This is a genomic window from Methylobacterium hispanicum (assembly GCF_022179285.1).
GTDB classification, from domain to species: Bacteria; Pseudomonadota; Alphaproteobacteria; order Rhizobiales; family Beijerinckiaceae; genus Methylobacterium; species Methylobacterium hispanicum.
Genome location: NZ_BPQO01000005.1, coordinates 1 through 55,885 on the forward strand (window position 1 = coordinate 1; position 55,885 = coordinate 55,885).

A 55,885-nucleotide genomic window follows, 5' to 3' on the forward strand; every position below is an offset into this window, starting at 1 on the left:
GTTCAGGATCATCAGCGGGATCAGCTTCTCGGGGAAGTGGCGCGGGCCGTAGTTGTTCGAGCAGTTCGTCACCAGCACCGGCAGGCCGTAGGTCTCGTGCCATGCGCGCGCCAGATGGTCGGAGGCCGCTTTTGACGCCGAGTAGGGCGAGCGCGGGTCGTAGCGGCTCGCTTCCGTGAAGAAGGCGTCGGGGGGCAGCGAGCCGTAGACCTCGTCGGTGGAGACGTGCAGGAAGCGGAAGGAGGCTTTGTCTGCGCCCAGGCCCTCGTAGTGGCGGCGTGCGGCGTCCAGCATCACCTGGGTGCCGACCACGTTGGTGCGGATGAAGGCGCCGGGTCCGGTGATCGAGCGGTCGACGTGGCTCTCGGCGGCCAGGTGCATCACAGCCTGGGGCTGGAACGCCGCGAAGGCGGCCTGGACGGCCTCGGCGTCGCAGATGTCGGCCTCGATCAGGCGGTGGCGCGGATCCTCGGCCAGCGGCTGCAGCGAGACCGGGTTGGCCGCGTAGGTGAGCGCGTCGAGCGTGGCGACCTCGTGCCCGAGATCCTGCACCAGATGCAGGACGAGCGCCGAGCCGATGAAGCCGCAGCCCCCGGTCACCAGTATCCGCATCGCGATGTCTCCGTCAGGCCGAGTGTTGCGCGTCTTCGGGACGTCCTGCCCCGCCGCAACCGGTTCCGTCCGCCCCAGACAGGAAGAATGTGGCGGGTCCGGGACGACGGGCCCTAGAAGGCCGGCCCGAGATCGGCCAAGCGAGGCGCGCGGCGATCCTTGTCGGAGAGGATCGCCTCGGCCTCGGCCACCGGCCAGTCGATGCCGATCTCGGGATCGTTCCAGACGAGGGCCCGGTCGTGGGCGGGGCTGTAGTAGGCGTCGACCTTGTAGGCGACCATCACGTCGGGCGTCAGCGTGCAGAAGCCGTGCGCGAAGCCGTGCGGGATGAAGAGCTGCTCGCCGCCCTCGGCGTCGAGCGTCACGGCGACGTACCGGCCGAAGGTCGGCGAATCGCGCCGGATGTCGACCGCCACGTCGAGGATCGCGCCGGCGAGCACGCGGATCAGCTTGGCCTGGGGCTGCGGCGGGACCTGGAAATGCAGCCCGCGGATGGTGCCCTTCGGCGCCGAGAAGGACTGGTTGTCCTGTACGAAGGCGCAGTCGATCCCGGCCTCGGCCAGCACGTCCGCCCGGAAGGTCTCCGAGAACCAGCCGCGGGCATCGCCGTGGCGCCGGGGGCGCACCCGCTTCACCGCCGGGATTGCCGTCTCGATGACTTCCATGACCCCTCCCGGCGCCGTCCGCTCTGCGCGGGGGGCTTCCCGGCATTCTGTGCGGATGTCAAGCGCGTGCGCCGCGCGGCCACGACCGGGACTCCGAAGGGTGGACCACCCTTCGGCCTGGTTCGAAGCGGCTCAGCGCGCGGCGGCCGGGTCGATTGCCGGCAGCTCGTTCGGCGGCAGGCCGGGGACCGCCGCCTGCTGCGCGGGCGCGACGCCGCGGGCGCGGTTGGCGAGCGCCACGGTCAGGCGCTCGGCCGCCTCCGGCTGCATCACGGCCAGAACCTCGGCCATCTTGCGCGGGTTCATGGCCAGCACGAGCGGCACCAGCACCTCGTGGCCGAGCCGGTCGAAGACGCGGGCCGCGTCCTTCGGCTTCATCGTCTCGTACATCGTGACGATGTTCTTCATGCCGGCCCGCTCGGCCTCGGCCCGCTCGCGCCCGGCGCCATCCGCCTTGTCCTCGGCCTGCCGCAACTCGCCGACGCCGGCCTCCAGCTTGCGCTCCGCCTCGCCGAGCATGCGCTCGCGCAGGTCCAGCTCCTCGCTCTTCTGCCGCAGGGCATCCCGGCGGGCGCCGAGCTTCTCGAGGAGCGCGCGCTCCGTGGCCGAGGCGGGCTCCGCGAGGGGCGGCTGCCCCCGCGGCGGCTCCGGCGGTTTCTCGACGGGCCTGTCGGCGGCCTTCTCCTGATCCTTCGGGCCGACCGAGCCGGTGGTCGAGGGGTCCTTCGGCTCGTAGCCGGTGCGAGCCTGCGCGAGCACCCGGGCGAAGGCCGGCAGTTCGCCACCGGGACCATCCTCGGGCTGGACGAGCGACAGGAGCTTGAGCACCAGAAGCCCGGCCGCGGCGAGCGCCACCGCATCGACGAGGCGCAGGCGCAGGGGTCTCGGCTGGCGAAGCCGCGACAGCCGCAGCGCCGTGGCGGCTCTGGCCGCGGCTCCGACCGCGCGCTTGCCGGGCACCGGGGCCGCGACCGTGCCCGGGGGGCCGGCATCCTGGCGTGCGGGCGGCCGGGCGCTCACGCGGCGCGGCTCCGCACGCGCTGCAATGCCCGCTCGGTCATGGCGAGGGCCGCGGCCGCGGCGGCACCGAGGCGCTCGCTGTGCAGGCCCTCGACCGCCTCGGATGCCGGCTCGGGCCGGATGGCGGGCGGCTGGCCCGGCGCCGACGTCGCGAGCGCGGCGGCTGCTGCCGGCCGCCCCGCGCCGCGGGCCTCGCCCACGATGGCGCCGATGCGGCTGATGACGCCCTCCCCGGCCGCGACCTGGGCGGCGATCTCGGCGGCGCCGCGGCCGGCCGCCTCCAGGCGCTCGGCGAGCGTCCGGTCGCACTCGTCGATGGCGCTGCGCAGGCCCGCGATCGCGCGCTCGGCGGTCGCGCTCGCGGCCATGAGGTCGCCGATCGTCCGGCGGAAGGCCGCCTCGTCGGCCTTCATCTGCGCGATGCGGCGGGACAGGCGGAGCGAGGAGACGATGGTGGCGACGAGCAGGACCGCGACGAGGCCGTCGGCGAGCAGCGTGACAAGGGTACTCATCGGACGCTAGCCCTCGTTGCGGTTGTTCATCGAGGCCTCGTAGGCCTGGAGCGTGGTGCGCGAGCGCCGCAGCGGCCGGGTGACCTGGACGGCGATGCTGTCGTCGATCCGCCCAATCCGCCCCTGCGTCAGGTGCCAGTCGCCGCAGCGCACGGTGATCAGGTCCGTGGGCTTGGCGTCGAACATCAGCGTGTCGCCGACCTTCAGCCCCATCACGCGCTTGAGCGGCAGCATCATCTCGTGGAGCACCGCCTGCATGGTCAGGTCCGCCTGCCAGATCTCGGTGGCGAGGTGGCCTTCCCAGATCTGGTCCCGGCCGAGCTTCTCGCCCATGAAGCTCTGCATGAGCAGTTCACGGATCGGCTCGATCGTGGCGTAGGGGAAGAGGATCTGCAGCAGGCCGCCGCGCCCGTCCATGTCGAGGCGCAGGCCGATCAGGATGGCGGCGTTGCCCGGCCGGGTGATGGTGGCGAAGCGCGGGTTGGTCTCGATCCGATCGATGGCGAAATGCACCGGGGAGAGCGGCTGGAACGACTGTTCCAGGTCGCCCAGGATGATCTCGACCAGGCGGCGCACGAGCTGCATCTCGATGCCCGTGAAGGGCCGCCCGTCCAGCCGCGTGGAGGAACCGCCGCGCTTGCCCCCGAGCAGGAGGTCGAGCGTCGAGTAGGCGAGGTTCTGCTCGACCGTGACGAGGCCCGAATTCTCCCAGGTATCGGCCTTGAACACGCCCAGCAGCGTCGGCAGCGGGATGGCGTTGACGTAGTCGCCGAAGCGGACCGAGGTGATGTTGTCCAGCGTCACCTCGACGTTGTCCTGGAAGAAGTTGCGCAACGATGTCGACAGCAACCGGATCATCCGGTCGAAGACGATCTCCAGCATCGGCAGGCGTTCGTACTGGACGACGCCCGAATCGACGATGGCGCGCACGCCCCCGGCCCCGGAGGCCGAGAGCTCGCGCATGGAGAAGCCCAGGACGCCGTCGATCTCGTCCTGGTTGAGGATGCGGTCGTTGCCGGCGAGTTCGGGGAGGTCGTCGGCCTCCCCGTCCTCGATCATCGTCGCCCACTCGGCCGCGACGTCGCTGGCGTTGCGGGTGGTGCCCTGCTCGGCGAGCGCCGCGCCCCATTCCTCGGCGAGCGAGGCGTCGCCGCCCTCGCCGGAATTGTTCTGCTCGATCAGGGCCGCGGCCCAGTCGTCCTCGAGGTTCGGATCGTCCGGTTCCATGCCCGCGCCTACTGGAGGATCACGTCCTTGAAGAGCACGGCCTCGACCTTGGCCGGGTAGACCGCCACGTTGACCCGGCGCAGCAGTTCCTCGCGCAGCCGGTAGAGGCCCGTGGAGCCCGAGAGGTCGCTCGGTCGAAGCTCCCGCATGTAGACCTGCAGCGTGTCCTCGACGCGGGGCATCAGGGGCTTCACCTCGCCCTCGACCTTGGCGTCCTTCAGCTCAAGGGTGATGCGCAGCTTGGCGTACTTCGCCCGGTCCTGGCCGGGTCCGGCCTCGGGGGAGAGGTTGAGCATCATCTCGCGCATGTCGAGGAAGACGACGGGCTTCTGCTCCTCGGCGTGCGCGGCCTGCGCCTCGGCGCCGCGCTTCTTCAGCACGAAGGCGCCGCCCCCGCCCAGCACGAGGAGCGCCGCGGCGCCGACCGCGATGAAGAGCTTCTTGCGGCTCTTCGGGGCCTCGGCCTCGCCGGTCTCGCCCTCCGCGGCGGGCGCCTTCTTGGGCTTCTTGGCCATGAGCGTCGGATCCGGCGCTGGAACGGGACTGGGCCGACGCAGCGTACGCGCGCACGGCCGGTGCCGTCCGATATCCGGCGAACGCGGTTAACGCGCCGTTAAGGCGGCAAGAACTGCCGGGTCAGCTTTGCCGCCGGGCGCTCCGCACCGGGGGCGCCGTCTCGGCCGCGCCACCGCAAGCCTCTGGTGCGAAAAGGATTTCGCCACCGGCCGGACCTGGCACGCCCGATGCGCTGTGGACAGGGCCGCCGGTCGCGGCACGGTCCCGGGTCCTCAGATGCAGAACGCTCTCTTCGTCGGTGTGTCGAGCCAGGCCGCGCTTCAGCGCCAGCTCGACGTCATCGCCAACAACATGGCCAACGTCTCGACCACGGGCTTCAAGTCCCGCGACACCCGATTCCAGGAATACCTGATGCCGGTGGCGAGCGCGGACAGCTTCACGGGCCCCGACCGCCGCGTCTCCTACGTCATCGACCAGGGCACGGTGCTCAACCTCGCGCAGGGGCCGATCGAGCAGACCGGCAACCCGCTGCACGTGGCGATCCGCGGCGAGGCTTTCCTGGCCGTGCAGACGCCACAGGGCGAGCGCTACACCCGCAACGGCGCGCTGGAGATGAACGCGCAGGGCCAACTCGTGACGAGCGACGGCAACCCGGTCCTCGGCGAGGGCGGCCCGATCGCCATCAACGCGCAGGAGACCGGCCTGACCATCGGCGCGGACGGCACCGTCTCCACGAATTTCGGCGTGCGCGGCAAGCTCCGGCTCGTCACCTTCGCCAACCCGCAGCGGCTGACGAACGAGGGCGGCAACCTCTACGCCTCCCCCGTGCCCGCCCAGCCCGCCGGGCTCCAGGGCCGGCTCGAGGCCGGGGCGCTGGAGCGCTCGAACGTCCGCCCGGTCGTCGAGATGACCCGGCTGATGGACCTGAACCGCAGCTACGCGACGGTCTCCAGCATGATCACGCGCCTCGACGACCTGCGGGGCACGGCGATCCGCCGCCTCGCCGACGTCGCCTAAGGAGTTCTGAGCGATGCGCGCCCTCTACGCCGCCGCCACCGGCATGGCGGCCCAGGAACTCAACGTCCAGGTCATCTCCAACAACATCGCGAACCTGCGCACCACCGGCTACAAGCGCCAGCAGCCGCATTTCCAGGACCTGCTCTACCAGAACCTGCGCCGGGCCGGCTCCTCGACCTCGGAACAGAACACGCAACTCCCGGCCGGTCTCGCGATCGGCTCGGGCGTGAAGACGAGTTCGACCGCCCGGGTGATGTCCCAGGGCACGCTCACCTCGACCGAGAAGGAGTACGACGTCGCGGTGCGCGGCGAGGGGTTCTTCCGGATCACCCTGCCGGACGGCCGCACCGCCTATACCCGCGACGGCTCCTTCGACCTCTCGGCGCAGGGGCAACTCGTCACCCGCGACGGCTACCTCGTGGATCCGGGCGTCACGGTGCCCAACACCGCGACCTCCGTGCAGATCAGCGCGACGGGCGCCGTGCAGGCGACCCTTCCGGGCCAGACCGCGCCCCAGCAGCTCGGCCAGTTCCAGCTCGCCCGCTTCGTCAACAAGGTCGGCCTGGAATCGATCGGCGACAACCTGTTCATCGAGACCGCGGCCTCCGGCCCGGCCATCAACGGGGTGCCGGGCACCGAAGGCTTCGGCAACCTCCAGCAATCCTATCTCGAGGAGGCGAACGTGAACGCCGTCACCGAGATCTCTTCGCTGATCGCCGCGCAGCGCGCCTACGAGATGAACTCGAAGGTCGTCACCGCCGCCGACCAGATGCTCTCCACCACCTCGCAGATGTTCCGCAGCTGATCCGGGGACGCGCCATGACCGACCGCTCCCGATCCGCCAGAGCCGCGCGTTACGACACGATGCGATACGACGCCGTCGGCGACATGGCCGCGAACGACGACCGGCCCGCGGGCCAGGACCTCTTCGACCTCGCCGACCTGAGGCCGATCGTGCGCCGCCCGCCGATGCGCGCCGTGCCGATGCGGCTCGGCGTGGCCGTGCGCGCCTGGCTCGCCTTCGCGGCCCTCGCGATGATCGGGGCGTGGACGCTTCCGGCGCTGGCCGATGCGCCGATGCGCCTGCGCGGCGATGTCACCGCGCGCGGCGACGTGCTCACCCTCGGCGACCTCGTGGAGAACGCCCCCGCGGCGGCGGCGGCCCGCCCGCTCTTCCGCGCGCCCGCGCTCGGCGCCACCGGCACCATCCAGGCCCGGCGCATCGTCGATGCGGCCGCCTCCGCTGGCCTCGGGCCGGTCGAGACCGGCGGCCGCGTCCAGGTCAGCGTCCAGCGCGCGGCCCGCCGGGTCGCGGCGGGCGAGATCGAGGCGGCGCTCAAGCGCGGCCTGGAATCCGGGTTCGGCCTCGACCCGAGCCTGGTGAGCGTGCGTCTCGACGGCGAGGGGCCGGTCCTCCTGGCGCCCACGGATCTCGGCGGGCAGGTCGCTGCGCTCGACCTCACCTACGATCCGCGCACGCGCCGGCTCGCGGCGCTGATCAGCCTCGGCGAGCGCCAGGCGACCCTGCGGGTGACCGGCGTCGCGGTCGAGCTGCGCGAGGTCGCGGTGCTGGTCCGGGCCGTCGGACGCGGCGAGCGCCTCAGCGAGGCGGATGTCACGCTCGAGCGCCGTCCGCGCGAGGGCGCCCCGCAGGACGCGCTCGCGCAGGCCGTGCCCGGCGAGGTCGCGCAGCGCGCGCTCGGTGCGGGCACGGTCCTGCGCGCCGGCGACACCGCGCCGCCCGAACTCGTCGCCCGCGGCGAGATGGTGACGATCCTCTACGAGGCGCCCGGCATCACGCTCTCGATGCGCGGCATCGCCAACGAGCCCGGCCGGCTCGGCGCCGTCGTCAACGTGGTGAACGCCGCCTCCAAGAAGGTGCTGCAGGCGGTCGTCGTGGGCCAGGGCCGCGTCTCGGTCAGCCCCGCCGGGCCGCAGCGCCAAGCCAGCGCCGCCCTGCCCGGCACCACCGCCCTCCGCTGATCCAGACACGCCGGTCCAAGCCCATGATCCGCTCCGCCCTGCGTCTCCCCCTCCTCGCGCTCGCCTGCGGCGGGCTCGGCGCCTGCAACACCGCCGACCGGCTCTCGCAGATCGGCGCGCAGCCGGTGCTCTCGGCGATCGAGGACCCGACGAGCCAGCCCGGCTACAAGCCGGTGCGGATGCCGATGCCGGACGTGCAGCCGGTCTCCTACGCGCCGAACTCGCTCTGGCGCACCGGCTCGCGCGCCTTCTTCAAGGACCAGCGCGCCGCCCGCATCGGCGACCTCGTCACCGTGAAGGTGAACGTCACCGACCGGGCGAACCTCAACAACGAGACCAAGCGCTCGCGCTCGAACAGCGAGGGCTTCGGCCTGCCGAACGCCTTCGGATTCGAGAAGAGCGCCGGGGTGGCCGCGGCCGGCATCGCCGCCGACAAGCTCCTGAACGCCACCTCCAACACCTCGAGCGACGGCGCCGGCTCGGTGCAGCGGGCCGAGACCGTGACGACGAGCGTTGCGGCGGTGGTCACGCAGGTTCTTCCGAACGGCAACCTCGTGGTCGAGGGCAAGCAGGAGATCCGGGTCAACTTCGAGGTGCGCGAGCTGATCGTGGCGGGCGTGGTGCGGCCGGAGGACATCGAGTCCGACAACACCATCGATTCGGCCAAGATCGCCCAGGCCCGCATCGCCTACGGCGGCCGCGGCCAGATCACCGACGTGCAGCAGCCCCGCTACGGCCAGCAGGTGATCGACGTGCTGCTGCCGTTCTGAGGCGGGTCCGCGCCCCGACGCGCTGGCGCGGGCGGCGGGAAAGGTGCATCGCTCGTTTACCTTCCGAATCGGCGAGGGACGGATGAGCGATCCGCGGCGCGCCTTCTGCGAGCGCTTTGGCCTGGAGCACCCGGTGATCCAGGCCCCGATGATCGGGCCCAAGCCCGCGCTGGCGGCCGAGGTGAGCGCGGCCGGCGGCCTCGGCTCCATCGCCTGCGCGGCGATGAGCCCGGACGGGATCCGCGCCGAGGTCGCGGCGCTGCGGGCGCGGACCGGTCGGCCGTTCAACCTCAACTTCTTCGCGCACCGCCGTGCCGCGCCGGATCCCGAGCGGGAGGCGGCCTGGGCGGCCCGCCTCGCACCGGCCTACCGCGCGCTCGGCATCGACCCCGCGGCGGTGACGCCCGGCCCCGAGCGGGCCCCGTTCGACGCCGGCATGGCCGAGGCCGTGACGGCGTTGCGCCCGCCGGTGGTCAGTTTCCATTTCGGCCTGCCCGAGCCGGAGCTCCTAGCGGCGGTGCGGGCGGCGGGCTGCCGCATCCTCGGCTGCGCCACCACGGTCGCCGAAGCCCGCTGGCTCGCCGAGCGCGGGGTCGACGCCATCATCGCGCAGGGCCTCGAGGCCGGCGGACACCGCGGCCTGTTCCTGAGCGAGGACATCGCCGGCCAGGTCGGCACGCTCGCCCTCGTTCCGCAGGTGGTGGACGCCGTGGACCTGCCGGTGATCGCCGCGGGCGGGATCGCGGACGCGCGCGGTTCGGCGGCCGCCTTCGCGCTCGGCGCCGCGGCGGTGCAGGTCGGCACCGCCTACCTCGCCTGCGAGGCGGCCGGCCTGTCGGCGGTTCACGCGCGGGCGCTGGCGGAGGCGGGCGACGCCGACACGGCGCTCACCACGGTGTTCACCGGCCGGCCCGCCCGCGGCCTCCGCAACCGGGCGATGCGGGAATTCGGGCCGATCGCCCCCGACGCCCCGGCCTTCCCGCGGGCGGCGGTGGCGCTGCAGCCGTTGCGCGTGGCGGCCGAGGCCCGCGGCTCGGGCGATTTCACGCCGCTCTGGGCCGGCCAGGGCGCGCCTCTGGCGAAGGTCCGGGACGCCGCCGCGCTCACCCGCGCGCTTGCCGGGGGCGCGGACAGGCTGCGCTGACGGTCCGCGGCCCCGTTATCATCCCGGGCTCCCGGTGAAAAAATCCGGTTGGCGGTGGCCATTCTGTCTCATCGCCGCGCGTCGCGCGCGATTGATCTCCGCCGCGGGCTCGAGGAAAAGGTCGCCAAGGCCGTCAGGACCACCCACCGGATGACGGCCACGGGAGAACGCGGATGGAGGGCAGCCGGCAAGGCTCGTCCGAGGCGGCGAGCGCGGCGGCGACGCCCCTGCAGGCGGCCGTGCGCCTCGATGCTGTGTCCATCGCCTTCACGCTGAAGGGCGGCAAGCGCTACGTCGCGGTCGAGGGCATCGACCTGGCGGTGCGGCCGGGCGAGTTCGTTGCCGTCGTCGGCCCGACGGGCTCCGGCAAGTCCACGATCCTCAACGCCGCCGCGGGACTGCTGAAGCCCGCCGCGGGCCGCGTCGAGATCTTCGGCCAGCCCCTCCCCCGGCTGAACGCGCGGGCCGGCTACCTTTTCCAGGCCGACGCGCTGATGCCCTGGAAGACGGCGCTCGACAACGTGGCGGTCGCCCTCGAGCCGCAGGGCGTGCGCCGCGCCGAGGCCCGGGAGCGGGCGCGCGCCTGGCTCGGCCGGGTGGGGCTCGCGACCTTCACCGACCGCTATCCCCACATGCTCTCGGGCGGGCAACGCAAGCGCGTGGCGCTCGCCCAGATGCTGATCCGCGATCCCGAGATCCTGCTGATGGACGAGCCCTTCGGGCCGCTCGACGCGCAGACCCGCCAGATCATGGGAAATCTGCTGCTCGACCTCTGGGCGCAGAACCGCAAGGCGGTGATCTTCGTGACCCACGACCTCGAGGAGGCGATCGCGCTCTCCGACCGGGTGGTCGTGCTCTCGGCGGGCCCCGCCGCCCGCGTCGTCGGGGACTTCCCCGTGCCCCTGGACCGGCCCCGCGACATCAGCGAGATCCGTTTGGAATCGCGCTTCCACGACCTCTACCGCGAGATCTGGTCCTGCCTCAGGGTCGAGGTCTCGCGCGCCTATGCCGGCGGCCCGGCCTGACGCGCGGAGATCCCAGACCGTGAACCGCCTCCTGCTCCTCGCGCTCCAGATCGGCGTCGGCCTCGCGGGCCTCGGCATCTGGCACGTGCTGACCGTCTATCCCGTCCTCGGCGAGACGCGGCAGATCCAGTTCTTCTTCTCGACGCCGGGCGCCGTGCTCTCCCGCGCCTGGGCCGAGATGCTGACCCCTGAGATCTGGGGCCATCTCTGGATCACCCTGCAGGAAACGGTGCTGGCCTTCGTGTTCGGCGCGGCCGGCGGCATCGCCTTCGGCTTCCTGTTCGCCCGCAACGCGCTGCTCGCCGCGGTGTTCGATCCCTACATCAAGGCCGCCAACGCCCTGCCCCGCGTGGTGCTGGCGCCGATCTTCGCGCTCTGGTTCGGGCTCGGCATCTGGTCGAAGGTGGCGCTGGGCTTCACGCTCGTGTTCTTCATCGTGTTCTTCAACGTCTACCAGGGCGTGCGCGAGGTGAGCCCGGTGGTGCTCAACAACGCCCGCATGCTGGGGCTGAACGAGCGCGGGCTCCTGCGCCACGTCTACTGGCCCTCGGCGCTCACCTGGATGTTCTCCTCGCTCCACACCGCGGTGGGCTTCGCGCTGGTCGGCGCGGTGGTGGGCGAGTATCTCGGCTCGTCGGCGGGCCTCGGCTACAAGATCCACGAGGCCGAGAGCGTGTTCGACGTCACCGGCGTCTTCGCCGGCATGCTGATCCTCACCGTCTTCGTCATCGTGATCGACGCGGTCGTCACCGTGATCGAGAACCGTCTCCTCGTCTGGCGTCCGCAGGCGGGCGGCCAGGGCTGAAAGGACTGATCCGATGCAACGCCGCAGCTTCCTCCTTGGCGCCGCCGCGGCGCTGAGCCTCGGCCGGACCGCCCGCGCCGAGACCGTGAAGGTCCGCATCGGCGTCGGCGGCAAGCCCCTGCTCTACTACCTGCCGCTGACGGTTGCCGAGCGGAAGGGCTTCTTCAAGGAGGAGGGCATCGAGGCCGAGATCAACGATTTCGGCGGCGGTGCGCGCTCGCTGCAGGCGCTGATCGGCGGTTCCGTCGATGTGGTCGCGGGCGCCTACGAGCACACGCTCCGCATGCAGGCGAAGGGCCAGGACGTGCGCGCCGTGTGCGAACTCGGCCGGCTTCCCGCCATCGTCATCGGCGTGCGCAAGGACCTCGCCAACACGGTGAAGAGCGTGGCCGACCTGAAGGGCCGCAAGATCGGCGTGACGGCGCCCGGCTCCTCGACGGCGCTCGCCGTGCAGTTCGCGATGATCAAGGCCGGGCTCAAGGCCACCGACGCACCCCTCATCGGCATCGGCGGCGGGGCCGGCGCCATCGCGGCGATGAAGAAGGGCGAGATCGACGCGGTCTCGCACCTCGACCCGGTGATCGCGAAGCTGGAGGCGGATGGCGACATCAAGGTCCTGGTCGACACCCGCACGGACGAGGGCACGCGCCAGCTCTTCGGCGGGCCGAACCCGGCCGCGGTCGTCTACACCAAGCAGGACTGGATCGAGCGCCACGGGGTCGGCACCCAGAAGGTGGTGAACGCCTTCACCAAGGCGTTGAAGTGGGTCGCCACCGCGAGCCCGGAGGAGATCGCCGACCTGGTCCCGCCGACCTACCATTTCGGCGACCGGGCCCTCTACGTGCAGGCGGTGAGGAACTCGCTCGCCACCTACTCGCGCACCGGCATCCCGAGCCGCGACGGCATGAACAGCGTGCTGGAGCTGGTCCGCACCCTCGACCCCGAATTGCAGGGCGCGCAGATCGACCTCGCCAGGACCTTCGAGGACCGCTTCGTGAAGCGGGCGATGGAGTAGGCGGGCGTCCGCCGGCGGTTCAGGATGTGGCGCTCCCTGCTCCCCGCGCGCGGGGAGAGGCCCGCGGGCACCCTGTCGTGCCTGAGGGAAGCGCAGGCGAAGCCGCAGCGGCGGTGAGGGGGCTTGAACGGAAGAGACTCCCCCGTCGAAGCCCCCTCACCATCGCGTCGATCCCTCCGGGATCGATACGCCGGCTCGCTTCGGCGACGACGAGGTCGCCGAAGCCCTCTCCCCGCACAGCGGGGAGAGGGAATTTGCGGCTGTCGCTCCGCCCGCTCCCGCGCCTCAGCCCTTGGCGGCGAGAGCGTCCTTCACGAGGCCGCTGGCCCGACCGAAATCCATCCGGCCGGCGAACTTGCCCTTCAGGGCGCCGATCACCTTGCCCATGTCCTTCGGTCCGGCGGCACCCGTCTCGGCGATCGCGGCGTCGATCGCGGCCTTCGTCTCGGCCTCGTCCATCTGCTGCGGCAGGAAGCCCTGGATGATCGCGATCTCGGCGCGCTCGTTGGCCGCGAGTTCCGGGCGGCCGCCCTGCTCGTAGACGCCGGCCGATTCGGTGCGCTGCTTGATCATCTTCTGCAGGAGCGCCAGGATCTCCTCGTCGGAGACCGCCTCCTTGCCGAGGCCGCGGGCCTCGATGTCCTTGTCCTTGAGCGCCGCCTGGATCATCCGGATCGTGGCGAGCTTGTCCTTCTCGCCGGCCTTCATGGCCTCCTTCATCTCGGCGGTGAAGCGCGCGCGCAGCATCGAACTCTCTCCTGTGATACGAAAAACGGGCGTCGGCCCTGCGCGGCGCGGATGTTGAGCGGGGAAGGCGGGCGCGCCACATTGACCCTGACGCGGGCCGCTCGCTAAGAGCGCCGCACGAGGGTTTTGGCCGCCCGCCGCGCCTCATCGCAGGCGCCGGATCCGGCACCGGACATAAGCGAGATCACGCCGATGCTGCAAGACGAAGGCGCCACAGCGCAATCCCGTCCCGCGCCCGCTCCCTGGGCCGACCCCGTCGTCACCGCGCTGCTGGTGCTGGCCGACGGCACGGTCCTGGAAGGATTCGGCATCGGCCAGACGGGTGTCGCGGACGGCGAGGTCTGCTTCAACACCGCCATGACGGGCTACCAGGAGATCCTGACGGACCCCTCCTACGCGGGCCAGATCGTCACCTTCACCTTCCCGCATATCGGCAATGTCGGCACCAACGACGAGGATCTCGAGAGCCTCGACGCCGCTCCGGCCTCGGGCGTGCGCGGCGCGGTGATCGCCTCCGCCGTGACGCAGCCCTCGAGCTGGCGCTCGTCGAGCCATCTCGACGCCTGGTTGAAGGCCCGCGGCATCGTCGGCATCACCGGGATCGACACCCGCGCGCTCACCGCCCGGATCCGCGACCGGGGCATGCCGAACGCCGTGATCGCCAACGACCCCGAGGGCCGCTTCGACCGCGAGGCCCTGAAGGCGCGCGCCGCGGCGCTCGCCCCGATGGAGGGCCTCGACCTCGTGCCGCCGGTGACGAGCCGCGCGCACGCGGCCTGGACCGAGACCACCTGGGCGGTCCAGGGCGGCTACGGCAGCCGCGCCCAGGGCGAGGGCCTGCGGGTCGTGGCGATCGATTACGGCGTGAAGCGCAACATCCTGCGGCTGCTGGCGGAAGCCGGCTGCGACGTCACGGTGGTGCCCGCCACCACCACCGCCGAGGAGATCATGGCGCTCAAGCCCGACGGCGTGTTCCTGTCGAACGGCCCGGGCGACCCGGCCGCGACCGGCCAGTACGCCGTGCCGGTGATCCGCCAACTCCTCGACGAGCGTGTGCCGACCTTCGGCATCTGCCTCGGTCACCAGCTCATGGGCCTCGCGCTCGGCGGGCGCACCGTGAAGATGGGCCAGGGCCATCACGGCGCGAACCATCCGGTGAAGGACAAGACCACCGGCAAGGTCGAGATCGTCTCGATGAACCACGGCTTCGCGGTCGATCCGGAGAGCCTGCCGGGCAACGCGGTCGAGACCCACGTCTCGCTCTTCGACGGATCGAATTGCGGCCTGACGCTGACCGACCGCCCGGCCTTCTCGGTGCAGCACCATCCGGAGGCCTCGCCCGGGCCCCGCGACAGCCACTACCTGTTCGAGCGCTTCGTCGCGCTGATGCGATCCGGCAAACCCGAGGCCGCCAATAAGGCCGATCCGGCCTGAGGGCGTCATAGAAACAGCCGATTCCGCCGTCATTCCGGGTTCAGCGCCCCGCGAACGGTGCCGTCAGAGCACCGTCGCGGGGTCTCCACTGAATTCGGGGGACGCTTTGACCACGATCGATCACGTCAGCGACGACTTCTCGCGCCTGCATCGCATCTTCACCTTCCATCTCGGTGTCGCGGTGTCGCTCGCCTGGGTGACGGCCCTCTACGCTGCCCTGGACGCCCCCTGGGTGCGCAACATCCGGCCGCTGGTCGATCCCGCCGGCCTCGGTCGCGTCGAGAGCACGTGGTCCTTCCTCTTCGTGATGCCGATGGTTCTCACCGTGGCGTGGCTCTCGGTCTATTTCGGCCGCGAGGTGCTGCGCCGCTCGCAGACGCTCGGCAACGTCGCCATCGAGTTCGCCGCCGCCGCGCTCGTCGCCTTCGGGCTGTTCTACCTCTCGATCGACCGGGCCGTCGCCGTCCTGCTCATCGGCGGCTGATCCCGGCCGATCGGTCCGTTGCTGCCGCCTCCTCGCCCTCATCCCGGGGCCGCGTAGCGGAACCCGGGACTCGGACAGACCGAGGTTTCTCGTCCTGAAGCCGCGGCGTTCATGGATCCCAAGGGCCGAGGCGCGCCTTCCCTCAGAATCGGACGATGACCTGTGCCCGGATGGTGCGCGGGGCGCCGGGCGTGATGTTGTTGTTGTTGTCGGCCGTGTAGATGTAACGCCGGTCGAACAGGTTCTCTATGTTGAGCTGCGCCCGCGTCGATTCGTTGATCTGATAGAACAGCCCGAGATCGAAGCGGGAATAGCCCGGCAGCCGCACCGTGTCGTCGGACGACGCGAAGGTGTGCGTCTGGTAGATGTAGCCGATGCCGACCGAGAATTCCGGCGTCAGCGCGAATTTGTTCCACAGCGAGACCGAATTGAACGGCACGAGCCCGACCGTGTTGCCGGCCAGGATCGTGGCCGAGGTCGCACTCTCGATGCGCGCGTCCGTAAAGGCGTAGCCGCCCGCGACCTGCCACCAGTCGGTGACGTAGCCGTTGGCACCGATCTCGAACCCCCGCGTGTTCGTCCGGCCCGACAGGATGAAGAAGCCGGCATTGTTTGGGTCCGGCAGGCGCTGGTTGGTCCGGTCGAGGGTGTAGCCCGCGGCCGTGAGCTGGAAGGTCGGGCTGACGTCGTACTTCGCGCCGACCTCGAGGTTCTGGAACCGCTCCGGCTGGGCGATGACGAGGCCCGGCGTGAAGTTACCGATCTGGTCGCCGGAACTCGGCAGGTAGGACACGCTGTAGCTGCCGTAGAAGGCGAGGTTCGGCAGCGGCTTGATCACGAGGCCGGCGCGCGGCGACACGAGGTCGTCGATCCGCTGATACGTGACCCCGTTGTTCTGGTTGCGCGCCGCGAAGTCGAAGTGGTCGTAGCGCAAGCCGCCGACGACCTGCACGTAGGGGTTCAGCTCGATCTGGTCCTGGGCGTAGACGGCGGCGAGGCCGAGGTCGTAGCGCGCATTGGCATCCGAGCCGCCGTTGTTGCGGAAGGTCACCGGCACGCGGGTGATCGGCGAGAGCGGGTTCACGGTCACGCTCGACGCGAGGTTATTGCCGAAGCCGAACAGCGCGCTCTGCCGGTAGGTCAGGCCCTCCTGGTAGCCGAGCTCGAACCCGCCCAGCAGCGTGTGCTTGATGTCGCCGGTGAGGAATTTGTAGGTGAAGTCGTTCTGGCTGAAATAATTCGTCCGGTCCGTCTCGTTGCGGTAGCCGGTGATCGTCACGCTGGTGCCGGCCGCGTTGACGGCACTGCCCGGCAGCGTGTTGGCGTAGAACCGGTTGTAGTCGGCGAAGCGCAGCTGGCTGTGCAGCTCGACGCCCGAATCGAACAGGTGATCGAGGGTGGCCGTCGCGATGTGGGCGTCGACCTTCGTGAAGTTCACGTCCGGGTTGCCGAAGAAGGTGCGGATATTGTTGCGGTAATTGTAGGCGCGCCCGAACTGCGAGGGGATGCCGCGATCGGGGAAGCGGTCGTCGTGGAAGTACTCGTAGGAGAGCCGCAGCGTCGTCTGCGGGCCGAGCAGGAACGTCATGGTCGGGTTGACGCCGTAGCGCGTCAGCTCGCCGAACTGCCGGTAGGTGCCGGAATCCTCGAAGATCCCGTTCAGGCGGAAGAAGGCGTCGTCGCTGAAGCGGTCGCCGACATCGACCGTGAGGCGCTTGTCGCCGAACTGGCCGCCCCCGGCGGTGACCTGCCGGACGCGAGCGCCGTCGGCCTCCTTCAGGACGCGGTTGATGACGCCGCCCCCGCCGCCGCGGCCGAAGATGAGAGAGTCGGGGCCCTTCAGCACCTCGACGCGCTCAATGTTGTAGAGGTCGCGGTAGTACTGCACGTCGTCGCGCACGCCGTTGACGAAGAAGTCGGCGCTCGTGCTCTGGCCGCGTATGATCGCCTGGTCGCGGTTGCTCTCGCCCTGCGCCGGGATGACGCCGGGCACGTAGCGGAGCTGGTCGGTCAGGTTCTGGAAGTTCTGGTCGGTGATCTGCTCACGCGTCACCACGGTGACGGATTGCGGCGTGTCGAGCAGCGGCGTCGCGGTCTTGGTGGCCGTGCGTGTCTGCTTCGTCAGGTAGCCGACCGTGACGCCGCCCTGCGGTCCCAGCTGCCCGACCGCGTTCTCCACGCTGAGCTGGTCGAGGGTGACGGCCGTCTCCGCCTCGGAGGCTGGCGCTGGTCGCACCTGCGCGTGTGCCCCGGTGGTGAGGGCGGTCCCGGCCAGCAGAGCCGTCGTCAGCGCGCAGATTCCAGTCTTCACTCCCGTACCCCTTCAGAACGCGTCATCGAGACTCTGATCGACCGCAGGTCTTCTTCCGATCTCTGGGGTGCCGGATACCGAATGCGCGCAAATTCGCAATTCATCGTGCGAGTACGAAATCGAGATCTCTTTTAAATCTATTCTAAGTCATAATCTAACTTTCAGGCTAAGCCGTTCATACAGGGGCCGGACCTCCGTCCGCCCCCGCTCCGAGGCTAATCCCGACCCATCGCCGAACCTGTCCGGATGTTGCCGGCCGGCAACATCCGGGGCGCGGCCGAGCCCGGCGCCCGGATGCGTTGAGCCTGCCGGGTCCGCGTGCTAGGCGCCGCGCATCGGGCGGCGTCCTCCGGGGCGCGGCCCTGCACGCACTGGACTGATCGAGGCGCCCGCATGATCCCCCGCTATTCTCGCCCCGCGATGAGCGCGATCTGGACGCCGGAGACCCGCTTCCGGATCTGGTTCGAGATCGAGGCGCACGCCACCACCGCGCTCGCCGAGATCGGCGTCGTGCCGAAAGCCGCCGCCGAGACGATCTGGGCGAAGGGGCGAGACGCCCAGTTCGACGTCGCCCGGATCGACGCGATCGAAGCGGTGACGAAGCACGACGTCATCGCCTTCCTGACGCATCTGGCCGAGATCGTCGGGCCGGACGCCCGCTTCGTGCATCAGGGCATGACCTCGTCGGACGTGCTCGACACCTGCCTCAACGTGCAGCTGGTGCGCGCGGCCGACATCCTGATCGCCGACGTGGACGCGCTGCTTGCCGCGCTCAAGCGCCGGGCCTTCGAGCACAAGAGCACGCCGACCATCGGACGCTCGCATGGCATCCACGCCGAGCCGGTGACCTTCGGGCTGAAGCTCGCCCAGGCCTACGCCGAGTTCGCCCGCAACCGTGCCCGGCTCGTCGCCGCCCGCGAGGAGGTCGCGACCTGCGCGATCTCGGGCGCGGTCGGCACCTTCGCCAACATCGACCCGCGGGTGGAGGAATATGTCGCCAAGCAGATGGGCCTGAGCCCCGAGCCCGTCTCCACGCAGGTGATCCCGCGCGACCGGCACGCGATGTTCTTCGCCACGCTCGGCGTCGTCGCCTCCTCGCTGGAGCGCCTCGCCATCGAGGTGCGCCACCTGCAGCGGACCGAGGTGCTGGAGGCCGAGGAGTTCTTCTCGGAGGGCCAGAAGGGCTCCTCCGCGATGCCTCACAAGCGCAATCCCGTGCTCACCGAGAACATCACCGGCCTCGCCCGGATGGTGCGCGGCTACAGCATCCCCGCGATGGAGAACGTGGCGCTCTGGCACGAGCGGGACATCTCGCATTCCTCGGTCGAGCGCATGATCGGCCCGGACGCGACCGTGACCCTCGACTTCGCGCTCGCCCGCATGACCGGCGTGATCGACAAGCTGCTGATCTACCCGGCCAACATGCAGCGGAACCTCGACCGCCTCGGCGGCCTCGTCCACTCGCAGCGGGTCCTGCTGGCGCTGACCCAGGCCGGCGTCTCGCGCGAGGATTCCTACCGGCTGGTCCAGCGCAACGCGATGCCGGTCTGGCGCGGCGAGGGCGACTTCCTCACCCTGCTCAAGGCCGACCCGGAGGTCACCGCGGCGTTGAAGCCCGAGCAGATCGAAGAGTGCTTCGACCTCGGCTATCACCTGAAGCACGTGGACACGATCTTCCAGAGGGTGTTCGGCGAGGCCTGACGCGCTCTCCGCACGAATCCTGCTACGCACGTCTGCACGACCAACAGCCAGAGGCCGGACCCGCCGTGACCACTCCCCGCATCGTCTACCTCAACGGCGCGTTCCTGCCCTTCGAGGAGGCCAAGGTCCCGGTGATGGACCGCGGCTTCCTGTTCGCGGACGGCATCTACGAGGTCTCGGCGGTGCTCGATGGCCGGCTGGTGGACAACGCCGCGCATCTGGCCCGCCTCGACCGGTCGCTCGGCGAGATCGGCATCCGCAACCCGCACAGCCTGGACGAGTGGGAGCGGCTGGAGACGGAGCTCGTCGCGCGCAACGGGCTCGCCGAGGGGCTGGTCTACATGCAGGTGACCCGCGGTGTGTACGAGCGCGATTTCGGCTTCCCGCCCGCCGACACCGCCCCCACCGTGGTGATGTTCACGCAAGCCAAGACGGTGGCGGCCAACCCGCTGGCCGAGCGCGGCGCCAAGGTGATCACCGTCGAGGACATCCGCTGGAAGCGACGGGACATCAAGTCGGTGGCCCTGCTCGCCCAGGTGCTCGCCAAGCAGGCGGCGGTCGCGGCCGGCGTGTCCGAGGCCTGGATGGTCGAGGACGGCGCGGTGACGGAGGGCTCGTCCTCGACGGCCTTCATCGTCACGCAGGATCGCCGCCTCGTCACCCGCCCGCTCTCGACGGCGCTGCTGCCGGGCATCACCCGGGCGGCGGTGCTGCGGCTCGCGGCGGAGGCCGACCTCGTGGTGGAGGAGCGGCTGTTCTCGGTGGAGGAGGCGCGCGCCGCGCAGGAAGCCTTCTACACCAGCGCCTCGTCCTTCGTGATGCCGGTGGTCGAGATCGACGGTGCGGCGGTCGGCGACGGCCGGCCCGGACCGCTCGGCCGCCGTTTGCGCGCGCTCTACATCGAGATGGCCCGCGCGGGCTGATCTCGGAACGGATCCTCTCAGGCCTCGTTCCCCCTGCCGTACGTGAGGCCTGAGAGAGATTCGAGATGCGCAAGATCCTGACCGGGCTCGCCGCCGGGGCGTTCGCCCTCGGGGCATCGGCCGCGCTCGCGCAGAACCCCGACGCGCCCCTGAGGAACCGCGACACCGATCCGGCGCTACCGCCCCAGAACCAGACGCCGCCGGACCGGGTCCGCCCCGAGGCCGACGCGCCGCCCAAGGACCAGAATCTGAGCGACAAGCTCCAGAGGAACGACGGCGTGATCAAGCCGCCCGGCAACGCCGCCGAGGGCATGGTGGTGAAGCCGCCGGAGACGGAGGGCGGCTCGATGCCGGTGATCAAGCCCGGCGAGCTGCCGGGCCGCCAGCCCGGCACGGAAGCGAAGTAGGCTCGGGAGGGCACCGTCGCCCCCGCTGGCGCGCGGGCGCGGCTGTGCTAGGGCTCGCCGCCATGACGAATCATCTGTTCGCCCTCGTGCGGGAGAGCCTGCCCGCCGACCCCGCCAAGACCTTCATCGAGACGCAGGACGGGCGCACCTACAGCTACGCCGACCTCCTGGCGCGCTCGGGTGCGTACGCGGCGGCGCTTCGGGGGCTCGGCGTGCGGCCGGGCGACCGCGTCGCCGTGCAGGTCGAGAAGAGCGCCGAGGTGGTGTTCCTCTATCTCGGCGTCGTGCGGGCCGGCGCGGTCTTCCTGCCGCTCAACACCGCCTACACGGCGGCCGAGATCGGTTACTTCCTGGGCGATGCGGAGCCCGCAATCTTCGTCTGCGATCCGGGCAAGCGCGATGCGCTGGCCGACGTCGCCGCGAAGGCCGGCGTCGGCCACATGCTCACCCTCGACGCCTCGGGGCACGGCAGCGTCGCCGAGGCCGCGGACCGGGCCGGCACGGCCGAGTTCGCCGACGTGGAACGGGGCCCGGACGACCTCGCCGCGATTCTCTACACCTCGGGCACCACCGGGCGCTCGAAGGGCGCGATGCTCTCCCACGAGAACCTCGCCTCGAACGCCCGGACGCTCAGGGCATACTGGCGCTTCACGCCCGACGACGTGCTGATCCACGCGCTGCCGGTGTTCCACACCCACGGGCTCTTCGTGGCCACCAACACGGTGCTGGTGTCGGGCGGGACGATGCTGTTCCTGCCCCGGCTCGATGCGAAGCTGATTCTTAAGCTGATGCCGCGGGCGACGGCCATGATGGGCGTACCGACCTTCTACACCCGGCTGCTGAAGGAGCCCGGCCTGAACCGCGAGGCGACCGGGCACATGCGCCTGTTCGTCTCCGGCTCGGCGCCGCTGCTCGCCGAGACGCACCGCGCGTGGCAGGCCCGCACGGGCCACGCCATCCTCGAGCGCTACGGCATGACCGAGACCAACATGAGCACCTCGAATCCCTACGAGGGCGCGCGGGTTGCCGGCACGGTCGGGTTGCCCCTGCCGGGCGTGTCGATCCGGGTGGTCGATCCCGACACCGGCCGGGCGCTGCCGGCCGACACGGTCGGCATGATCGAGGTGAAGGGCCCGAACGTCTTCCAGGGCTACTGGCGCATGCCCGAGAAGACGGCCGCCGAGTTCCGGGCGGACGGGTTCTTCATCACGGGCGACCTCGGCAAGATCGACCCCGACGGCTACGTCCACATCGTCGGGCGCGGCAAGGACCTGATCATCACGGGCGGCTTCAACGTCTACCCGAAGGAGGTCGAGACCGAGATCGACGCGATGCCGGGCGTGGTCGAGTCGGCGGTGATCGGGCTGAACCACCCGGATTTCGGCGAGGGCGTCACGGCGGTGGTGGTGCCGGGCGAGAACGCGCCGGACGAGGCCGCGATCCTCGCTCATCTCGAAGGGCGGCTCGCCAAGTTCAAATGTCCGAAGCGGGTGCTCTTCGCGGCGGAACTGCCCCGCAACACCATGGGCAAGGTTCAGAAGAACCGCCTGCGCGAGGAGTATGCAGGGCTCTACGCGGGCTGACGCGCGCGTCCACACGCCCGCTCGGAACACCCCGCCCTACGGCGACGTTTGGCACCCGTGCGCGCCCACGCGCATGCCGGTGCTCGACTGCCCCATGACAGCCCAAGATCCACGCCCGTCTGCAACGCCGGAGGGCGCCCCCGCGTCGGTGCTGTGGACGATGCTTCTGGGCTCCGCCCTGATCGCCCTCGCGCTCGCACCGAGGCGCGGCCCCGACGACGCGGCCCTCGAGCCGCCCGAGCGCGGCGAGACCGGGGCGCGCTCCTATACCGGCCGCTCGGCGGCGCTGGTGGCCGCGACGCAGCCCGAGCGCGGACGCGGTGCCAAACGCCCGGACGAGATCCCGCAGAACGGCTGGAAGGACATCGTCTACCGGGTCTACCTCGAGTTCAACAAGGACCGGGTCCTCTCGGTCGCGGCGGGCGTGACCTTCTACTCGCTCCTCTCGCTGTTTCCCGCGATCGCCGCGCTGGTCTCCTGCTACGGCCTGGTCGCGGATGCCAACGTGATCAACGAGCACCTCGCCGCGATGCAGGGCGTGCTGCCCTCCGGCGCGATCGACATCATCGGCGAACAGGTCAAGCGCATCACCGCGAAGGGCGGCGGCGCGCTGAGCTTCACCTTCCTGACGAGCCTCGCGCTCTCGCTCTGGAGCGCGAACGCCGCCATGAAGGCGATGTTCGACGCGCTCAACGTTGTCTACGAGGAGGAGGAGAAGCGCAGCTTCCTCATGCTGAACCTGCGTTCGCTCACCTTTACGGTCGGCGCGCTCGTCTTCATCATCCTGGCGCTGACGTCGATCGTGGTCCTGCCGGTGGTGTTCACCTTCGTGGGGATCAGCAACAGCGCGTGGCTCATCGCGGCGCTGCGCTGGCCGGCGCTCCTGCTCGTCCTGCTCGCCGGCCTCTCGGTGCTCTACCGTTACGGCCCGAGCCGCGAGCACGCGCGCTGGCGCTGGGTCGGTGTCGGCAGCGTCGTGGCCTGCCTGCTCTGGCTCGTGGCCTCGCTGCTGTTCTCCTGGTACGTGACCAATTTCGGCAACTACAACGAGACGTACGGATCGCTCGGCGCGGTCATCGGCTTCATGACCTGGATCTGGATCTCCTCGACGATCGTGCTGCTCGGCGGCGAGATCAACGCGGAGATCGAGCACCAGACCGCGATCGACACCACGACCGGCCCGGCCCTGCCGATGGGTCTGCGCGAGGCGCGCATGGCCGATTCCCTCGGCGCGGCGGCGTGACGACTCGCGCCGGCCCGCCCGAGGCGCCATATCTGCCGCGACAGACATGGAGGATCCGATGGCCGCGACCGACGCGACGAGCGCCCCCGAGACCCGCAGCGACGCCGAGTGGCGCGACGCGCTCACCCCGGACCAGTACCGGGTGCTGCGCGAGCACGGCACCGAGCGGGCCGGCACGAGCTGCCTGCTGGCCGAGAAGCGGGCCGGTACCTTCACCTGCGCGGGCTGCGGCGCGCCGCTCTTCGAGCAGGGCACGAAGTTCGAGTCGGGCACCGGCTGGCCGAGCTTCTTCGAGCCCCTGCCCGGGGCCGTCGAGACCACCGTCGATCGCAGCCACTGGATGGTGCGCACCGAGGTGCACTGCGCCCGCTGCAAGGGCCATCTCGGCCACGTCTTCGACGACGGCCCGGCCCCGACCGGCCTGCGCTACTGCATGAACGGCGTGGCGTTGAACTTCGAGCCGGCCGATTAGGCGGGCCGGAGGACCCGAATCCGTGGGGACGGCGCCGGCGATCCGGGGCTATCTCCCGGTTTCGTCTTGATTTTGGCGGCTTTCTGCTTAGTCCCTGACGGCAGGAGAGGTTGTAATCGTTCTGTCGACCGGTGATCGCGCGCCCGACGCGCGGCCTGGCTGCCCAGTCCACTGGCTGCCCGGGCTCGTCCGCTTCCGGTCTTCCGACGACCACGACCCGAACGGCGACCCGCCGGCCCCGCGCCGGCGGGCGGCGTACCGCCGGAAGGCTTAAGCGGAGGTAAAGAGTATGAGCGTCGTCCGCCGTTTCCTGATCGCGCCCGCCCTGGTCCGCCTGATCCGCAAGGAGCGCGGCGGGTCGCGCATCACCGAGGGCTACTTCGCGCCGCAGGCCGGCCGCACCTCCTTCGTGCGCGTCGACGGGCAGAACTGCCATCTCGTCCTCACCGTGAAGGGTGCCGACGGTGTGCTCAACGAGGAGCGCACCGAGGTGCCGCGCGCCCACGGCGACGCGCTGCTCGACGTCTGCCCCGGCAAGGCCGCCTACGACCGCACCGCCCTCACCGTCACGGGCCGCGAGGTGCTGATCGACCGCTACGTCAGCCCCGGCACCCTCGACCTCGTCAGCGTCGGCTTCGACAACGAGAACGACGCCCGCGGATTCTCGGTCCCGGCCTGGTTCGGCCGCGAGGTCAGCGAGGACGCCGCCTTCGAGCGTCAGGCGGTGGCGCTTCAGGGCGTGCCGCAGGCCGGCGACGTGGCCCTGAGCAACGCCGCGCTCGACGCGGTGCTCGACCTGCTGGAGCCGCGCTTCGGCTTCGGCCGCTACGGCAACAACACCGCCCCGCGCGCGGCGGAGTCCCGCCCGGAGGGCGACGAGGGCGTCGTGAACTCCCTGCGGCGCATCGCGGGCGGTGGCGCTGCCGGCGCGACGATGGCCGTTCCCGCCGCCGCCGAGCCCGCCTCGGAGCAGCCGGCCGAGCCGTCAGCCCCGGCGCCCGAGCCCGTCGCCGAGCAGGCTCCGGTTCCGGCCTCGGCGCCCGAGGAGCAGCGCCCTACGGACGCGCGCATCGACGACGTGATCGAGAGCCTGTCCCAGGCGCTCGGCGCGGCGATCCAGCAGCCGCAGGAGCCGGCGCAGCCGGCCTCCGGCGAGGATCCGGGCGCGGGCTTCGAGCGCTGGACGGTTCGTCCGCGCCGGACGCAGCCGCAGACCTGAGGCCGGCTCCGCCCGCCCACCACCATCGAACCTTGCTCTCGCCCGGCCGCGCACCCGCGTCGCCGGGCGAAACGCTTCTGGAGAGGCCGACCACGCTCCCGGCCGGCCCGCGCCGGCGCTTCGCGGGGCGGGGGCGAAATCGCACGAACAACTGAACTCCAGCCGCTGGGGCGCGCGCTCGAAAGTCTTGAGGCGTCCATCGTCACGCTTCGACTGCCCGGCTTCGCGCGATATGTCCGAACGACTGCCCTGAGAAACAGCGGGCTTTTGTCACGCATTCCGCGCGGCCGGCCGTCCGGCCGGCGTTGAGGGCCCTCGGCAAAGCCGCTAGAGCAACCCAGGGCGCAGTTTCATCCGCGCCGTTTGAAAAGAATCGAGTGTGTGTCCCCACAGAGGGACCGCGAGGAGGCACGGGGTTTCCCGTGCGCGGGGGGACCGGATGGCCCAGATGACCCAAGCTGCCACGACGAGCCACGCCGAGCCGGCCGGCGGCGCTCCGCGCGAGCCCTGGTACAAGGTGCTCTACATCCAGGTGTTGATCGCGATCGTCCTGGGCGTGGCCGTCGGCTATCTCTATCCCGAGTTCGGCAAGTCGCTCAAATGGCTCGGCGACGCCTTCGTGGCACTCATCAAGATGATGATCGCGCCGATCATCTTCTGCACGATCGTGCACGGGATCGCCTCGATCGGCGACCTCAAGAAGGTCGGCCGCGTCGGCCTGAAGGCGCTGATCTACTTCGAGGTCGTCTCCACCCTGGCGCTGCTCATCGGCATCGTGGTCGGCGAGGTGATCCAGCCGGGCGCAGGCTTCCACGCCGATCCCTCGAAGCTCGATGCCAGCAAGGTCGCGGGCTACGCCCAGAAGGCCGCGGCCGACTCGACCGTCGCCCACATCATGGCGCTGATCCCGAAGAGCTTCTTCGACGCCTTCGCCACCGGCGACCTGCTGCAGGTGCTGCTGATCTCGATCCTCACCGGCGTCGTCGTCACCGGCATGGGCAAGAAGGCGGAGGGCATCGCCCACGCCATCGACATGGCCGGCCAGGTCTTCTTCCGCATCATCGGCCTGATCGTGAAGCTCGCCCCCATCGGCGCCTTCGGCGCGATGGCCTTCACCATCGGCGAGTACGGCATCCAGAAGGTCGTGGACCTCGCCTGGCTCGTCGGCACGTTCTACGTCACCTCGGCCCTGTTCGTGATCGTGGTGCTCGGCTCCATCGCGCGGGTCGCCGGCTTCTCGATCTTCCGCTTCCTGGCCTACATCAAGGACGAGCTGCTCATCGTGCTCGGCACCTCCTCCTCCGAGACGGTGCTGCCGCACATGATGACGAAGATGCGCCGGCTGGGCGCCTCCGACTCGGTCGTCGGCCTCGTCATCCCGACCGGCTACTCGTTCAACCTCGACGGCACCAACATCTACATGACGCTGGCCACGCTCTTCCTGGCGCAGGCCGTCGGCGCCGACCTCTCGGTGGGGCAGTACGCCACCATCATCCTGGTCGCGATGCTCACCTCGAAGGGCGCCTCGGGCGTTACCGGCGCGGGCTTCATCACGCTCGCCGCCACCCTCGCCGCCATTCCGAACAACCCGGTCCCGGTCGCGGCGATGACCCTGGTTCTCGGCATCGACAAGTTCATGTCCGAGTGCCGCGCCATCACCAACCTGATCGGCAACGGCGTCGCCTGCGTGGTGGTCAGCCGCTGGGAGGGCGAGCTCGACACGGCCAAGCTCAATCAGGTGATGGCCCATCCCGTCTCCATCGGCACCGACATCTCGGACCACTCGCCCGAGCCGATGGACACCGACACGCAGAACGCGCCCGCGCCGGGCACGAAGGTCGCCGCGGCCGAGTGAGTGCGGGATTGCGCCTGGGCATCGATCTCGGCGGCACGAAGATCGCCGGGATCGTCCTCGATCAGGCTGGCGCCACCCGGGCGGAGGCGCGGGTGGCGACGCCGCGGGGCGACTACCGGGCCACGCTCCGCGCCGTCGCCGACCTCGTCGCCCGGCTGGAAGCCGAGGCCGGCGGATCCTGCAGCGTCGGCATCGGCATGCCGGGCGCCGTCTCGTCGCGCACGGGGCTCGTGAAGAACGCCAACTCCACCTGGCTCAACGCTCGGCCCTTCCGAGCCGACATCGCCGACATCCTCGGCCGGCCGGTGCGTGTCGAGAACGACGCCAACTGTCTCGCGGTGTCCGAGGCGGTCGACGGTGCTGCGGCCGGCGCCCGCGTCGTGTGGGCCATCATCCTCGGGACCGGCGTCGGCTCCGGCATCGCGATCGAGGCCCGCGCGCTCTCCGGCCGCGACCGCATCGCGGGCGAGTGGGGCCACAATCCCCTCCCCGCCCCGACCGATTCCGAGCGGCCGGGACCGCCCTGCTACTGTGGTCGCTCGGGCTGCATCGAGACGTGGCTCTCAGGGCCGGCCCTGGCCGCCGACCACGCCCGCCGCACCGGCGCGGAGGCCACCGGAGAGGCGGTGATCGCGGCGTTCCGGGCGGGGGACCCGGCGGCGCGGGCGAGCCTCGCGGCCTACCGGGACCGGCTCGGACGCAGCCTGGCCCACGTCGTCAACATCCTCGACCCGGACGTGATCGTGGTCGGCGGCGGCCTCTCGCGGGTGCCCGAACTGCTCGACGACCTCGCCGCCGCGGTCGCGCCCCATGTCTTCTCGGACGCGTTCGACACGCCGATCCGGCCCAGCCTGCACGGCGACGCCTCAGGCGTGCGCGGCGCGGCCTGGCTGTGGAATGGGGACGGTTCAGATCCGCTCTCACCGCAATCCACAGGCGCGGCCGCTTAACCCCGCGGTGGCGACCGTCGCGCTACAATGGCCGGTCCGCCGACGGATTCGCGAACCGCAGAGAGCCGTGCGCTACCCGCCCCACCTCCTGGAAGAGATCCGCAGCCGCCTGCCCGCCTCGGACGTGGTCGGTCGCACGGTGAAGCTGAAGAAGGCCGGCCGCGAGTGGCGCGGGCTGTCGCCGTTCAACGCCGAGAAGACGCCCTCCTTCTACGTGAACGACCAGAAGCAGTTCTTTCACTGCTTCTCCTCCGGCAAGCACGGCGACGTCTTCACCTTCCTGATGGAGACCGAGGGCCTGACCTTCCCGGAGGCCGTCGAGCGGCTGGCCTCCGAGGCCGGCGTCGCGCTGCCCGCCCCCTCCGCCAACACCGCGGCGATCGAGACCAAGCGCCGGGGCGCGATCGAGGTGATGGAACTCGCAGCCCTCTGGTTCGAGGAGCGCCTGCGCGCACCCGTCGGCGCGGGCGCCCGGGAATACCTCGACCGGCGGGGCCTCGGCGGCGAGACGCTGCGCCGCTTCCGCATCGGCTACGCCCCGAGCGAGCGCTACGGCCTGCGCGACTATCTCGCGAGCAAGGACGTCGAGAAGGGTCTGATGGCCGAGCTCGGCCTCCTCGTCTCGGGCGACGACATCGCGGTCCCGTACGACCGTTTCCGCGACCGGGTGATGTTCCCGATCTGCGATGCCCGCGGCCGGGTCATCGCCTTCGGCGGGAGGGCCATGCAGGCGGAGGCCAAGGCCAAGTACCTCAACTCGCCCGAGACCCCGCTCTTCCACAAGGGTCAGGGCCTCTACAACCTGCATCAGGCGCGCAAGGCCGCCCACGAGCGCGGCACCATCCTGGCGGTCGAGGGCTACGTCGATGCCATCGCGATGACGCTGGCCGGCCACCCCAACACCGTGGCGCAGCTCGGCACGGCGGTCACGGAGGAGCAGCTCGCCCTGCTCTGGCGCTACGCCGACGAGCCCATCCTCTGCTTCGACGGCGACAAGGCCGGGCAGCGCGCCGCCCACCGCACGCTGGAGGTGGCGTTACCCCTCCTCACGCCGGGCAAGTCGCTCCGCTTCGCCGTGATGCCCGAGGGCCAGGATCCGGACGACCTCCTGCGCGCGGAAGGACCCGCGGCGATCGATCGGGTGCTCGCGGCGGCCCAGCCGCTCGTCGAGGTGTTCTGGGCCCACGCGCTCGCCGCCGGGCAGACCGACACGCCCGAACGCCGCGCGCGCCTCGCCGCGACGCTGCGCGAGACCGTCGGCTCCATCCGCGACGAGACGGTGAAGCGCTACTACCGCGACGAGATCGAGGAGCGCCTGCGCGGCCTCTCGCCCCGCAACGCCGCGCGCCAGCCCGGCGGCGCCCCGAGGCCGGGGAGCTCTCCCGGCGGGTACGGGGGCGGCTTCCAGCGTCGGCCCCGGCCCGGCGATCCACCCCCCTCCCCGCGGATGCGGGCGGCGCCGAGCCCGTCCATGACCGCCTCGGCGGGCTTTGCGGGCGCCGCCCCGGTGCGCGAGGCGGTGATCGCCGCCCTGCTCCTCGTCCATCCGGACATGATCGGCGCCTTCGCCGACGAGTTGATGGTGCTGGAATTCGAGCACCCGGACGCGCGCGCGATCCTCTCGCTGCTGCTCGATTGCGCGGCCGAGGCCGGCGATCCGGACCGGACGGTGATCGAGGCGCGGCTGGCGCGCGCCGGGCTCGGGGAAGCCGCGGCCCGGCTCACGGCGATGGCGCGCTCGCGCGACTGGCGCACGCTGGAGCCGCATGCCGACCCGGCGCTCCGCGAGGATGCCCTGAGGCAGGCCATGATCTTGCACCGCAAGGCTGGAGCGCTACATAGCGAACTCCGTCAGGCAGAGCGGGCCTTCGCCGAAGAGCCGACCGAGGCGAACTGGTCCTGGCTCTGCCAGGCCAAGGAGGGGCTGGCGATCGTGATAGCGGCAGAGGCGGAGACGACCCCGCCCGAGACGAGCGACTCGACTGTGTCCTGATCCTTGTGCCATTGGCACGGAGGCGCCGCATCTCGTGCGGCATGGTTAACAATCGGTCAAGCGTCACGCTTGCATACGGGACGTGGGACAGGGCGCGGCCGGAAGGTCCGGACGCGCGGCAGGCGCGGTGCGGCGTCGATGATGCGGAGTGGCCGGCAGGCCCCGTCATCGGACCGCCGGGCAAAACAATAGGCTGATCATGGCGACCAAGGCAACGGAACGGGACGAGGCGGACACCGCTCCGGAGCAGCAGACGGATGGACCGCTCCTCGACCTGACCGATGCGTCGGTCAAGCGGATGGTGAAGCTCGCCAAGAAGCGCGGCTACATCACCTACGAGGAGGTCAACGAGGTCCTGCCCGACGGGCAGTCCGACCCGGACCAGATCGAGGACGTGCTGGCCCAGCTCTCCGAGATGGGCATCAACGTCGTCGAGGCCGAGGAGACCGACGAGGCCGCGGCCGAGAAGCCGGCCAACGGCGAGGCCGCCGACGACGAGGAGCCCGAGGGGGCCGAGGTCGCCGAGGTGGCGCCGACCAGCCGGGCGGTCGCCACCACCACCACGACGCGCGAGCCGACCGACCGCACGGACGATCCCGTGCGCATGTACCTGCGCGAGATGGGCTCGGTGGAGCTTCTGTCCCGCGAGGGCGAGATCGCCATCGCCAAGCGCATCGAGGCGGGGCGCGAGGCGATGATCGCGGGCCTCTGCGAGAGCCCGCTGACCTTCCAGGCGATCATCATCTGGCGGGACGAGCTCGTCGAGGGCAAGGTCCTCCTGCGCGACATCATCGACCTTGAGGCCACCTATGCGGGCCCCGACGGCAAGAACGGCCCGCAGCTCGCCGAGGGCGAGAGCGAGGACGGCGAGGATTCCGAGTCGGCGGCGCCCGAGGGCGGCGACGACGAGGACGACATGGAGAACAACGTCTCCCTCGCCGCCATGGAGGCCGAGATCAAGCCGAAGGTCCTCGAGACTTTCGACGCGATCGCCAACAACTACCGCAAGCTGCGCCGGGCCCAGAACGAGGGCTCGGAGCGCCGCGCCGCGGGCGAGCAGAACACCGACGCCCAGAACCAGAAGCAGATCGAGCTGAAGGACACCGTCGTCGCCGACGTGAAGTCCCTCTCGCTCAACAACAACCGCATCGAGGCGCTGGTCGAGCAGCTCTACGACATCAACAAGCGCCTGATCAGCCACGAGGGCCGGCTGATGCGCTACGCCGAGAGCCACGGCGTGGCGCGCGATGAGTTCCTGCGCCACTACCAGGGCTACGAGCTCGACCCGAACTGGATGGAGCGCGTCGGCACGCTCGGCGGCCGCGGCTGGAAGAACCTCGTCGAGAAGGGTGGCCGTCAGGTCGCGACGCTGCGCGAGCAGATCCTGACGCTCGCCTCCGAGACGGGCCTGGAGATCGGCGAGTACCGCCGCATCGTCAACATGGTCCAGAAGGGCGAGCGCGAGGCCCGGCAGGCCAAGAAGGAGATGATCGAGGCCAACCTCCGCCTCGTGATCTCGATCGCCAAGAAGTACACCAACCGCGGCCTGCAGTTCCTGGACCTGATCCAGGAGGGCAACATCGGCCTGATGAAGGCGGTCGACAAGTTCGAGTACCGCCGCGGCTACAAGTTCTCGACCTATGCCACGTGGTGGATCCGGCAGGCGATCACGCGCTCGATCGCCGACCAGGCCCGCACCATCCGCATCCCGGTGCACATGATCGAGACGATCAACAAGATCGTCCGCACCTCGCGTCAGATGCTGCACGAGATCGGCCGCGAGCCGACTCCGGAGGAGCTGGCCGAGAAGCTGGCCATGCCGCTGGAGAAGGTCCGCAAGGTCCTGAAGATCGCCAAGGAGCCGATCTCGCTCGAGACCCCGATCGGCGACGAGGAGGACAGCCACCTTGGCGACTTCATCGAGGACAAGAACGTCGTCCTGCCGATCGACGCGGCGATCCAGTCGAACCTGCGCGAGACCACGACGCGCGTGCTCGCCTCGCTCACGCCCCGCGAGGAGCGCGTGCTGCGCATGCGCTTCGGCATCGGCATGAACACCGACCACACCCTCGAAGAGGTCGGCCAGCAGTTCTCGGTCACCCGTGAGCGCATCCGTCAGATCGAGGCTAAGGCGCTGCGCAAGCTCAAGCACCCGAGCCGGTCGCGCAAGCTCCGCAGCTTCCTCGACAACTGAGCTTTCCCGCCGCGCGTCTTCCATGACGCGCGGCGTCTGCGCTAAGATCCTGGGCGCGACGCCGAGGTGGGGAAGCCCGCATGGCAGCGCGTCTTGCTTTGCCCGGCCGATCCACCACCTTGGCCTTATGCTCGAACGCCGCCCGCCACAGCCCGTACCGCCCACGGCCCTGGCCGACGGGTCGGAGGCGGACGACGTGCCCTTCGGGGCGCTGCAGCCCTGCGTCGCCATCCGCGACTGGCTGCTCAGCGAGGGCGCCCGCCTGCCCCAGGCCGACGACCTCCTCGCCGGCCTCGCCGAGCGCCTCAACCGGATCGGCGTGCCAATCGACCGTGCCTCGACGGCGATCGACACCCTGCACTCGGAATATTCCGGCATCGGCCGCGTCTGGACGCGCGAGGCCGGCTCGACGGTGCGCCTGTTCCCGCACGGCGAGGTCTCGGAGCGCGCCTATCACGAGAGCCCATTCTTCACCGTCCACGAGTCCGGCGAGTGGCTACTGCTGGACCTGACCAGGGCCGGCGAAGACCCCTACAGCATCGTGCCGGAGCTGCGCGCGGCGGGTTACACCCACTACGTCGTGGCGCCGCTCTTCTTCACCAACGGCACCCGCAACGGCATCACCTTCGCGACCCGCAGCCCCGAGGGCTTTCGCGACGAGGACATCGCCATCCTGCGCTTCGTGATGCCGGCGCTCGCCGCCGTGATGGAGATGCGCCTCGTCAACAAGCAGCTCGACCACGTGCTGCGGATCTACGTGGGCGACGAGCCGCACCGGGCGATCCTGTCGGGCGACATCCGGCGGGGACAGGTGAAGCGCATCCGCTCGGCGATCCTGTTCGCCGACATGCGGGACTACACCCGCATCTCCGCCGACATGACGCCCGAGGAGGCCGTGGACCTCCTCAACGTGTTCTTCGACTGCCTCGTGCCGCCGATCGAGCGGGAGGGCGGCGAGGTGCTGAAATATCTCGGCGACGGGCTGCTCGCGATCTTCCGCGAGCCGGGCGACGACCTCGGCGGGGCCGCCAAGGGCGCGTTGACCGCGGCCGAGTCGGCGCTGGCCGCACTCGACGAGGCCAACGCTCTGCACCTCTTCTCCGTGCCGGTCACCGCCGGCATCGCGCTCCATCACGGCGAGGCCGCCTACGGCAACGTCGGCTCGGGCCAGCGGCTCGACTTCACGGTGATCGGCCGCGACGTGAACCTCGCCAGCCGCCTGTCGCGCCTCAACCGGCTGCTCGGCGAGCCGCTGCTGATGTCGAAGCCCTTCGTGGATTTCCTCTGGGGCGACCCGGAGCATTGCGGCGAGCACCAGCTCGACGGATTCGACGAGCCGATGGCCGTGTACAAGCCGAAGGCGAAGGCGGCGGTGCTGGAACGCCTGCGGGCTTGAGCCCGAGCGACAGCCCTCGCGGTCGCCCTCCCCCGCAGAGGGGGGAGGGAGATGCTGATTCCCGTGCTCTCCCAAACCCCTCCCCTCTCATATCCCCGTACTTGACCCGATCGCCCGCCGGGTCCACATCACGCCTGTTCCAGGGAGATCCCCGGCAAGGGGCTGAGAAACCGCTGGCACGCTCGTCTCTGAGCCTGCGGCGCGGAAATCCTTCGAACCTGATCCGGCTCATACCGGCGTAGGGATTGGACCGGGGCCCCGTGACGGGCCCGCGCGCTTCACCAGGAAGCGATGGCCACCGATCCCTGCGGGCAGACGCGGAGATCGCAGCGTGGCAGACTGGCCCGCCTCACCCATCGGACAGCGCCGCGGCCTCGGCGAGGCCGGCGAAGCGCAGGGCCTACCGGAGCGCGCGGACGTCGCGGTCGTCGGCGGCGGCCTGATCGGGCTCGCCAGCGCGTGGCGGCTTGCCCGTTCCGGCAAGAGCGTTGTGGTGGTCGAGCGGGAGCGCGTCGGCGCGGGCGCGAGCCTTGCCGCCACGGGCATGCTGGCGCCCGCCGCCGAGCACGAGCCGGGCTCCGACCTGCTCCTGCCGCTCGCCCTCGATTCGCTCGCCCGCTGGCCGGACTTTCGCGACGACCTTCAGGCGGCCTCCGGCATCGATATCGACTACCGCCAGGAGGGCACGCTGGTGCTGGCCATCGGCCGGGACGAGGTCGAGCGCCTGCGCTTCCGCTACGACCTGCAGCGCCGCTCCGGTGTCGCCGCCGAGTGGCTCGCCGGCACCGAGGTGCGCCGTCGCGAGCCGACGCTCCGCCCCTCGGTGACGGCGGGCGTGTTCTGCCCGCTCGACCATCAGGTCGATCCCCGCAAGGTGATGCGGGCGCTGGTGGCGGCCTGCCGGGCGGCCGGCGTCGCCGTGGTGGAGGGCTGCGCCGCGACCGGGCTCGACTGGACCGGCTCCCGCGTCACCGGCCTCGCGACGGAGCGCGGCACGATCGCGGCCGGGACCGTGGTGCTGGCGAGCGGTGCCTGGAGCGGCGCGGCCGGCCTTCTGCCCGACCACCTCGCCCTGCCGGTGCGCCCGCTCAAGGGCCAGTCGCTGGCGCTGCGCACCACCCGGCAGACCGGCACGCTCGCCCACATGGTCTGGACCGAGCAGGTCCACATGGCGCCGAAGGGCGACGGGCACCTGATCGTCGGCGCCACGGTCGAGGATTGCGGGTTTCGCGAGGGCGTCACCGCGGGCGGGCTCTACGCGCTGCTCGAAGGCGCGCGCCGAGTTCTGCCGGGCATCGAGGAGATGGCGGTCGAGGCCGTGTGGAGCGGCTACCGCCCGACCTCGGACGACGACGCACCGATCATCGACACCCTGGCGCCGGGCCTCGTGGCGGCCACCGGCCACCACCGCAACGGCTACCTGGTGGCGCCCGCAACCGCCGACGCGGTGGCCGCTCTCCTCACCACCGGCGCGCTCCCCGAGATAGCCCGCCCCTTCACGCTCGCCCGCTTCCGGGCCGAGGCGCGGGCCATCGCATGAGCATCCTCGTCAACGGCGAGCCGCGCGAGCACGCGGCCGAAACCGTCGCGGCGGTGTTCCGGGCCGAGGCCGTGGAGAGCGGTATCGAGAGCCCGGAGGGCGTCGCCATCGCGCTGAACGGCCGTGTGGTGCGCCGCCGGGACTGGGAGGCGACGCCCGTGCGCGACGGCGACCGCATCGAGATCGTCCGCGCCATGCAGGGAGGCTAGAGCATGAGCGAGCAGAACACCGTCACCCCGCTGCGGCCCGGGACGGACGACCCGCTGGTGATCGCGGGCGTGCCGCTGGGAAGCCGCCTGTTCATCGGCACAGCCGGCTACCCGAGCCAGGCGATCATGCGCGATGCCGTCGAGGCCAGCGGGGCGGAGGTCGTCACCGCCTCGATCCGCCGTGTCTCGCTCCAGGGCCACGGCTCGGATACGGTCAAGATCCTCAAGGGCAAGCGCTTCCTGCCCAACACCGCCGGCTGCGAGACCGCCCGCGACGCGATCATGACCGCCGAGCTCGCCCGCGAGGCGCTCGACACGACCTGGATCAAGGTCGAGGTGATCGGCGACCGCGAGACCCTCTACCCGGACGTCGCCGAATTGATCGAGGCTTGCCGCCACCTCGTGGACGACGGCTTCACGGTGCTGCCCTACTGCAACGACGACCCGATCGTCTGCCAGCGCCTCGAAGACATCGGCTGCGCCGCCGTGATGCCGATGGGATCGCTGATCGGCTCCGGCATGGGCGTGGCGAACCCGGCCAATCTCGAGCTGATCTGCCGCCGCGCCCGCGTGCCGGTGGTGGTCGATGCCGGCATCGGCACGGCCTCCGACGCGGTGATCGCGATGGAGCTCGGCGCCTCGGCCTGCCTCATCAACACCGCGGTGGCGAAGGCCGACGATCCGGTCCGCATGGCCCGCGCCATGCGTCGCGCCGTCGAGGCGGGGCGCGACGCGCATCTTGCGGGCCGCATCCCCAGGCGCGGCCGGGCCGAGCCGTCGAGCCCGCAGCTCGGCCTTGTCGGCTCTTAGCCTTCCGGGGCCGCTCCTCGTCGTCACCGACCGGCTCGGCTCGGACCGCTCGCTCGCCGACACGGTGGCGGCCTGCCTCGATGGCGGCGCCCGCTGGGTCTGGTTCCGCGACCGGGACCTCGATCCGGCCGAGCGCCGCCGCCTCGGCGCGACCCTGCTCGGCCTGACACGGGCGGCCGGTGCGCGGCTGACGATCGGCGGCGACCTCGACCTCGCGGCGGAACTCGGCGCTGATGGCGTGCATCTCGGCGGCGGCCAGCATGACCGGATCGCCGCGGCCCGCGCGCGTCTGGGACCGGCCGCCCTCGTCGGCGTCTCGGCCCACACGCTCGCCGAGGTCGCCCGCGCCGCCTTCGAGGGCGCCGATTACGCCACCCTGAGCCCGATCTTCGCCAGCGCGAGCAAGCCGGGCTACGGGCCGGCCCTCGGTCCCGACGCGATCCGGGACGCGGCCGCCACGGGGTTGCCGATCGTGGCGCTCGGCGGCGTCTCGGCCGAGACGTTGGATGCCTGCCTCGCGGCCGGCGCCAAGGCCGTCGCGGTGATGGGCGGCCTGATGCGCGCACCCGATCCGGCCGTGGCGACGCGCCGCCTGCTCGGACGGTTTCCGGTCAATCGGTTCGGAGATGTCGCCTGAACCGCGCCGAGGCACGTGGCCGCCCTATGCGATTGCCCTGACCTTCGGGAGAGGGGACCCCGCGCCTTCTCCCGGATCGGATCCGCAAAACTGGTCCCCCGCATCAGGATCCGGCCGGGCGCCGCATGATCCGGGGCCGCCAGACGCCGAGCACGACGTTGGCGGTGGCGACCGCGAGGATCACCCAGAGCGTGCCACGCTCGGCCCCGAGCGACTGGGCGAGCGTCGCGGGATCGACCGTTCCGGCGAGCGCGGCCGCGCTGCGCCGTGCCTCCTCCTGCATCGGCCCCAGGATGCCGACGAAGCCGGATTCGAAGACGAGGATGCCGGTGGCGAGCTTCAGGAGTGCCCAGCCCGCGCTGTGGAAGGCCCGGTTGAAGGCGATGGCGAGAAGCCCCGAGAGCAGCACCAGGGCGAGCGAAGGAAAGAAGATCCAGGTCGCGATCGCCCCCATCGCGCCGCGCATCAGCGCGTACCCCTGGAGGGCGGTCGGCGGCGGCGCGAGGGCGAGCAGCACGAGGAGCGTGGCCATCGCCCCCATGAGACCGATCGCCCCCATCGTGTGGAGGAATTTGAGAAGGCGCCGCACGTCGTCCGCACGAATCCCCGCATTCGGCCGACAGCCTAGCGCGGGCGGAGGACGCGCGGTAGCGGCCTACTTCGCCGCGGGCCCGTAGGGCGGTCGCGGGATCGCCCGGTGGGCGGCCCGGAGCGCCGCCGACCAGCGCTCGCGCAGGTCGTGGAAATAGGTTTCGCCGGCCTCGATCCGGTGGTTCACCTCGAGCGTCAGGGCGCCGCGGCGCGCCACCGCGATGTCGAGCGGCAGGCCGACGCCGAGATTCGAGCGCATGGTGGAATCCATCGAGACGAGCCCGATCTTCAGCGCGTCGTAGAGGTCGGTCTCGAACTTCACCGCCCGGTCGAGGATCGGCTTGCCGTATTTGTGCTCGCCGATCTGCAGGAAGGGCGCGTCGGTCGAGCACTCGATGAAGTTGCCGGCCGAGTAGATCAGGTAGAGCCGCATCGGCTCGTCGCCGATCTGGCCACCGAACAGCAGCGAGATCGAGAAGCGGATCTGCGCCGCCTCGAAGCCGGCCCGCTCGATGCTGCGCACCCGCCGGATCGCCCGGCCGACGAGCTGGGCCGCCTGGAACATCGTCGGAGCCTCGACGAGCTTGGCCGGCGGCTCGCCGTCGTCGCCCGGCACGCCCTCCGACAGGAGGCTCAGGACCGATTGCGTGACTGAGAGGTTGCCGGCCGAGGCCAGCATCATCACGCGCTCGCCGGGCACGTTGAAGTGGTGCAGCTTGCGGTAGGTCGAGATGTCGTCGAGCCCCGCATTGGTGCGGGTATCGGCCACCATCACGAGCCCGTCCTCGACGAGCAAACCGACGCAGTAGGTCATGGCAGGGGTCAGCTTCTCGTCCGCTGCCGGGGCGGACGCCTGGAGAGAATCGGGGACGCTCAGGATTGCCGGGCGGCCTGGGCTTGCTCCACCTTGAGCGTGACGTCCAGCGTCTCGGTGCCGCCGCCGGTGCGGCTGCCGCGGATCGGGGCCGCGCCGAGATAGTCGAGGCCGCTCGCCACACGGACGTAGTGCTCCGAGGTCCCCTCCCCGTGGGCTGGGTCGAAGGCGACCCAGCCGAGATCGGGTACCAGCGCCTCGGCCCAGCCGTGCGGCGTCTCCGCGCCGTCCGCCTCGTCCTCCCGCTTGCGGTAGCCGGAGACGTAGCGGGCCGGGATCTCCAACTGGCGGGCCGCCGTGATGAAGACGTGCGCGACGTCCTGGCAGACGCCGCGCCCGGCCTCGAAGGCCTTGGCCGCGGTGACCGCCGCGCTTGCCGGACCCCGCTCGAAACGCACCCGCTCGTGGACCGCCGCGAGCAGCCGGTGGAGCATCGGCAGCGCCGCGCGCTCGCCCGCATCCCGGACCTGCGCGGCGAAATCCTGGATGTCCTGGCTCGCCACGCAGAGGTCGGTCTCGCGCAGGTAGAACAGGTCCGGCAGCCGCTCGACCGCACCGCGCACGATGCCGTGGCTCTCGAGCGTATCGACCTCGCCGGTGACCCGGATGGTCAGCGCGTCGGCGGGCTCGTCCGGGGTGAACCAGTGCACGACGTTGCCGAACCCGTCCTCGCGCTCGGTGAGGCGGCCATCGACGGAGGTGTCGATGCGCCAGCGCCGGACATACTGCCCGTCATGGTCCCGCGGCGTCATGCGCAGGACCTGGATCAGGCCGCGGGCCGGATGCTCGTAGGTGTAGTGGGTCTCGTGGACGACGCTGAGGCGCATGCGGAATGTCTCACCGGTTGGCGGCGTCAGACCAGGTACTGGTCGGCGATCGCCTGCCCGACCCGGTTGTTCTCGCCGATGAAGGCGGTCACGAACTCGTGCAGGCCGGCTGCGAAGATCCGATCGATGTCCTCGCCCTCCAGGCGCGCCAGCATGTTGCTGGCGAGTCGCTGGCTCGGGCCGCGCCGCCCGTAGGCGTCGGCTATCAGGTCGAGATGCTCCACCAGCATGCCGTAGCAGTTGGCGAAGGAGCGCGGCATCTGCCGGTTCAGGATGAGGAGGTCGGCCACCAGCAGCGGCTTGATGCTCTCCCGGTAGACCCAGTGATAGGCGTTGAAGGCCGAGACCTCGCGCAGGATCGTGGTCCACTGGAAGTAGTCGAGGCTGCCGCCGACCTTCTCGCTCGCCGGCAGCAGGATCTGGTACTTCACGTCGAGGATGCGGGCGGTGTTGTCGGCCCGCTCGATCGCCGTGCCGAGCCGGGTGAACCAGTAGGCGTCGTTGCGCAACATCGTGCGGTAGGCCGAGCCGTCGAAGGTCAGCGAGATGCCCTTCACCCAGTCGAGGAAGCGCGAGAACTCGTCCCGTGTCAGGTCGCGGCCCTCGTAGGAGCGCAGTTCCAGCCACGCGCCGTTGATCGCGTCCCACATCTCGGTGGTGAGCGCGGTGCGGACCGAGCGGGCGTTCTCGCGCGCCGTCTCGATGCAGGTGCGGATCGAGGACGGGTTCTTCGGGCTGAAGGCCAGGAAGTCGCAGACCGTGTGGCTGTTGACCGTGTCGTAATGCGCCTTGAAGGCGTCGGTATCGCCCGCGGAGGCGAGCGCGGAGGCCCACTCGTTGGTCTCGCCGCCCCCGTAGCTCGTCGGCAGCGAGGCGAGACGGTGGGCCGCGTCGAGGATGCGGGCGACGAACTCGGCGCGCTCGACGTAGCGCGAGAGCCAGTAGAGGTTGTCGGCGGTGCGGGACAGCATGGGCGCTTCGCTGGGTTCGGCCGGTGAGGGCTCGATCGCTCGGTAGGGTTTCGTCTCGCGCGGGGCGGCGCCTCAGCCGTCCAACACCCAGGTATCCTTCGTGCCGCCGCCCTGGCTGGAATTCACCACCAGCGAGCCCTCCTTCAGCGCCACGCGGGTCAGGCCGCCCGGCACGATGCGGATCTCGTCCGCGCCGCAGAGCACGAAGGGCCGGAGATCCACGTGCCGGGGCGCCACGCCCGAGGCCACGAAGGTCGGGCAGGTCGAGAGCGAGAGCGTCGGCTGGGCGATGAATCCGTCCGGCGCGTGGCGCAGGCGCCGGCCGAACTCCTCGATCTCGCGCTTGGTCGCGTGCGGGCCCACCAGCATGCCGTAGCCGCCCGAGCCGTTGACCTCCTTGACGACGAGGTCCTTCAGGTTGTCCATCACGTACGCGAAGGCGTCCTTCTCGCGGCAGCGATAGGTCGGGACGTTGTGCAGGATCGGCTCTTCGCCGGTGAAGAACTTCACGATCTCGGGCATGTAGCTGTAGACCGCCTTGTCGTCGGCGACCCCCGTGCCGACCGCGTTGGCCAGCGTCACGGTCCCGCGCTCGTAGGCGTTCATCAGCCCCGGCACGCCGAGCACGGAATCGGGGCGGAAGACCAGCGGGTCGAGGAAGTCGTCGTCGAGGCGGCGATAGATCACGTCGACCCGGCGCGGTCCCTCGGTGGTGCGCATGTAGACGACGTCGTCCTTGGTGAAGAGGTCGGAGGCCTCCACCAACTCGACGCCGAGCTTGTCGGCCAGGAACGAGTGCTCGTAGAAGGCCGAGTTGTAGCGCCCCGGGGTCAGGAGCACGCAGGTGGGGTCGCGCGTGGCGGTGGCGGGCGCGAGGCTGCGCAGCGTCGCCAGCAGCGCGTCCGGGTAGTTCTCGACCGGTGCGACCCGGTGGCGGGAGAACAGGTCGGGAAAGAGCCGCAGCATCACCTCCCGGTTCTCCAGCATGTAGGACACGCCGGACGGGATGCGGGCGTTGTCCTCCAGCACGAAGAAATCGTTCTCGCCGGTCCGCACGATGTCGATGCCGGCGACGTGGACGTAGAGGTCGTGCGGCACCCGAAAGCTGCGCATCTCCATGCGGTAATGCGCGTTGCGATAGACGAGGTCGGCCGGGATGATACCGGCCTTGATGCATTCCTGCGGGCCGTAGACGTCCTTCAGGAAGGCGTTGATGGCGGTCACCCGCTGCTTCAGCCCGCGCTCGAGGAACCCCCATTCGGGCTTGGTCAGCACCCGCGGGATGATGTCGAACGGGATCAGTCGCTCGGTCGATTCGTTGTCGCCGTAGACCGCGAAGGTGATGCCGATGCGGCGAAACAGCAGTTCCGCCTGGCTGCGGCGGGTGTTGAAATGGTCGGAGGGCGTGGTGTCGAGCCAGTTTTTCAGTTGTCCGTAGGCGTTGCGGATGTCCGCCGCGGTCGCGGCCGATCCTCCGTGTCCCGTCATCTCGTCGAACGCCACACCGGCCATCGCGCTGCCTCCCAGATACCGCACGCTAGAGGCAAGAGGCGCGCCACGCCAAGGATCCGCGGGGACCCGCGGGCTCGATCGCGCTACAACCTCAGAACAGCTTCAGCCCTTTCAGGCTGGCGTGCCCGGTGCGTCCGAGAATGATGTGGTCGTGCACGATGATTCCAAGTGGATCGAGCACATTCACCACCTCGCGTGTCATCCGGACGTCGGCCGCCGAGGGGCTGGGATCGCCCGAGGGGTGGTTGTGGGCCAGGATGATGGCGGTGGCCGAGAGTTCGAGGGCGCGGCGCGCCACCTCGCGGGGATAGACCGGCGTGTGATCCACGGTGCCGCGTCCCTGCACCTCGTCGGCGATGAGGTGGTTGCGCTTGTCGAGGAAGAGGATCCGGAATTCCTCCCGTGCCGAGAAGGCCATGGTGGTGCGGCAATAGTCGAGCACCGCGCTCCAGGACGAGAGGAGCGAGCGCTCCTGGACCGCGCCGCGGGCCAGGCGGCGGCCGGCCGCCTCGGTCAGCTTGAGATCGACGATCACGCCGGGGCTGATGCCCTCGACCTCGGCAAGACGCGCGGGCTCGGCGCTCACGACCTCGGCGAAGCTGCCGAAGCGGTCGATCAGCGCCTTGGCGAGGGGTTTCACGTCCCGGCGGGGAATGGCTCGGAACAGGACGAGTTCGAGCAGTTCGTAATCCGGAAGCGCGTCGGCGCCGGCCTGTGCGAACCGGGCGCGCAGGCGCTCGCGGTGGCCGTGATAGTGCGGCGGCTCCGCGCCGCCCTTCGCCGGCGCGCTGTCTCCTCGGCCGTCCGCCCCGTCCACCGCCGGGCTCGCGGCGGCGCCGAGGTCGAGCAGCCCGCCGGGACCGGAGCCGCGCCGGGCCATCGGGTCAGGCGCCCGGGTTGGTGGGCTGGTGCAGGCCTCTGGGCGAGACCGTGAAGATCTCGCAACCCGTCTCGGTGACCGCGACGGTGTGCTCGAACTGGGCGGAGAGCGAGCGGTCCCGGGTGACCGCGGTCCAGCCGTCGGCCAGCACCTTCACGGAGGGGCGTCCGAGATTGATCATCGGCTCGATGGTGAAGAACTGGCCCGCCTTCAACGGCACGTCGTAGCTCGCCTCGACGTAGTGCAGGATGGTGGGCGCGTCGTGGTAGGTGCGACCGAGGCCGTGGCCGCAGAAGTCGCGCACCACCGAGCAGCGCTCCGCCTCGGCGTAGTCCTGGATCGCCCGGCCGATGTCGTTGGTCGAGCCGCCGGGCCTGACCGCCGCGATGCCGCGCATCAGCGCCTCGTAGGTGATCTCGCACAGGCGCGCCGCCTTGCGGGGCACCTCGCCCACGAAGGCCATGCGGCTCGAATCGCCGTGCCAGCCGTCGAGGATCAGGCAGATGTCGAGGTTGACGATGTCGCCCTCGCGCAGCGGCTTGTCGTTCGGGATGCCGTGGCAGACCACGTGGTTGATCGAGGTGCAGATCGACTTCGGGTAGCCGCGGTAGAGGAGCGAGGCCGGGTAGGCGCCGTTGTCCATCGCGAACTCGTAGGCGAGCCTGTCGAGTGCCTCCGTGGTGATTCCGGGCTGGGTCGCCTCCATCAGGAGGTCTAGGGCCTCGGCCGTCAGGCGGCCCGCCCGCCGCATGCCCTCGAAGCCCTCCGGCCCGTGGATCGGTGCCTCGGGGGAACGGCGCGCGCCCTGCGCGGTCGCTTGGTCTTGCTGGTTCATTCGGCGGGTCTTGCGCTGCGGCGTCTCTCAGCCGCTATGTACGGTGTGCGGGGGCTTTCCGCCAAGCGGCACGACGTATCGGGCACGCGCCGGCAGGGCTCGCGCGGCGGCCCGGATGGAGCGCGGGCTTGCGTGCGGCGCGGCGCTTCCCCCATAAGCGGCAGCGGATCGGGCCGCCCGCGCGGCTCTCACGAGCAGCAGGGCGGCAGATGGCTGACAAGGCGGTTCCGCACTTCCACAACGACCTCGGCGTGCCCGTCATCGAGGTCGGGGCGCGCGAGTTCATGTGCATCGGCGCGCGCCCGCCCTTCGACCATCCGCACGTCTTCCTCGACATGGGCGCGGACGACGAGATCATCTGCCAGTACTGCTCCACGCTCTACCGCTACCGCGCGGGGCTGAAGGCGACCGAATCGAACCCGCCGGCCTGCCTGTGGGACGACAGCAGCACGGCGGGCGGCGCCAAGGCGGCCTGAGCGCGCCCGCGCCGGCCGTGGCCGCGCTCGACATCGCCGTCGTCGGCGCCGGCATCGGTGGTTTGACCGCCGCGCTCGCGCTCGCCGACGCCGGGCACCGGGTCACGCTCGTCGAGCGGCGCACCGGCTTCAGCGAGGTCGGAGCGGGTCTGCAGCTCTCGCCGAACGCCAGCCGGGTCCTCGGCGATCTCGGGCTCGGCGCGGCGCTGCGGCGCGCGGCCAGCGAGCCGCCGGGCGTCGTGGTCCGCGCCCTCGACAGCGGTCGCCGGATCGGCGGCGTCAGCCTCGGGGCGACCGCCCGCGAGCGCTACGGCGCGCCCTACTATGTCATCCACCGGGCCGACCTGCAGACGGTGCTTCTCGATGCGGTGCGGGCGCGGCCCAACATCCGCCTCCTCGTCGGGCGCGGCGTCACGGGGCTCTCCGAGGGCGCCGACGGCGTCGCGCTGACCTGCGAGGGCGACGTCCGGGTCGATACGGTGGAGGCCGACCTCGCGATCGGTGCGGACGGCCTCCACTCGCGCGTCCGCGGCCATCTCGACCCCGCGCCCCTGCGGCCCGGCCACATGGCGGCTTGGCGCGCGGTGCTCCCGCGCGAGGGCCTGCCCGACGGGCTCGGCGGCGCGGAGACCGGCCTCTGGCTGGGGGCCGGCCGCCACGTCGTCCACTACCCGATCCGGGGCGGCCGCTTCCTCAACGTGGTGGCGATCGTGCCCGAGCGGCAGGGCGACGCGGATTGGGGGCGGATCGGCGACCCCGCGGTGCTCCGCACGCATTTCCGCGGCTGCGCGGCGCCGCTGCGCGCGCTGCTGGCCATGCCCGATTCCTGGCTGGTGTGGTCGCTCGCCGAGCGCGCGGTGGCGCGGCCGATCGCCCGCGGACGGGTGGCGCTGCTGGGCGACGCCGCCCACCCGGTCCTGCCCTTCCTGGCGCAGGGCGCGGCGCTCGCGATCGAGGACGCGGCCGTGCTCGTCCGCTGCCTCGCCGCGGGGCCGGTTCCGGACGCGCTCCCGGCCTACGCCGCCGCCCGGGCGCGCCGGGTCGCGCGCGTGCAGCGCGCCGCCCGCGGCAACGGGCGCACCTATCACGCCGGCCCGCTGACCGCCTTCGCCCGCGACCTCGTGATGCGCCGCCTCGGGCCGGACGGGATGCGCGAGCGCTACGCCTGGCTCTACGGCTGGACGCCGGACCCGGCCTGACTGCCCGCTTGATCTCGGGCGGGCGCCCGGCTACCGCTCGGCCCGCGCGGACGTGGCGGAACCGGTAGACGCACGAGACTTAAAATCTTGCGGCCGCAAGGCCGTGCGGGTTCGAGTCCCGCCGTCCGCACCACCCGCCGCGGCGCCTCACAGCAGCGTGCCGCGCAGGATCACCAGCGCCACCGAGAAGTAGATCACCAGCCCGGTGACGTCGACCAGCGTCGCCACGAAGGGCGCCGAGGCGGTGGCCGGATCGAAGCCGACGCGCTGGAGCGCGAAGGGCAGCATCGAACCCGCGAGCGAGCCGAAGGTGACGATGCCGACGAGCGCCGCGCCGACGGTCGCCGCGACCAGAGGCCAGTGCGGGCCGTAATCGTAGAGCCCGGCCTCCTGCCAGATCGCGATGCGGGCGACCGCGATGGTGCCCAGGATCGCGCCGAGGACCAGCCCGGTCGGCAGCTCGCGCAGAGCCACCCGCCACCAGTCGCGCAGGCGGATCTGGTGGAGCGCCAGGGCGCGGATCAGCAGGGAGGTGGCCTGCGAGCCGGAATTGCCGCCCGAACTCATGATGAGCGGGATGAACAGCGTCAGCACGAGCGCCCGCTCCAACTCGCCCTCGAAGCCCTGCATGGCGGATGCCGTCAGCATCTCGGAGAGGAACAGGGCGCAGAGCCAGCCGGCCCGCTTCCGGATCATCGTGAAGAAGCCGATCTCCATGTAGGGCTCGGGCAGCGCCTCCATGCCGCCGAAGCGCTGCACGTCCTGGGTCTGCTTGGCCACCATCGCGTCGATGATGTCATCGACCGTCACGATGCCGATGACGTGGCCGACGGCGTCGACCACGGGCAAGGCCAGCAGGTCGTACTTGGAGATCAGGCGGGCGGCCTCCTCGCGGCTCGCGGTCGGCGTCACGCTGAGCGGGCGCCGCTCGGGGGCGACCGCGAGCACGCTGTCCCCCGGCTCGCCCGCGATGAGGCGGCGCAGCGGCACCGCCTTCGTCAGCGTGCCGGTGCGCGGGTCGAGCACGAAGATCGCGTAGATGGTCTCGCGGGTGCGCTCGACCTGCCGGATGTGGTCGAGCGTCCGCGCGACCGTCCAGGTCGCCGGCACGGTGACGAACTCGGTCGTCATCAGCGAGCCGACCGTCTCCTCGCCGTAGGCGCTGAGCCGGTCGACCGCACCGCGGGTCTCGGCGTCGAGGCGAGCGCGCAGGTCCGAGCGGCCGGGCTCCTCGATCTCCCGGAACACGTCCGTCACCCGGTCGGCCGACATGCCCGTGAGGTAGGCGGCGACGCGGTCGCGGGGCAGGATCTCGATGATGTCGGCCGCGCAGGCGAGCTCGGGCTGATCCAGCACCTCGACCGCCCGCTCGAACGACAGGCCGAGCAGGATCGCGGCGGCGACCTCGGGCGCCTCGGCGTTCAGCGCCTCCACGATGTCCGGCGCGCGCTCATCGGAGAGCCGGGCCGCCAGCACGGAGGGCTCGACCCGGAGGGGGGTGACGATCTCGTTCATCGGCCTCGCCTCGCCTTCGAGGCGACGGCTCCCGCGCGTCCGGCCGAGCCCGGGCGCGCGGAGGGCCCGCGTGAGGGTCTCAGGCGGGCGGGCGCATCACGGGTCTCGGCGAAGGCGGTCGGTCGGGTCCGTCGCTGGGCATCGCTGATATCGGGTGAGTCGTCGGCCTGAGCCGGCGCGGCTCCGATGCGCCTCGGCGCGGAAACCGTCAAGGCCGCGGCCTCTCGTGCCCCCGCCGTCCAGCCGTCACAGCGAAGCAGGGACGGGATCGATGCGCCTTGACGATCCAGGCATCCGAACGCTCGGGGCGTGTATGCCGGAACCGTCACCGGCTTCGCCTACCTCGTGCACGTCGCCGCCCTGCGCGCCATCCTCGACGGCGCGGGGGCTGTCGCGGACGCCTGCGCCGGGTCCCGGCAGCCCTTGCCGGACGGGCCGGGCGGGGACGCTGGCTGAGGCGCGCAGCAGGCCGCCTATGAGAAATATAAGTGGAGGGCCCGCTTGTATTGCGCCCAACAGATCACCTATGTTTCCTCCATCAACAGAGGAGAAACGCCATGGCTTGGTCCGCCCCCGTCGTCCAAGAAATCTGCGTCGGCATGGAAGTCACCAGCTACGAATCGGCTGAGATCGACACCTTCAACTGATCCGGCGGCTGCGCGAGCGTCCGCGCGCCGAACCCCCGATCCCATTCAGGAGAGACATCATGACTTGGTCCGCCCCCATCGTTCAGGAAGTCTGCGTCGGCATGGAAGTCACCAGCTACGAATCGGCTGAGATCGACACCTTCAACTGAGCCGACGGCCGCTGAAGCGGCCCGTCGGGGCGCCGCCTCTCCGGAGGCGGCGCCCTTTCTCGTTGTGCGAACGCATCGGGGGCCGGGACGCTTGACGCGCCCCGGCCCCCGATGCGTTCCGGCCCCGAGCGATCAGAGGCGGTAGCGGATCTGGTCGGTCCAGAAGCGCTCCAGGCGGCCCAGCGCGACGTTGAGGCGGCCGAAATCGTCCTCCGAGATACCGCCGATCGGCGCGATCGTGCGGGCATGCTTGTCGTAGAGGCCCTGGATGATGTCGTGGATCGCGCGGCCCTTGTCGGTCAGCGAGATCCGCACGGCGCGCCGGTCCGTCTTCGAGCGGGCATGGTGCAGGAAGCCCAGCTCGACCAGCTTCTTCACGTTGTAGGAAACGTTCGAGCCGAGATAGTAGCCCTTGGTGCGCAGCTCGCTCGCGGTGAGCTCCTTGTCGCCGATGTTGTAGAGCAGCAGCGCCTGGACGCTGTTGACGTCCTCGCGGCCCCGGCGCTCGAACTCGTCCTTGATCACGTCGAGGAGGCGGCGGTGCAGCCGCTCCACCAGATGCAGGGCCTCGAGGTAGGCGCCCGCCGCCGGCAGAACCTCGGGGGCGGCGGTCTCGATCGCCTTGGTCGCCTGGGTCTTCATCCTCTGCCTCGCCTGATCCGGTTGTGCCGGCCGCCGCTGTCCGGCGCCGCTTATGGGTTCAACCTAGGTGCCGGGAATGAAAGGCGGTTTAAGCGACAGGATGAATTGGCGATTTACTTCTATGGGTAAACGCAAACTGAAGGGTCGCGACAACTTTCCGTTTACCGCACCTCGCGCGCTGCCGACCAAGACAGGAGGAAGTAGATCAGCACAATACTGATCTGTGCGCCGATCAACGCCACCGGCATCGGCAGCAGCAGCGGCGTGAGCAGCGCGAGCGTCACCGAGGAGGTGACGGCCAACAGCCAGATCACGCCACCCCAGGCGCTGGTCAGCCAGAGCCCGATCGCCGCGGTCGCGTCGATCACCGCGAAGTAGACGATCGCGGCCTGCCGCCCGAAGGGCTCGGCCTCGAAGGGCCGGCCTCCCGGCCACGCGTCGAGGATCTGGATCCAGGACCAGACGCCCTTGGCGAGCCAGATCAGGGCGGTGACGCGCATGAACCAGATCAGCGCCGTGTCCCAGGTGGATTTGCGGGCCGTGGCGCTCCGCTCGATGCGGTCCCCGCCGAGATCGGGCTCGCGTCCGCGTGCCTGCATGCGCATCACCTTGCTGTTCCACCTGCCTCCGCGCGCCCGGCCCGCTTAGAGGGCGCCCCCGGGCTCGCGTCAACCGCGGGGCAGGCTCGCGGCCAGAGGCTTCGACAGGTCCGGCGGATATGCTAGGCCCCGCTGAAGGCCTCAGGCATTCCATCGTTTCCGGTGACCCGAGATGTCGCACGACACGCCCGAACCGCGCCCGCTCGCCGTCGAGGCGGCCCGGACCACGGCCCGCCCCGGCCTCGCCATCACCCAGCGCCCGCGCCGCAACCGCAAGGCCGCGTGGTCACGCCGGCTGATCCGCGAGAACACGCTCACCGTCGACGACCTGATCTGGCCGCTCTTCGTGATCGAGGGCGAGGGACGGCGCGAGCCGATCGCCTCGATGCCGGGCGTCGAGCGCCTGAGCGTGGACGAAATCGTGCGCGATGCGGAGCGGGCGGCCCGGCTCGGCATCCCGGCCGTGTCGTTCTTCCCCTACACCGAGGCGACCCTGCGCGACCCCACGGGCTCCGAGGCCTTGAACCGTGACAACCTCGTCTGCCGGGCCGTGCGGGCGGTCAAGCGCGCGGTGCCGGAGATCGGCGTGATGACCGACGTCGCGCTCGACCCCTACACCAGCCACGGCCACGACGGCCTCCTCGAAGAGGGAGCGATCCTCAACGACGAGACCGTGGCGCTCCTCGTGGAGCAGAGCCTGATCCAGGCCGAGGCCGGCACCGACATCATCGCGCCCTCCGACATGATGGACGGGCGCGTCGGCGCGATCCGGGCGGCGCTCGACAAGGCGGGCTTCCTCGACGTGCAGATCATGGCCTACGCGGCCAAGTACGCCAGCGCCTTCTACGGGCCGTTCCGCGACGCGATCGGCACCAAGGCGGCGCTCGTCGGCGACAAGCGCACCTACCAGATGGACCCGGGCAATTCCGACGAGGCCCTGCGCGAGGTCGCGCTCGATCTGGCAGAGGGCGCGGATTCGGTGATGGTGAAGCCCGGCCTGCCCTATCTCGACATCATCCGGCGGGTGAAGGACGAGTTCGGCGTGCCGACCTTCGCCTATCAGGTCTCCGGCGAGTACGCGATGCTGGAGGGCGCGGCCCGCAACGGCTGGCTCGACGGCGACCGGGCCATGCTGGAGAGCCTGCTGGCCTTCAAGCGCGCGGGCGCGGACGGGGTGCTGACCTACTACGCGCCGCGCGTCGCCGAGCACCTGCGCGCCGGAGCGTGAGCCCGGGCCTGCGCGCCGGCTTCGTGGGCGCGGCGACGCTCGCGGGCCTCCTGGCCGGCCTGGCCACCTGCGAGAACAGCCTGCAGCGCGAGCGCGTCGCCCTCTGCCGCCGCGCCGTGCCGGCCCTGGTTCCCGCGGAAACAGGCCTGCGCATCCTGCGCGCCGGCGCGGGCGCGACGCCCGACAGCGTGCGGATCGACTACGCGGTCGGACCTCGCCCGCACTGGGCGCTCTGCCGCTTCGGCGCAGATACGGAGATCGCGGGTATCACGACGGACCGCCAGAATCTGAGCGGGGCCTCGCTCTACCTTCTCAAGCGGTTCTACCTCGACACGCCGGACGCGGCGGAAGCCGATCCCGGCGAGCGGTGAGGGTCGCACCCTGCTCCGAAGCGGCGGCCGCGCGCCCTGCGGCCTCGCCTCCCCCCTCTGCGGGGAGGGAGAGCGGCGGCGGGGATCTTGAGCACGGCGCCTGCCCTCCCCACCTCATCCTCCGAAAAGAATCCCGCCGCGCGAGGATGCGACACCATGCAGAGCCCCCGCCCCGGTTACGCCCCCCGCTACGACGCGCCCGGCTACCTGCCGCCGGTGCCGTTGCCGGCCGTGCGCGCCAGCCTCGGCGCGCGCTTCTGCGCCTACCTCCTCGACATCGTCTTCATCTTCGGCTTCTCGCTGCTGCTCTGGCTGGCGATCGCCGTGATCGGCCTCGTCACCTTCGGCCTCGGCTGGACCCTGTTCGCCGTGCTGCCGGCGAGCGGCATCATCTACAGCGCGATCACGGTCGGCGGATCGCGCCAGAGCACGCTCGGCATGCGGATGATGGGCCTGCGCGTGGTCGCACCCGAGAGCGGGCGCCCTGTCGACATGCTCACGGCGGCGGTGCACGCCCTGCTGTTCTACGTGGCGATCACGACGTTCCTGCTCTGGTTCGTCGACATGATGTTCGGATTGATGCGCAGCGACCGGCGCCTCGGCCACGACCTCCTGCTCGGCCTCGCGGTCGTGCGGGCCGGTTGAGGCGGTCGATCGGACTGCGACCGCGGGGAGCCGAGAAATATGTTCGGCAACCCTCTCGCCCCATTGAGCGACGGCGGACGGGCGTTACACTTGAGCATCGGCCCGGCGCTGCCGCCGGGTCGCCCGAGGCGATCTGACGCGTGACGAGCCACCCGCGCGATACCCCGCAATTCTACCTCACGGCGCCCTCCCCTTGCCCCTACCTGCCGGGGCAGGAGGAGCGGAAGGTCTTCACCCATCTCGTCGGGCGGCGTGCGCGCGACCTCAACGAGATCCTGACGCAGGGGGGCTTTCGCCGCTCGCAGACCATCGCCTACCGGCCGGCCTGCGAGTCCTGCCGGGCCTGCATCTCGGTGCGGGTGGTGGTGGACGACTTCGCGCCCTCGGCGAGCCAGCGGCGCATCCTCGCCCGCAGCGAGGATCTCGTCGGCGCGGCCGAACCGAACCGGCCGGCCTCCGAGCAGTACGCCCTGTTCCGGCGCTACCTCGACGCGCGCCACGGCGACGGCGGCATGATCGACATGACCGTGCTCGACTACGCCATGATGATCGAGGACAGCCACGTCGACACGCATCTGGTGGCCTATCGCCGCCGTGGGCCCGACACGGCGATCAACGGCCGCGGCAGCGGGCCGCCGGTGGCCTACTGCCTGACCGACGTGCTCGCCGACGGCCTGTCGATGGTCTACTCGTTCTACGATCCTGCCGAGGCGCACCGCTCGCTCGGCACCTTCATGATCCTCGATCACATCGCCCGCGCCCGCGCGCTCGGGCTGCCGTATCTCTATCTCGGCTACTGGGTCGAGGGCTCCCGCAAGATGGACTACAAGGCCCGCTTCCGGCCCCAGGAGCGGCTGATGGGCCAGGGCTGGGTACGGGTGCCGTGAGACCATCGGTGCACGGTGCTTGCATGCGCCGCGCACAGGGGATGATCCCGGCGCTCCGTCACCGCCCTTCCCAAACCCGAGGCGTCGCGTGTAAACGCGCGTCTCAACGACATTCCGACCATCGCGCCCGACCGCGTGGCCCCATCGGGGGACCGTGCGCGACCGGGCGCGTGCCCGTGACAGAAGGCCGAGCATGCCCAAGCGCACCGATATCTCCTCGATCCTGATCGTCGGTGCGGGCCCGATCATCATCGGCCAGGCCTGCGAGTTCGACTACTCGGGGACCCAGGCCTGCAAGGCGCTGCGCGAGGAGGGCTACCGCATCGTCCTCGTCAATTCGAACCCCGCGACCATCATGACCGACCCGGACATGGCGGACGCGACCTATGTCGAGCCGATCACCCCGGAAGTCGTCGCCAAGATCATCGAGAAGGAGCGCCCCGACGCGATCCTGCCGACCATGGGCGGGCAGACGGCGCTGAACTGCGCGCTCTCGCTCCAGAAGATGGGCGTGCTCGAGAAGTTCGGCGTGCAGATGATCGGCGCCACGGCGGAAGCCATCGACAGAGCCGAGGACCGGCACCTCTTCCGCGACGCGATGACCAAGATCGGGCTGGAGACCCCGAAATCGGCGCTCGCCAACGCCTCGGCGGCCAAGAAGGCCGACCGCGAGAAGTACCTCGCCGAGGTCGCCCGCATCGAGGCCGCTAATGCCGAGCCGGAGGCCCGCAAGGCCGCGCTCGCCGCTTTCGAGAACAAGTGGGCGGCGGGCGAATCCGAGCGGCGCAAGCGCTACGGCGAGCACGCGCTCGGCCAGGCGCTGATCGCGCTCGCCGAGGTCGGTCTGCCGGCCATCATCCGCCCGTCCTTCACCATGGGCGGCACCGGCGGCGGCATCGCCTACAACCGGGAGGAGTTCCTCGACATCGTGGAGCGCGGCATCGACGCCTCACCGACGAACGAGGTGCTGATCGAGGAGAGCGTGCTCGGCTGGAAGGAGTACGAGATGGAGGTCGTTCGGGACAAGAACGACAACTGCATCATCGTCTGCTCCATCGAGAACATCGACCCGATGGGCGTCCACACGGGCGACTCGATCACGGTGGCGCCCGCGCTGACGCTCACCGACAAGGAATACCAGGTGATGCGCGACGCGTCGCTCGCGGTGCTCCGCGAGATCGGCGTCGAGACCGGCGGCTCGAACGTGCAGTTCGCGATCGACCCGGCCACCGGCCGCATGATCGTGATCGAGATGAACCCGCGCGTCTCGCGCTCCTCGGCGCTGGCCTCCAAGGCCACCGGCTTCCCGATCGCCAAGGTCGCGGCCAAGCTCGCGGTCGGCTACACGCTGGACGAGATCGCCAACGACATAACGGGGGGCGCGACGCCGGCCTCGTTCGAGCCGACGATCGACTACGTCGTCACGAAGATCCCGCGCTTCGCCTTCGAGAAGTTCCCCGGCGCCGAGCCGACCCTGACCACCGCGATGAAGTCGGTGGGCGAGGCCATGGCGATCGGCCGCTGCTTCGCGGAATCGCTGCAGAAGGCGCTCCGCTCGCTGGAGACGGGGCTCACCGGCCTCGACGACATCGAGATCGAGGGCCTCGGCAAGGGCGACGACCACAACGCCATCAAGGCGGCGCTCGGCACGCCGACCCCGGACCGCCTGCTGAAGGTCGGCCAGGCGCTGCGCCTGGGCGTCAGCGCCGCGGAGGTGCACGCCTCCTGCAAGATCGACCCCTGGTTCCTGGAGCAGCTCCAGGGCATTATCGATCTGGAGAACCGGGTGCGGGCCCACGGCCTGCCCGGCACGGCCGGCGCCTTCCGCCAGCTCAAGGCGGCGGGCTTCTCCGACGCGCGCCTCGCGGTGCTGGCGGGCCTGGAGGAGGCCGAGGTGCGGGAGAAGCGCCGCGCGCTCGCGGTGCGCCCGGTCTTCAAGCGCATCGACACCTGCGCGGCCGAGTTCAAGTCGCCGACCGCGTACATGTACTCGACCTACGTGGCGCCCTTCGCCGGCACGGTCGTGGACGAGGCGCTGCCCTCGGACAAGAAGAAGGTCATCATCCTGGGCGGCGGCCCGAACCGGATCGGCCAGGGCATCGAGTTCGACTATTGCTGCTGCCACGCCTGCTTCGCGCTGTCGGACGCGGGCTACGAGACCATCATGGTCAACTGCAACCCGGAGACGGTCTCGACCGACTACGACACCTCCGACCGGCTCTATTTCGAGCCGCTGACCCAGGAGGACGTGCTCGAGATCATCGAGACCGAGCGGCAGGCCGGCACGCTGCACGGTGTGATCGTGCAGTTCGGCGGGCAGACCCCGCTCAAGCTCGCCCGTGCACTCGAGGCCGCCGGCGTACCGATCCTCGGCACCTCGCCCGACGCGATCGACCTCGCCGAGGACCGCGACCAGTTCAAGCGCCTCCTCGACAAGCTCGGCATGAAGCAGCCGAAGAACGGCATCGCCTACTCGGTCGAGCAGAGCCGGCTTGTGGCGGCCGACCTCGGCCTGCCCTTCGTGGTGCGCCCGAGCTACGTGCTCGGCGGCCGCGCCATGGCGATCATCCGCGACGAGGCGCAGTTCGCCGACTACCTGTTCGACACCCTGCCGAGCCTGATCCCCTCCGAGGTCAAGTCGCGCTACCCGAACGACAAGACGGGGCAGATCAACACGGTGCTGGGCAAGAGCCCGCTCCTGTTCGACCGCTACCTCTCGGACGCGGTCGAGGTGGACGTGGACGCGGTCTGCGACGGGCAGGACGTCTACATCGCGGGCATCATGGAGCACATCGAGGAGGCGGGCATCCACTCGGGCGACTCAGCCTGCTCGCTGCCGCCGCGCTCGCTCAGCGCCGAGATCATCGCCGAGCTGGAGCGGCAGACCAGGGCGATGGCGCTCGCCCTCAAGGTCGGCGGCCTGATGAACGTGCAGTACGCGATCAAGGACGGCACGATCTACGTGCTGGAGGTGAACCCGCGCGCCTCCCGCACGGTGCCCTTCGTCGCCAAGGTGATCGGCGAGCCGATCGCCAAGATCGCCGCCCGCGTAATGGCGGGCGAGGCGCTGGCGAGCTTCGGCCTGAAGCCGAAGACGCTGCAGCACATCGCCGTGAAGGAGGCGGTCTTCCCCTTCGCGCGCTTCCCCGGGGTCGACGTGCTGCTCGGGCCCGAGATGCGCTCGACCGGCGAGGTGATCGGGCTGGATGCCGGCTTCGGCGTCGCCTTCGCCAAGAGCCAGCTGGGTTCCGGCACGCAGGTGCCGAAGGCCGGCGCGGTCTTCGTCTCGGTGCGCGACGGCGACAAGGAGCGCATCCTGCCGGCGGTGCGCCTGCTCGCCGAACTCGGCTTCACCGTGCTCGCCACGAGCGGCACCCAGCGCTTCCTCGCCGAGAACGGCGTGCCGACCGAGCGCATCAACAAGGTGCTGGAAGGCCGCCCGCACGTGGTGGACGCCATCAAGAACGGCGAGATCCAACTCGTCTTCAACACCACGGAAGGCGCCGGCGCGCTCTCGGACTCCCGGTCCCTGCGCCGGGCGGCCCTCTTGCATAAAGTGCCGTACTACACCACTCTAGCCGGCGCGATGGCCGCGGCCGAAGGGATCCGTGCCTACCTCGAAGGCGATCTCCAGGTCCGCGCCCTGCAGGAATATTTCGCGGCCTGACGCTCCGGCTCGCCGGCCGCGAACCGTGAATCCGACCTCTGGCCCGGAGGGAGCGATGCCGCTCCCGTCCGGGCCTATTCATTGTGGCGTGGGACGATGAGCATAGACAAGGTTCCGATCACGACCCGCGGTTACGCCGCTCTCGAGGAAGAGCTGAAGCACCGCCAGCAGGTCGAGCGTCAGCGCATCATCCAGGCGATCTCCGAGGCCCGCGCCCTCGGCGACCTGTCGGAGAACGCCGAGTACCACGCCGCCAAGGAGGCGCAGTCCCACAACGAGGGCCGCGTGATGGAACTCGAGAGCATGATCGCGCGCGCCGAGATCATCGACGTCACGAAGCTCTCGGGCAGCAAGATCAAGTTCGGTGCCACCGTGCAGCTCGTGGACGAGGACACGGAAGAGAAGAAGACCTACCAGATCGTGGGCGAGCCCGAGGCCGACGTGCGCTCGGGCCGCGTCTCGATCACCTCGCCGATCGCCCGGGCGCTGATCGGCAAGGGCGTGGGCGACACCGTCGAGGTGACGACCCCCGGCGGCGGCAAGTCCTACGAGGTCGTCGCCGTCCGGTACGGCGGCTGAGGGGACGATGGCTGGATCCTGGCTGAGACGGCTCGCGCTTCTCGCCGCGGGCACCCTGGCGCTCGCGGGCCCGGTCGCGGCGCAGCCCGGCACCGACACAGGCCACTGGACGCCCGCCTTCTCGGACGTGCAGGTCGACGTGCGTCCGCTGCTCGCTCAGGGCGGCGGCCTGCCGGCCGAGGCGCTCCGGGCTGACCTGACGGCGGCCCTGCGGCGCAGCCTCGCCGACCGCCTCGGCGGCCGGGGCCCGCGCCTCGTCGTGCGCATCACCGGCCTGTCGCAGCGCGCCTACGTGGGCGGCAATGTCGGGCGCGGCGGCCTCGGCGGCGGCAATCAGAGCGACTACCTCGACGGCGAGGCGCTCCTCGTCGA

The 55,885-nt window shown here is 70.7% G+C and carries 56 protein-coding genes, 1 tRNA gene and 1 riboswitch (1 of these 58 cut by a window edge); of the genes, 39 read left to right on the plus strand and 18 right to left on the minus strand.

All coding sequences use genetic code 11. The features are described from left to right. From MFF56_RS06920 to fliL, 6 genes are all read right to left on the minus strand, one after another. On the minus strand, positions 1-612 hold a 612-nt coding region (locus MFF56_RS06920), incomplete at its 3' end, for a dTDP-glucose 4,6-dehydratase (RefSeq protein ID WP_238229880.1). Between the two features lie 113 nt (positions 613-725). Beyond that, positions 726-1,277, minus strand: a complete 552-nt coding sequence (gene rfbC / locus MFF56_RS06925) for a dTDP-4-dehydrorhamnose 3,5-epimerase (RefSeq protein WP_066921073.1) — start codon at positions 1,275-1,277, stop codon at positions 726-728. A gap of 132 nt (positions 1,278-1,409) precedes the next feature. Then, the gene (locus MFF56_RS06930; RefSeq protein WP_066921085.1) at positions 1,410-2,237 is read right to left on the minus strand and encodes a MotE family protein; all 828 of its coding nucleotides are present in this window, start codon (positions 2,235-2,237) and stop codon (positions 1,410-1,412) included. Positions 2,238-2,293: 56 nt separating this feature from the next. Continuing rightward, a complete protein-coding gene (locus MFF56_RS06935; RefSeq protein WP_066921075.1) occupies positions 2,294-2,809 on the minus strand; it encodes a DUF6468 domain-containing protein in 516 nt (171 codons plus the stop codon). Between the two features lie 6 nt (positions 2,810-2,815). Then, on the minus strand, positions 2,816-4,036 hold the full coding sequence (fliM, locus tag MFF56_RS06940) for a flagellar motor switch protein FliM (protein WP_066921077.1): 1,221 nt from the start codon (positions 4,034-4,036) through the stop codon (positions 2,816-2,818). Between the two features lie 8 nt (positions 4,037-4,044). Further along, the gene (gene fliL / locus MFF56_RS06945) at positions 4,045-4,551 is read right to left on the minus strand and encodes a flagellar basal body-associated protein FliL (protein ID WP_066921079.1); all 507 of its coding nucleotides are present in this window, start codon (positions 4,549-4,551) and stop codon (positions 4,045-4,047) included. A gap of 277 nt (positions 4,552-4,828) precedes the next feature. Here fliL and flgF point away from each other — a divergent pair, with 277 nt between their 5' ends. The 8 genes from flgF to MFF56_RS06985 all read left to right on the plus strand — a co-directional run bounded on the left by flgF (position 4,829) and on the right by MFF56_RS06985 (position 12,311). After that, the gene (gene flgF, locus MFF56_RS06950; RefSeq protein WP_066921087.1) at positions 4,829-5,569 is read left to right on the plus strand and encodes a flagellar basal-body rod protein FlgF; all 741 of its coding nucleotides are present in this window, start codon (positions 4,829-4,831) and stop codon (positions 5,567-5,569) included. Positions 5,570-5,582: 13 nt separating this feature from the next. Then, positions 5,583-6,374, plus strand: coding sequence for a flagellar basal-body rod protein FlgG (gene flgG, locus MFF56_RS06955; RefSeq protein WP_066921081.1), 792 nt, complete (start codon positions 5,583-5,585; stop codon positions 6,372-6,374). Between the two features lie 83 nt (positions 6,375-6,457). After that, positions 6,458-7,552 carry a flagellar basal body P-ring formation chaperone FlgA gene (flgA, locus tag MFF56_RS06960; RefSeq protein WP_373324041.1) on the plus strand — a complete coding sequence of 365 codons (1,095 nt, stop codon included), beginning with the start codon at positions 6,458-6,460 and terminating at the stop codon, positions 7,550-7,552. 23 nt (positions 7,553-7,575) lie between these two features. Next, a complete protein-coding gene (flgH, locus tag MFF56_RS06965) occupies positions 7,576-8,322 on the plus strand; it encodes a flagellar basal body L-ring protein FlgH (RefSeq protein WP_066924681.1) in 747 nt (248 codons plus the stop codon). An 82-nt stretch (positions 8,323-8,404) separates the two neighbouring features. Beyond that, positions 8,405-9,466: an NAD(P)H-dependent flavin oxidoreductase gene (locus tag MFF56_RS06970; RefSeq protein ID WP_066924683.1), complete on the plus strand. Its 1,062-nt coding sequence runs from the start codon at positions 8,405-8,407 to the stop codon at positions 9,464-9,466. Between the two features lie 173 nt (positions 9,467-9,639). Next, complete coding sequence (locus MFF56_RS06975) at positions 9,640-10,491, plus strand: ABC transporter ATP-binding protein (protein ID WP_066924685.1); 852 nt, start codon at positions 9,640-9,642, stop codon at positions 10,489-10,491. Positions 10,492-10,510: 19 nt separating this feature from the next. Further along, a complete protein-coding gene (locus MFF56_RS06980) occupies positions 10,511-11,296 on the plus strand; it encodes an ABC transporter permease (protein WP_082773200.1) in 786 nt (261 codons plus the stop codon). A gap of 13 nt (positions 11,297-11,309) precedes the next feature. Continuing rightward, complete coding sequence (locus tag MFF56_RS06985) at positions 11,310-12,311, plus strand: ABC transporter substrate-binding protein (RefSeq protein ID WP_066924689.1); 1,002 nt, start codon at positions 11,310-11,312, stop codon at positions 12,309-12,311. Between the two features lie 285 nt (positions 12,312-12,596). Here MFF56_RS06985 and MFF56_RS06990 read toward each other — a convergent pair whose 3' ends face one another. After that, a complete protein-coding gene (locus tag MFF56_RS06990; RefSeq protein WP_066925828.1) occupies positions 12,597-13,058 on the minus strand; it encodes a GatB/YqeY domain-containing protein in 462 nt (153 codons plus the stop codon). A 192-nt stretch (positions 13,059-13,250) separates the two neighbouring features. On the opposite strand from MFF56_RS06990, the gene carA reads away from it, so the two are divergent. Together carA and MFF56_RS07000 are read left to right on the plus strand one after the other, a co-directional pair. Continuing rightward, on the plus strand, positions 13,251-14,492 hold the full coding sequence (gene carA / locus MFF56_RS06995; protein ID WP_238229882.1) for a glutamine-hydrolyzing carbamoyl-phosphate synthase small subunit: 1,242 nt from the start codon (positions 13,251-13,253) through the stop codon (positions 14,490-14,492). Between the two features lie 106 nt (positions 14,493-14,598). Then, complete coding sequence (locus MFF56_RS07000) at positions 14,599-14,976, plus strand: hypothetical protein (protein ID WP_066925024.1); 378 nt, start codon at positions 14,599-14,601, stop codon at positions 14,974-14,976. 142 nt (positions 14,977-15,118) lie between these two features. On the opposite strand, the gene MFF56_RS07005 is transcribed toward MFF56_RS07000, so the two are convergent. Further along, entirely contained in the window at positions 15,119-17,287 is a 2,169-nt protein-coding gene (locus MFF56_RS07005; RefSeq protein ID WP_082773236.1) for a TonB-dependent receptor, read from the minus strand. A gap of 393 nt (positions 17,288-17,680) precedes the next feature. On the opposite strand from MFF56_RS07005, the gene purB reads away from it, so the two are divergent. The 16 genes from purB to MFF56_RS07085 all read left to right on the plus strand — a co-directional run bounded on the left by purB (position 17,681) and on the right by MFF56_RS07085 (position 36,419). Then, the gene (gene purB, locus MFF56_RS07010) at positions 17,681-18,988 is read left to right on the plus strand and encodes an adenylosuccinate lyase (protein WP_066925022.1); all 1,308 of its coding nucleotides are present in this window, start codon (positions 17,681-17,683) and stop codon (positions 18,986-18,988) included. A gap of 65 nt (positions 18,989-19,053) precedes the next feature. Further along, positions 19,054-19,911, plus strand: a complete 858-nt coding sequence (locus tag MFF56_RS07015) for a D-amino-acid transaminase (RefSeq protein WP_066925020.1) — start codon at positions 19,054-19,056, stop codon at positions 19,909-19,911. Positions 19,912-19,976: 65 nt separating this feature from the next. Beyond that, positions 19,977-20,318: a hypothetical protein gene (locus MFF56_RS07020; RefSeq protein ID WP_066925018.1), complete on the plus strand. Its 342-nt coding sequence runs from the start codon at positions 19,977-19,979 to the stop codon at positions 20,316-20,318. A 62-nt stretch (positions 20,319-20,380) separates the two neighbouring features. After that, positions 20,381-21,901 (plus strand): malonate--CoA ligase, encoded by a 1,521-nt coding sequence (locus MFF56_RS07025; protein WP_066925030.1) that lies wholly within the window; start codon positions 20,381-20,383, stop codon positions 21,899-21,901. 160 nt (positions 21,902-22,061) lie between these two features. Continuing rightward, positions 22,062-23,144, plus strand: a complete 1,083-nt coding sequence (locus MFF56_RS07030) for a YihY/virulence factor BrkB family protein (protein WP_238229883.1) — start codon at positions 22,062-22,064, stop codon at positions 23,142-23,144. Between the two features lie 58 nt (positions 23,145-23,202). After that, positions 23,203-23,616 carry a peptide-methionine (R)-S-oxide reductase MsrB gene (gene msrB / locus MFF56_RS07035; protein WP_066925026.1) on the plus strand — a complete coding sequence of 138 codons (414 nt, stop codon included), beginning with the start codon at positions 23,203-23,205 and terminating at the stop codon, positions 23,614-23,616. A gap of 289 nt (positions 23,617-23,905) precedes the next feature. Continuing rightward, positions 23,906-24,835, plus strand: coding sequence for a CYTH domain-containing protein (locus MFF56_RS07040; RefSeq protein WP_066921905.1), 930 nt, complete (start codon positions 23,906-23,908; stop codon positions 24,833-24,835). A gap of 448 nt (positions 24,836-25,283) precedes the next feature. Next, the gene (locus tag MFF56_RS07045; protein WP_066921907.1) at positions 25,284-26,690 is read left to right on the plus strand and encodes a dicarboxylate/amino acid:cation symporter; all 1,407 of its coding nucleotides are present in this window, start codon (positions 25,284-25,286) and stop codon (positions 26,688-26,690) included. A gap of 8 nt (positions 26,691-26,698) precedes the next feature. Continuing rightward, a complete protein-coding gene (locus tag MFF56_RS07050; protein ID WP_082773018.1) occupies positions 26,699-27,640 on the plus strand; it encodes an ROK family protein in 942 nt (313 codons plus the stop codon). A gap of 67 nt (positions 27,641-27,707) precedes the next feature. After that, positions 27,708-29,633, plus strand: coding sequence for a DNA primase (gene dnaG / locus MFF56_RS07055; RefSeq protein WP_066921892.1), 1,926 nt, complete (start codon positions 27,708-27,710; stop codon positions 29,631-29,633). Between the two features lie 199 nt (positions 29,634-29,832). Then, on the plus strand, positions 29,833-31,827 hold the full coding sequence (gene rpoD / locus MFF56_RS07060; protein WP_066921891.1) for an RNA polymerase sigma factor RpoD: 1,995 nt from the start codon (positions 29,833-29,835) through the stop codon (positions 31,825-31,827). Between the two features lie 127 nt (positions 31,828-31,954). Further along, a complete protein-coding gene (locus tag MFF56_RS07065; protein ID WP_066921890.1) occupies positions 31,955-33,223 on the plus strand; it encodes an adenylate/guanylate cyclase domain-containing protein in 1,269 nt (422 codons plus the stop codon). Positions 33,224-33,355: 132 nt separating this feature from the next. Continuing rightward, positions 33,356-33,486, plus strand: a riboswitch (TPP riboswitch). 68 nt (positions 33,487-33,554) lie between these two features. After that, positions 33,555-34,763, plus strand: a complete 1,209-nt coding sequence (gene thiO / locus MFF56_RS07070) for a glycine oxidase ThiO (protein ID WP_238229884.1) — start codon at positions 33,555-33,557, stop codon at positions 34,761-34,763. Then, a complete protein-coding gene (gene thiS / locus MFF56_RS07075) occupies positions 34,760-34,972 on the plus strand; it encodes a sulfur carrier protein ThiS (RefSeq protein ID WP_066921887.1) in 213 nt (70 codons plus the stop codon). Before thiO ends, thiS begins: the two co-directional genes overlap by 4 nt. Before the next feature lie 3 nt (positions 34,973-34,975). Further along, positions 34,976-35,782: a thiazole synthase gene (locus tag MFF56_RS07080; protein WP_066921885.1), complete on the plus strand. Its 807-nt coding sequence runs from the start codon at positions 34,976-34,978 to the stop codon at positions 35,780-35,782. Next, positions 35,769-36,419 (plus strand): thiamine phosphate synthase, encoded by a 651-nt coding sequence (locus MFF56_RS07085; protein WP_066921883.1) that lies wholly within the window; start codon positions 35,769-35,771, stop codon positions 36,417-36,419. The genes MFF56_RS07080 and MFF56_RS07085 overlap by 14 nt, the downstream gene beginning before the upstream one ends. A gap of 103 nt (positions 36,420-36,522) precedes the next feature. Here MFF56_RS07085 and MFF56_RS07090 read toward each other — a convergent pair whose 3' ends face one another. The 7 genes from MFF56_RS07090 to map form a co-directional block, all read right to left on the minus strand. Further along, positions 36,523-37,008: a hypothetical protein gene (locus MFF56_RS07090; protein WP_066921882.1), complete on the minus strand. Its 486-nt coding sequence runs from the start codon at positions 37,006-37,008 to the stop codon at positions 36,523-36,525. A 66-nt stretch (positions 37,009-37,074) separates the two neighbouring features. Next, entirely contained in the window at positions 37,075-37,824 is a 750-nt protein-coding gene (locus MFF56_RS07095) for a proteasome-type protease (RefSeq protein WP_066921879.1), read from the minus strand. 59 nt (positions 37,825-37,883) lie between these two features. Then, entirely contained in the window at positions 37,884-38,711 is an 828-nt protein-coding gene (locus MFF56_RS07100; protein ID WP_066921878.1) for a transglutaminase family protein, read from the minus strand. 26 nt (positions 38,712-38,737) lie between these two features. Further along, positions 38,738-39,682: an alpha-E domain-containing protein gene (locus MFF56_RS07105; RefSeq protein WP_238229885.1), complete on the minus strand. Its 945-nt coding sequence runs from the start codon at positions 39,680-39,682 to the stop codon at positions 38,738-38,740. Positions 39,683-39,754: 72 nt separating this feature from the next. Further along, a complete protein-coding gene (locus MFF56_RS07110; protein ID WP_066919978.1) occupies positions 39,755-41,194 on the minus strand; it encodes a circularly permuted type 2 ATP-grasp protein in 1,440 nt (479 codons plus the stop codon). A 91-nt stretch (positions 41,195-41,285) separates the two neighbouring features. Then, on the minus strand, positions 41,286-42,074 hold the full coding sequence (gene radC, locus MFF56_RS07115; protein WP_066919980.1) for a RadC family protein: 789 nt from the start codon (positions 42,072-42,074) through the stop codon (positions 41,286-41,288). A gap of 4 nt (positions 42,075-42,078) precedes the next feature. Continuing rightward, complete coding sequence (gene map / locus MFF56_RS07120) at positions 42,079-42,909, minus strand: type I methionyl aminopeptidase (protein ID WP_066919982.1); 831 nt, start codon at positions 42,907-42,909, stop codon at positions 42,079-42,081. Positions 42,910-43,118: 209 nt separating this feature from the next. Between map and MFF56_RS07125 the strand changes: the two genes are divergently transcribed. The 3 genes from MFF56_RS07125 to MFF56_RS07135 all read left to right on the plus strand — a co-directional run bounded on the left by MFF56_RS07125 (position 43,119) and on the right by MFF56_RS07135 (position 44,717). Then, entirely contained in the window at positions 43,119-43,385 is a 267-nt protein-coding gene (locus tag MFF56_RS07125; RefSeq protein ID WP_066919983.1) for a zinc-finger domain-containing protein, read from the plus strand. Between the two features lie 17 nt (positions 43,386-43,402). Next, positions 43,403-44,584 (plus strand): FAD-dependent oxidoreductase, encoded by a 1,182-nt coding sequence (locus MFF56_RS07130; protein ID WP_066919984.1) that lies wholly within the window; start codon positions 43,403-43,405, stop codon positions 44,582-44,584. A gap of 46 nt (positions 44,585-44,630) precedes the next feature. Beyond that, positions 44,631-44,717: transfer RNA gene (locus tag MFF56_RS07135), tRNA-Leu, on the plus strand. Between the two features lie 14 nt (positions 44,718-44,731). On the opposite strand, the gene mgtE is transcribed toward MFF56_RS07135, so the two are convergent. Continuing rightward, a complete protein-coding gene (mgtE, locus tag MFF56_RS07140) occupies positions 44,732-46,099 on the minus strand; it encodes a magnesium transporter (RefSeq protein WP_066927224.1) in 1,368 nt (455 codons plus the stop codon). Positions 46,100-46,408: 309 nt separating this feature from the next. Here mgtE and MFF56_RS07145 point away from each other — a divergent pair, with 309 nt between their 5' ends. From MFF56_RS07145 to pqqA (MFF56_RS07155), 3 genes are all read left to right on the plus strand, one after another. Beyond that, positions 46,409-46,555, plus strand: coding sequence for a hypothetical protein (locus tag MFF56_RS07145; protein ID WP_156454010.1), 147 nt, complete (start codon positions 46,409-46,411; stop codon positions 46,553-46,555). A gap of 101 nt (positions 46,556-46,656) precedes the next feature. Beyond that, a complete protein-coding gene (gene pqqA, locus MFF56_RS07150; RefSeq protein ID WP_238229886.1) occupies positions 46,657-46,746 on the plus strand; it encodes a pyrroloquinoline quinone precursor peptide PqqA in 90 nt (29 codons plus the stop codon). A gap of 59 nt (positions 46,747-46,805) precedes the next feature. Continuing rightward, complete coding sequence (gene pqqA / locus MFF56_RS07155; protein WP_018042171.1) at positions 46,806-46,895, plus strand: pyrroloquinoline quinone precursor peptide PqqA; 90 nt, start codon at positions 46,806-46,808, stop codon at positions 46,893-46,895. Between the two features lie 132 nt (positions 46,896-47,027). Here pqqA (MFF56_RS07155) and ldtR read toward each other — a convergent pair whose 3' ends face one another. Continuing rightward, the gene (gene ldtR / locus MFF56_RS07160; protein ID WP_066926576.1) at positions 47,028-47,537 is read right to left on the minus strand and encodes a transcriptional regulator LdtR; all 510 of its coding nucleotides are present in this window, start codon (positions 47,535-47,537) and stop codon (positions 47,028-47,030) included. 161 nt (positions 47,538-47,698) lie between these two features. Beyond that, on the minus strand, positions 47,699-48,136 hold the full coding sequence (locus tag MFF56_RS07165; RefSeq protein ID WP_197430724.1) for a DUF6163 family protein: 438 nt from the start codon (positions 48,134-48,136) through the stop codon (positions 47,699-47,701). A gap of 172 nt (positions 48,137-48,308) precedes the next feature. On the opposite strand from MFF56_RS07165, the gene hemB reads away from it, so the two are divergent. From hemB to MFF56_RS07200, 7 genes are all read left to right on the plus strand, one after another. Next, positions 48,309-49,364, plus strand: coding sequence for a porphobilinogen synthase (gene hemB / locus MFF56_RS07170; protein ID WP_066926573.1), 1,056 nt, complete (start codon positions 48,309-48,311; stop codon positions 49,362-49,364). After that, a complete protein-coding gene (locus MFF56_RS07175; RefSeq protein WP_238229887.1) occupies positions 49,361-49,735 on the plus strand; it encodes a hypothetical protein in 375 nt (124 codons plus the stop codon). Before hemB ends, MFF56_RS07175 begins: the two co-directional genes overlap by 4 nt. Before the next feature lie 156 nt (positions 49,736-49,891). Continuing rightward, complete coding sequence (locus tag MFF56_RS07180) at positions 49,892-50,380, plus strand: RDD family protein (protein ID WP_066926571.1); 489 nt, start codon at positions 49,892-49,894, stop codon at positions 50,378-50,380. Positions 50,381-50,520: 140 nt separating this feature from the next. After that, positions 50,521-51,267, plus strand: coding sequence for an arginyltransferase (locus MFF56_RS07185; protein ID WP_066926569.1), 747 nt, complete (start codon positions 50,521-50,523; stop codon positions 51,265-51,267). 193 nt (positions 51,268-51,460) lie between these two features. After that, positions 51,461-54,934, plus strand: coding sequence for a carbamoyl-phosphate synthase large subunit (carB, locus tag MFF56_RS07190; RefSeq protein ID WP_066926567.1), 3,474 nt, complete (start codon positions 51,461-51,463; stop codon positions 54,932-54,934). A gap of 102 nt (positions 54,935-55,036) precedes the next feature. Further along, the gene (gene greA, locus MFF56_RS07195; protein ID WP_197430725.1) at positions 55,037-55,513 is read left to right on the plus strand and encodes a transcription elongation factor GreA; all 477 of its coding nucleotides are present in this window, start codon (positions 55,037-55,039) and stop codon (positions 55,511-55,513) included. Between the two features lie 7 nt (positions 55,514-55,520). After that, positions 55,521-55,885, plus strand: the 5' portion of a protein-coding gene (locus MFF56_RS07200; RefSeq protein ID WP_066926563.1) for a hypothetical protein. The gene runs 157 nt beyond the window's last position; only the first 365 of its 522 coding nucleotides appear in the window; its start codon is at positions 55,521-55,523; its stop codon lies beyond the right edge, outside the window.

Excerpts from the sequence above, each read along its gene's own strand:
- MFF56_RS07125 (WP_066919983.1), top strand. The coding sequence starts at position 43,119 with ATGGCTGACAAGGCGGTTCCGCACTTCCACAACGACCTCGGCGTGCCC.
- pqqA (WP_238229886.1), top strand. The coding sequence starts at position 46,657 with ATGGCTTGGTCCGCCCCCGTCGTCCAAGAAATCTGCGTCGGCATGGAA.
- MFF56_RS06935 (WP_066921075.1), bottom strand. The coding sequence starts at position 2,809 with ATGAGTACCCTTGTCACGCTGCTCGCCGACGGCCTCGTCGCGGTCCTG.
- thiS (WP_066921887.1), top strand. The coding sequence starts at position 34,760 with ATGAGCATCCTCGTCAACGGCGAGCCGCGCGAGCACGCGGCCGAAACC.
- MFF56_RS07065 (WP_066921890.1), top strand. The coding sequence starts at position 31,955 with ATGCTCGAACGCCGCCCGCCACAGCCCGTACCGCCCACGGCCCTGGCC.
- carA (WP_238229882.1), top strand. The coding sequence starts at position 13,251 with ATGCTGCAAGACGAAGGCGCCACAGCGCAATCCCGTCCCGCGCCCGCT.
- MFF56_RS06970 (WP_066924683.1), top strand. The coding sequence starts at position 8,405 with ATGAGCGATCCGCGGCGCGCCTTCTGCGAGCGCTTTGGCCTGGAGCAC.
- map (WP_066919982.1), bottom strand. The coding sequence starts at position 42,909 with ATGAACCAGCAAGACCAAGCGACCGCGCAGGGCGCGCGCCGTTCCCCC.
- MFF56_RS06975 (WP_066924685.1), top strand. The coding sequence starts at position 9,640 with ATGGAGGGCAGCCGGCAAGGCTCGTCCGAGGCGGCGAGCGCGGCGGCG.
- fliM (WP_066921077.1), bottom strand. The coding sequence starts at position 4,036 with ATGGAACCGGACGATCCGAACCTCGAGGACGACTGGGCCGCGGCCCTG.
- flgA (WP_373324041.1), top strand. The coding sequence starts at position 6,458 with ATGGCCGCGAACGACGACCGGCCCGCGGGCCAGGACCTCTTCGACCTC.
- hemB (WP_066926573.1), top strand. The coding sequence starts at position 48,309 with ATGTCGCACGACACGCCCGAACCGCGCCCGCTCGCCGTCGAGGCGGCC.
- MFF56_RS07100 (WP_066921878.1), bottom strand. The coding sequence starts at position 38,711 with ATGCGCCTCAGCGTCGTCCACGAGACCCACTACACCTACGAGCATCCG.
- mgtE (WP_066927224.1), bottom strand. The coding sequence starts at position 46,099 with ATGAACGAGATCGTCACCCCCCTCCGGGTCGAGCCCTCCGTGCTGGCG.
- MFF56_RS07040 (WP_066921905.1), top strand. The coding sequence starts at position 23,906 with ATGAGCGTCGTCCGCCGTTTCCTGATCGCGCCCGCCCTGGTCCGCCTG.
- fliL (WP_066921079.1), bottom strand. The coding sequence starts at position 4,551 with ATGGCCAAGAAGCCCAAGAAGGCGCCCGCCGCGGAGGGCGAGACCGGC.
- flgG (WP_066921081.1), top strand. The coding sequence starts at position 5,583 with ATGCGCGCCCTCTACGCCGCCGCCACCGGCATGGCGGCCCAGGAACTC.
- MFF56_RS07080 (WP_066921885.1), top strand. The coding sequence starts at position 34,976 with ATGAGCGAGCAGAACACCGTCACCCCGCTGCGGCCCGGGACGGACGAC.
- MFF56_RS07045 (WP_066921907.1), top strand. The coding sequence starts at position 25,284 with ATGACCCAAGCTGCCACGACGAGCCACGCCGAGCCGGCCGGCGGCGCT.
- pqqA (WP_018042171.1), top strand. The coding sequence starts at position 46,806 with ATGACTTGGTCCGCCCCCATCGTTCAGGAAGTCTGCGTCGGCATGGAA.
- MFF56_RS07020 (WP_066925018.1), top strand. The coding sequence starts at position 19,977 with ATGCGCAAGATCCTGACCGGGCTCGCCGCCGGGGCGTTCGCCCTCGGG.
- rfbC (WP_066921073.1), bottom strand. The coding sequence starts at position 1,277 with ATGGAAGTCATCGAGACGGCAATCCCGGCGGTGAAGCGGGTGCGCCCC.
- carB (WP_066926567.1), top strand. The coding sequence starts at position 51,461 with ATGCCCAAGCGCACCGATATCTCCTCGATCCTGATCGTCGGTGCGGGC.
- msrB (WP_066925026.1), top strand. The coding sequence starts at position 23,203 with ATGGCCGCGACCGACGCGACGAGCGCCCCCGAGACCCGCAGCGACGCC.
- MFF56_RS06990 (WP_066925828.1), bottom strand. The coding sequence starts at position 13,058 with ATGCTGCGCGCGCGCTTCACCGCCGAGATGAAGGAGGCCATGAAGGCC.
- MFF56_RS07025 (WP_066925030.1), top strand. The coding sequence starts at position 20,381 with ATGACGAATCATCTGTTCGCCCTCGTGCGGGAGAGCCTGCCCGCCGAC.
- MFF56_RS07165 (WP_197430724.1), bottom strand. The coding sequence starts at position 48,136 with ATGCAGGCACGCGGACGCGAGCCCGATCTCGGCGGGGACCGCATCGAG.
- MFF56_RS07095 (WP_066921879.1), bottom strand. The coding sequence starts at position 37,824 with ATGACCTACTGCGTCGGTTTGCTCGTCGAGGACGGGCTCGTGATGGTG.
- purB (WP_066925022.1), top strand. The coding sequence starts at position 17,681 with ATGATCCCCCGCTATTCTCGCCCCGCGATGAGCGCGATCTGGACGCCG.
- MFF56_RS07030 (WP_238229883.1), top strand. The coding sequence starts at position 22,062 with ATGCTTCTGGGCTCCGCCCTGATCGCCCTCGCGCTCGCACCGAGGCGC.
- ldtR (WP_066926576.1), bottom strand. The coding sequence starts at position 47,537 with ATGAAGACCCAGGCGACCAAGGCGATCGAGACCGCCGCCCCCGAGGTT.
- MFF56_RS07110 (WP_066919978.1), bottom strand. The coding sequence starts at position 41,194 with ATGGCCGGTGTGGCGTTCGACGAGATGACGGGACACGGAGGATCGGCC.
- MFF56_RS07105 (WP_238229885.1), bottom strand. The coding sequence starts at position 39,682 with ATGCTGTCCCGCACCGCCGACAACCTCTACTGGCTCTCGCGCTACGTC.
- flgF (WP_066921087.1), top strand. The coding sequence starts at position 4,829 with ATGCAGAACGCTCTCTTCGTCGGTGTGTCGAGCCAGGCCGCGCTTCAG.
- radC (WP_066919980.1), bottom strand. The coding sequence starts at position 42,074 with ATGGCCCGGCGCGGCTCCGGTCCCGGCGGGCTGCTCGACCTCGGCGCC.
- flgH (WP_066924681.1), top strand. The coding sequence starts at position 7,576 with ATGATCCGCTCCGCCCTGCGTCTCCCCCTCCTCGCGCTCGCCTGCGGC.
- MFF56_RS07180 (WP_066926571.1), top strand. The coding sequence starts at position 49,892 with ATGCAGAGCCCCCGCCCCGGTTACGCCCCCCGCTACGACGCGCCCGGC.
- MFF56_RS06985 (WP_066924689.1), top strand. The coding sequence starts at position 11,310 with ATGCAACGCCGCAGCTTCCTCCTTGGCGCCGCCGCGGCGCTGAGCCTC.
- rpoD (WP_066921891.1), top strand. The coding sequence starts at position 29,833 with ATGGCGACCAAGGCAACGGAACGGGACGAGGCGGACACCGCTCCGGAG.